Annotated in this window: 46 protein-coding genes; 19 read left to right on the top strand and 27 right to left on the bottom strand. The window is 49.8% G+C overall.

Features of this window, described 5'->3' with window-relative positions:
• Positions 1 to 47: 47 nt before the first annotated feature.
• The 5 genes from AB1757_19970 to AB1757_19950 form a co-directional block, all read right to left on the bottom strand.
• Positions 48 to 311 (bottom strand): DUF5985 family protein, encoded by a 264-nt coding sequence (locus AB1757_19970; protein ID MEW6129328.1) that lies wholly within the window; start codon positions 309 to 311, stop codon positions 48 to 50.
• Between the two features lie 9 nt (positions 312 to 320).
• Positions 321 to 578 carry a DUF5985 family protein gene (locus tag AB1757_19965; protein MEW6129327.1) on the bottom strand — a complete coding sequence of 86 codons (258 nt, stop codon included), beginning with the start codon at positions 576 to 578 and terminating at the stop codon, positions 321 to 323.
• 2 nt (positions 579 to 580) lie between these two features.
• Complete coding sequence (locus tag AB1757_19960) at positions 581 to 976, bottom strand: hypothetical protein (GenBank protein ID MEW6129326.1); 396 nt, start codon at positions 974 to 976, stop codon at positions 581 to 583.
• 106 nt (positions 977 to 1,082) lie between these two features.
• Positions 1,083 to 1,694, bottom strand: a complete 612-nt coding sequence (locus tag AB1757_19955) for a UbiX family flavin prenyltransferase (GenBank protein ID MEW6129325.1) — start codon at positions 1,692 to 1,694, stop codon at positions 1,083 to 1,085.
• A gap of 44 nt (positions 1,695 to 1,738) precedes the next feature.
• Positions 1,739 to 3,088 (bottom strand): amidohydrolase family protein, encoded by a 1,350-nt coding sequence (locus AB1757_19950; protein MEW6129324.1) that lies wholly within the window; start codon positions 3,086 to 3,088, stop codon positions 1,739 to 1,741.
• A gap of 205 nt (positions 3,089 to 3,293) precedes the next feature.
• Between AB1757_19950 and AB1757_19945 the strand changes: the two genes are divergently transcribed.
• The 7 genes from AB1757_19945 to AB1757_19915 all read left to right on the top strand — a co-directional run bounded on the left by AB1757_19945 (position 3,294) and on the right by AB1757_19915 (position 13,521).
• Positions 3,294 to 3,734, top strand: a complete 441-nt coding sequence (locus AB1757_19945; GenBank protein ID MEW6129323.1) for a hypothetical protein — start codon at positions 3,294 to 3,296, stop codon at positions 3,732 to 3,734.
• A 90-nt stretch (positions 3,735 to 3,824) separates the two neighbouring features.
• Entirely contained in the window at positions 3,825 to 4,295 is a 471-nt protein-coding gene (locus AB1757_19940) for a hypothetical protein (protein ID MEW6129322.1), read from the top strand.
• A gap of 140 nt (positions 4,296 to 4,435) precedes the next feature.
• The gene (locus AB1757_19935) at positions 4,436 to 4,852 is read left to right on the top strand and encodes a FixH family protein (protein ID MEW6129321.1); all 417 of its coding nucleotides are present in this window, start codon (positions 4,436 to 4,438) and stop codon (positions 4,850 to 4,852) included.
• Positions 4,853 to 4,955: 103 nt separating this feature from the next.
• Positions 4,956 to 8,111, top strand: coding sequence for a CusA/CzcA family heavy metal efflux RND transporter (locus tag AB1757_19930; GenBank protein MEW6129320.1), 3,156 nt, complete (start codon positions 4,956 to 4,958; stop codon positions 8,109 to 8,111).
• 157 nt (positions 8,112 to 8,268) lie between these two features.
• Entirely contained in the window at positions 8,269 to 9,657 is a 1,389-nt protein-coding gene (locus tag AB1757_19925) for a TolC family protein (protein MEW6129319.1), read from the top strand.
• Between the two features lie 34 nt (positions 9,658 to 9,691).
• Positions 9,692 to 11,422 (top strand): efflux RND transporter periplasmic adaptor subunit, encoded by a 1,731-nt coding sequence (locus tag AB1757_19920; protein MEW6129318.1) that lies wholly within the window; start codon positions 9,692 to 9,694, stop codon positions 11,420 to 11,422.
• 419 nt (positions 11,423 to 11,841) lie between these two features.
• Positions 11,842 to 13,521, top strand: a complete 1,680-nt coding sequence (locus AB1757_19915) for an ATP-binding protein (GenBank protein ID MEW6129317.1) — start codon at positions 11,842 to 11,844, stop codon at positions 13,519 to 13,521.
• A 40-nt stretch (positions 13,522 to 13,561) separates the two neighbouring features.
• Here AB1757_19915 and vsr read toward each other — a convergent pair whose 3' ends face one another.
• The 4 genes from vsr to AB1757_19895 form a co-directional block, all read right to left on the bottom strand.
• Positions 13,562 to 13,999: a DNA mismatch endonuclease Vsr gene (gene vsr, locus AB1757_19910; GenBank protein ID MEW6129316.1), complete on the bottom strand. Its 438-nt coding sequence runs from the start codon at positions 13,997 to 13,999 to the stop codon at positions 13,562 to 13,564.
• A complete protein-coding gene (locus AB1757_19905; protein ID MEW6129315.1) occupies positions 13,999 to 15,903 on the bottom strand; it encodes an ATP-binding protein in 1,905 nt (634 codons plus the stop codon). Before AB1757_19905 ends, vsr begins: the two co-directional genes overlap by 1 nt.
• 4 nt (positions 15,904 to 15,907) lie before the next feature.
• Positions 15,908 to 16,972 carry a DNA cytosine methyltransferase gene (locus tag AB1757_19900; protein ID MEW6129314.1) on the bottom strand — a complete coding sequence of 355 codons (1,065 nt, stop codon included), beginning with the start codon at positions 16,970 to 16,972 and terminating at the stop codon, positions 15,908 to 15,910.
• A 150-nt stretch (positions 16,973 to 17,122) separates the two neighbouring features.
• Complete coding sequence (locus tag AB1757_19895; protein ID MEW6129313.1) at positions 17,123 to 18,124, bottom strand: hypothetical protein; 1,002 nt, start codon at positions 18,122 to 18,124, stop codon at positions 17,123 to 17,125.
• 362 nt (positions 18,125 to 18,486) lie between these two features.
• On the opposite strand from AB1757_19895, the gene AB1757_19890 reads away from it, so the two are divergent.
• The 3 genes from AB1757_19890 to AB1757_19880 all read left to right on the top strand — a co-directional run bounded on the left by AB1757_19890 (position 18,487) and on the right by AB1757_19880 (position 21,215).
• Positions 18,487 to 19,068, top strand: coding sequence for an HD domain-containing protein (locus AB1757_19890; GenBank protein MEW6129312.1), 582 nt, complete (start codon positions 18,487 to 18,489; stop codon positions 19,066 to 19,068).
• 87 nt (positions 19,069 to 19,155) lie between these two features.
• On the top strand, positions 19,156 to 20,658 hold the full coding sequence (locus AB1757_19885; protein ID MEW6129311.1) for a glycosyltransferase family 39 protein: 1,503 nt from the start codon (positions 19,156 to 19,158) through the stop codon (positions 20,656 to 20,658).
• Between the two features lie 32 nt (positions 20,659 to 20,690).
• Positions 20,691 to 21,215 (top strand): DUF1572 family protein, encoded by a 525-nt coding sequence (locus AB1757_19880; protein ID MEW6129310.1) that lies wholly within the window; start codon positions 20,691 to 20,693, stop codon positions 21,213 to 21,215.
• 1 nt (position 21,216) lies between these two features.
• Here the strand turns inward: AB1757_19880 and AB1757_19875 are convergent, their stop codons facing one another.
• From AB1757_19875 to AB1757_19865, 3 genes are all read right to left on the bottom strand, one after another.
• The gene (locus tag AB1757_19875) at positions 21,217 to 22,056 is read right to left on the bottom strand and encodes a tetratricopeptide repeat protein (GenBank protein ID MEW6129309.1); all 840 of its coding nucleotides are present in this window, start codon (positions 22,054 to 22,056) and stop codon (positions 21,217 to 21,219) included.
• 90 nt (positions 22,057 to 22,146) lie between these two features.
• The gene (locus AB1757_19870; GenBank protein ID MEW6129308.1) at positions 22,147 to 22,560 is read right to left on the bottom strand and encodes an alkyl hydroperoxide reductase; all 414 of its coding nucleotides are present in this window, start codon (positions 22,558 to 22,560) and stop codon (positions 22,147 to 22,149) included.
• Positions 22,524 to 22,691, bottom strand: coding sequence for a hypothetical protein (locus AB1757_19865; protein MEW6129307.1), 168 nt, complete (start codon positions 22,689 to 22,691; stop codon positions 22,524 to 22,526). The genes AB1757_19870 and AB1757_19865 overlap by 37 nt, the downstream gene beginning before the upstream one ends.
• Before the next feature lie 30 nt (positions 22,692 to 22,721).
• Here AB1757_19865 and AB1757_19860 point away from each other — a divergent pair, with 30 nt between their 5' ends.
• The gene (locus AB1757_19860; GenBank protein MEW6129306.1) at positions 22,722 to 24,605 is read left to right on the top strand and encodes a CocE/NonD family hydrolase; all 1,884 of its coding nucleotides are present in this window, start codon (positions 22,722 to 22,724) and stop codon (positions 24,603 to 24,605) included.
• A 15-nt stretch (positions 24,606 to 24,620) separates the two neighbouring features.
• On the opposite strand, the gene AB1757_19855 is transcribed toward AB1757_19860, so the two are convergent.
• The 5 genes from AB1757_19855 to AB1757_19835 all read right to left on the bottom strand — a co-directional run bounded on the left by AB1757_19855 (position 24,621) and on the right by AB1757_19835 (position 29,142).
• A complete protein-coding gene (locus AB1757_19855) occupies positions 24,621 to 24,893 on the bottom strand; it encodes a DUF4404 family protein (GenBank protein MEW6129305.1) in 273 nt (90 codons plus the stop codon).
• Positions 24,894 to 24,915: 22 nt separating this feature from the next.
• The gene (locus AB1757_19850; GenBank protein MEW6129304.1) at positions 24,916 to 25,869 is read right to left on the bottom strand and encodes an FHA domain-containing protein; all 954 of its coding nucleotides are present in this window, start codon (positions 25,867 to 25,869) and stop codon (positions 24,916 to 24,918) included.
• Positions 25,847 to 25,912: a hypothetical protein gene (locus AB1757_19845; protein ID MEW6129303.1), complete on the bottom strand. Its 66-nt coding sequence runs from the start codon at positions 25,910 to 25,912 to the stop codon at positions 25,847 to 25,849. The genes AB1757_19850 and AB1757_19845 overlap by 23 nt, the downstream gene beginning before the upstream one ends.
• A gap of 43 nt (positions 25,913 to 25,955) precedes the next feature.
• Complete coding sequence (locus tag AB1757_19840; protein MEW6129302.1) at positions 25,956 to 27,578, bottom strand: serine/threonine protein kinase; 1,623 nt, start codon at positions 27,576 to 27,578, stop codon at positions 25,956 to 25,958.
• A 145-nt stretch (positions 27,579 to 27,723) separates the two neighbouring features.
• On the bottom strand, positions 27,724 to 29,142 hold the full coding sequence (locus AB1757_19835) for a protein phosphatase 2C domain-containing protein (protein ID MEW6129301.1): 1,419 nt from the start codon (positions 29,140 to 29,142) through the stop codon (positions 27,724 to 27,726).
• A 151-nt stretch (positions 29,143 to 29,293) separates the two neighbouring features.
• On the opposite strand from AB1757_19835, the gene queG reads away from it, so the two are divergent.
• Complete coding sequence (gene queG / locus AB1757_19830; protein ID MEW6129300.1) at positions 29,294 to 30,454, top strand: tRNA epoxyqueuosine(34) reductase QueG; 1,161 nt, start codon at positions 29,294 to 29,296, stop codon at positions 30,452 to 30,454.
• On the opposite strand, the gene AB1757_19825 is transcribed toward queG, so the two are convergent.
• The gene (locus AB1757_19825) at positions 30,447 to 33,377 is read right to left on the bottom strand and encodes a protein kinase (GenBank protein MEW6129299.1); all 2,931 of its coding nucleotides are present in this window, start codon (positions 33,375 to 33,377) and stop codon (positions 30,447 to 30,449) included. The genes queG and AB1757_19825 overlap by 8 nt on opposite strands.
• Before the next feature lie 530 nt (positions 33,378 to 33,907).
• Between AB1757_19825 and AB1757_19820 the strand changes: the two genes are divergently transcribed.
• Positions 33,908 to 36,106 (top strand): YncE family protein, encoded by a 2,199-nt coding sequence (locus tag AB1757_19820; GenBank protein ID MEW6129298.1) that lies wholly within the window; start codon positions 33,908 to 33,910, stop codon positions 36,104 to 36,106.
• A gap of 122 nt (positions 36,107 to 36,228) precedes the next feature.
• Entirely contained in the window at positions 36,229 to 37,440 is a 1,212-nt protein-coding gene (locus tag AB1757_19815; protein MEW6129297.1) for an RluA family pseudouridine synthase, read from the top strand.
• 111 nt (positions 37,441 to 37,551) lie between these two features.
• Here the strand turns inward: AB1757_19815 and AB1757_19810 are convergent, their stop codons facing one another.
• On the bottom strand, positions 37,552 to 41,040 hold the full coding sequence (locus AB1757_19810; protein ID MEW6129296.1) for a PAS domain S-box protein: 3,489 nt from the start codon (positions 41,038 to 41,040) through the stop codon (positions 37,552 to 37,554).
• A gap of 231 nt (positions 41,041 to 41,271) precedes the next feature.
• Here AB1757_19810 and AB1757_19805 point away from each other — a divergent pair, with 231 nt between their 5' ends.
• Both AB1757_19805 and AB1757_19800 read left to right on the top strand, forming a co-directional pair.
• A complete protein-coding gene (locus AB1757_19805; GenBank protein MEW6129295.1) occupies positions 41,272 to 42,264 on the top strand; it encodes an NAD(P)-binding domain-containing protein in 993 nt (330 codons plus the stop codon).
• Between the two features lie 25 nt (positions 42,265 to 42,289).
• Positions 42,290 to 43,957, top strand: a complete 1,668-nt coding sequence (locus tag AB1757_19800; GenBank protein MEW6129294.1) for a PEGA domain-containing protein — start codon at positions 42,290 to 42,292, stop codon at positions 43,955 to 43,957.
• Positions 43,958 to 44,124: 167 nt separating this feature from the next.
• Here AB1757_19800 and AB1757_19795 read toward each other — a convergent pair whose 3' ends face one another.
• From AB1757_19795 to AB1757_19780, 4 genes are all read right to left on the bottom strand, one after another.
• A complete protein-coding gene (locus AB1757_19795; GenBank protein MEW6129293.1) occupies positions 44,125 to 45,420 on the bottom strand; it encodes an HD domain-containing protein in 1,296 nt (431 codons plus the stop codon).
• Positions 45,421 to 45,849: 429 nt separating this feature from the next.
• The gene (locus AB1757_19790; protein ID MEW6129292.1) at positions 45,850 to 46,842 is read right to left on the bottom strand and encodes a VWA domain-containing protein; all 993 of its coding nucleotides are present in this window, start codon (positions 46,840 to 46,842) and stop codon (positions 45,850 to 45,852) included.
• A 238-nt stretch (positions 46,843 to 47,080) separates the two neighbouring features.
• Positions 47,081 to 48,127 carry an OmpA family protein gene (locus AB1757_19785; protein MEW6129291.1) on the bottom strand — a complete coding sequence of 349 codons (1,047 nt, stop codon included), beginning with the start codon at positions 48,125 to 48,127 and terminating at the stop codon, positions 47,081 to 47,083.
• 606 nt (positions 48,128 to 48,733) lie between these two features.
• Entirely contained in the window at positions 48,734 to 50,857 is a 2,124-nt protein-coding gene (locus AB1757_19780) for an NF038122 family metalloprotease (GenBank protein MEW6129290.1), read from the bottom strand.
• 297 nt (positions 50,858 to 51,154) lie between these two features.
• Between AB1757_19780 and AB1757_19775 the strand changes: the two genes are divergently transcribed.
• Positions 51,155 to 52,495 (top strand): cytochrome ubiquinol oxidase subunit I, encoded by a 1,341-nt coding sequence (locus AB1757_19775; protein MEW6129289.1) that lies wholly within the window; start codon positions 51,155 to 51,157, stop codon positions 52,493 to 52,495.
• Entirely contained in the window at positions 52,485 to 53,525 is a 1,041-nt protein-coding gene (locus AB1757_19770) for a cytochrome d ubiquinol oxidase subunit II (protein MEW6129288.1), read from the top strand. The genes AB1757_19775 and AB1757_19770 overlap by 11 nt, the downstream gene beginning before the upstream one ends.
• 339 nt (positions 53,526 to 53,864) lie before the next feature.
• Here AB1757_19770 and AB1757_19765 read toward each other — a convergent pair whose 3' ends face one another.
• The 4 genes from AB1757_19765 to AB1757_19750 all read right to left on the bottom strand — a co-directional run bounded on the left by AB1757_19765 (position 53,865) and on the right by AB1757_19750 (position 56,032).
• On the bottom strand, positions 53,865 to 54,455 hold the full coding sequence (locus AB1757_19765) for an SRPBCC domain-containing protein (protein MEW6129287.1): 591 nt from the start codon (positions 54,453 to 54,455) through the stop codon (positions 53,865 to 53,867).
• 36 nt (positions 54,456 to 54,491) lie between these two features.
• The gene (locus tag AB1757_19760; GenBank protein ID MEW6129286.1) at positions 54,492 to 54,959 is read right to left on the bottom strand and encodes a VOC family protein; all 468 of its coding nucleotides are present in this window, start codon (positions 54,957 to 54,959) and stop codon (positions 54,492 to 54,494) included.
• Positions 54,960 to 55,111: 152 nt separating this feature from the next.
• A complete protein-coding gene (locus AB1757_19755; protein MEW6129285.1) occupies positions 55,112 to 55,531 on the bottom strand; it encodes a YciI family protein in 420 nt (139 codons plus the stop codon).
• 138 nt (positions 55,532 to 55,669) lie between these two features.
• Positions 55,670 to 56,032 (bottom strand): YciI family protein, encoded by a 363-nt coding sequence (locus tag AB1757_19750; protein ID MEW6129284.1) that lies wholly within the window; start codon positions 56,030 to 56,032, stop codon positions 55,670 to 55,672.
• Positions 56,033 to 56,122: 90 nt separating this feature from the next.
• Here AB1757_19750 and AB1757_19745 point away from each other — a divergent pair, with 90 nt between their 5' ends.
• A complete protein-coding gene (locus tag AB1757_19745; protein MEW6129283.1) occupies positions 56,123 to 57,376 on the top strand; it encodes an RNA polymerase sigma factor in 1,254 nt (417 codons plus the stop codon).
• The last annotated feature ends 295 nt before the right edge of the window (positions 57,377 to 57,671 follow it).

Raw genomic sequence — 57,671 nt, 5'->3', positions numbered from 1 at the left:
GCATCGCTAATAATTCGACTTTGCCTTTCTCGGATTGACATCTTACCTCATTCCGCGCCTTTCTTGCGGTTTTTATCGAAGATGGCAATTAAAATGATAACGAAGGAAAGCAATCGCACAATGTAAAAAAATGGTTGGTCTTCGTTGGGATTGCTCACTAATCCCAATACCGCCCGGTTGATGCCTTCGATACAAAATGAGATGGCAAAGAAAAGAAAGAAGCGGTCGCCGGTTTTTTTCCAGAACTTCAGAAAGAAAATCCCGGCAACCAATGTCGCCATCGCAATCGCGCCCAGTAACATCAATGTCATCGCATCACCTCATTCCTCATCCCAGATTAATCCGTACAATAAAATCATCATCGCAACCAGTGCCGCGATTAACCGTAACGGAAACAGATTCACATACGGCAAAACATATTTATCAACGATTAACAGGGCGTTGTTCAACGTTAATCCCAGAAAGCAAAGTCCGCCCCAGAGGAGCAGTCGGTAACCGCTACGACGATAAGCCTGTAAAAGCAACACCGCGCAGAAAAGAGCCGTGATGGCGCAAAGCGCATAGATGATTCCAGCCATACTTACTCCTCTTCCTCCTTTCTAAGTTTGAAGGCATCGGCAAATTCCTGAACCCGGGTTTTGGGTTTTGCATGAATTAGATTGGTGACCGGCACCAGATATTTGGCATAGATTTCCGCGACGCGGTCAATCATTTGTCGGAGTTCCGGCGGATTGGGTTGATAGCGATAAAGCGCAGGCTTGCCCGATTGTCTGGAAATGAAACCGGCGGCGTACAAATCCGCCAGAATTTTCCCGGTTTCGCTTTCGCTGATGTAGAGCCGTTTGGATAAAGACTCGGCGCTATAATCCATATCCGGTTCATGACAAAAAATTAAAAGCCCTTCCAACTGCGCGACGGATTTAATGTTTTTGAGAATGAATTGTTCTACGTCTTTGGGAATTAAATCCTTGCTCATAGCAAATCTCTATCGAACAAACTGATAGCCAGTTTTCCCACTGATGAAGTGGAAAGGTGAGCCAGTAATGATTAGGGGTTAGAACAGTTTTTTCTCAGGCGATGACTTATTCAACTTTCGTGACATCGCCGTGCCAGACGGTTTCTGATGAATGTGAAATGCCCAGGTGATCCAGGATGCGATAAACAAAATGCTCAACCAGAGCGTTAAGGTCTTTCGGTTTATGATAAAACGCAGGCATTGCCGGAACAATCATCGCGCCCGCCTGTTTGAGCCTCAACATATTTTCAAGATGAATAATCGAAAGCGGCGTTTCGCGCAAAACAATGATGAGCTTGCGCTCTTCTTTTAAACAGACATCGGCGGCGCGATGCAACAAGTTGCGCGCTGCGCCCGATGCCAGCACGCCAAGCGTCGAAGCCGAACAGGGAATAATCACCATCGCATCAACCGGGTATGACCCCGAAGCGATTGCCGCGCCGATGTCACCCGCGTGAAAGATAACCGTTTTGGTCGAAGGGCGACCGATTAGCTGTGCAAGTAATTCTTCGTCGCTGGTGGCAGTGATGTCGAGTTCATCGCTCATCACGCGCCGCGCCGGACCGCTGATAACCAGATTGATGCGCCGCACCTCATTGCTGGCTTCAAGTTGCACAAGCAAGCGCTTGGCGTAAATGACGCCGCTCGCTCCGCTGATTCCTACGGTTATCGATTTCACCGCACGTATTGTAGCCAGCAAAAAAATATGCAGCAAGACAACGACTAATCAATCAGCTTCGGCAATGCCAGATTAACCTGAGAAGCCACCCGGCTCTCATCTATTGATTGAATCTCACCATCCGCATACAACACGCGACCGGCAACCATCGTCATTCGCACATCGCTAGAGGTCGCGCTGAATAAAATTGCCGCCATCGCGTCATGCAAAGGCGCGTTGTGGGTTGCCGATAAATCAACGGCAATCACATCTGCCTGCTTGCCGATTTCCAGAGAGCCGATTTGATTTTCGAGATTCAAGGCGCGCGCGCCATCAATAGTCATCAAACGAAACATCTGCTCAACCGTTGGCTCATTGAAATTTTTTGCCGCCGCGCGCTGCACCAGCGCACAGAGGTTGGCTTCATTCAGTAAATCCAAACGATTATTGGAGGCGACGCTATCGGTGCCAAGCCCGACGCGAATTCCCGCATTCAAAAATTTCGCAAGCGGCGCAATGCCGTGTCCGAGTTTGGCATTTGATTTCGGGCAGTGGGCAATGCGCGAGCGACTACGACTCAGGAGTTCGATATCTTCATCATCAACCTGCACGCAATGAATCAACAGCGGTTGAACATCAAGCACGCCAAGCGCCGCGAAATATTTAATCGTCGAGGTGCGCGGCGACTGCCATTCAATGCCGCGCAAGGCAAGGCGTTCAGCAAAATCACCGGTGCCAGACATCAGTAAATCGCTTTCGGCTGATGATTCGGCGGTGTGAATCGCGACATCCAAAACCTCGCGCGCGGCAAATTCAACAACGTGGCGAAAGAGTTCCGCAGAGACCGTATAAGGCGCGTGCGGCGACACGCCTACGCTCACGCGCTCGCTTTCGCTGTCGCGCATCTCCGCGACTTTGGCTTTGAGGTCTGCCAGAGCTTGCAAAGCCATTGCTGCATCGGGACCGAAGACTTCACGGTAAGCGATACCGCGCAGCCCGCTTTGCCTCATGGCGTCCATCGGCGCGCGCGAATCGCCGGTATCGGCAACACAGGTGATGCCGGCGCGAAGCGCTTCTGCCGCGCCAAGTAAGGCTGACGCCTGTAAATCTTCAATAGTGAGGCGCTCATATTTGGTTTTCGTAAGTTTCAAAATCCAATCGCGAAACGGCAGGTCTTCCAAAAAGCCGCGCATCAATGTCAGTTCCAGATGCGTGTGGGTGTTGATGAGTCCGGGTAAAATGGCGGCGCGTCCGAAATCTTTAACCTCGACGTTTGGGAATTGTCTGTTTGATGCGAGTTCATTTTGCCTGCCGACAAAAACCAGTTGTTCGCCATCGACGGCAATCGCGCCCTGATGAATTGGCGGTGAAGTGATGGGTAAGACCCATTCGGACTTGTAGATTTTCGCAGTCATTGACTCACTGATTAGACCTGAGCCGATTTGATTCAGTCAATCTCTGGCATTAAAGTTGATTTATTGATTCATTCGAGAAAATGATTCGCCGGTTTGGGAAAAATCCCGCAAAAATTTTCTCGACGGCAAAGAGATTGAGGAATAAAATCTGAGCGTGAATTTCAAACGGTTAAAATTACACATCCGCTTAAATTGCCTGAGCCTGATGGTGGTTTTTTTATGGCTTCATGGCATCGGCTGTGTCGTTTGTTGTTCAAGCGAAATACTCAAACCGGTTTTTCAATCGCTTCCGATGGCGATGCATCACGCAACCAATCCAGTGGCAACCGGCGCAAGCGCTTGCCACGAAAAAGATTGTTGCGGGAAGCCTATAAAAAAATCTCCATCAACGCAATCATCGCAAAGTGAATCTGCGCCGCTGAAAATTGCCAATAACGGTGAACTGAATGTCTGTAAGTTGCTTGCAAAACAGACCGTAGCCTTTACCGTCATGCCCAAATCGGAAAGCCCGGTTGCGGTTCCGGCGACGTTGCCCGATTCACTCGCAACAACTTTCACTTACACCAGCGATTCACACCCTGCCAAATTACTTGAACCGCAAAACCGCAGTGGCACTTACCTGCGCTGTTGTGTGCTCCTGATTTAATCAACAGACCGCAATTCATCACCATTGATTGGCTGATGCCTCAGGCATCAGCGCGGGATAAGTATGTTTATTTAACAGGAGACACAACTCATGAAAACCATCAAATTAACCATCATCACCCTTGCCCTATTATTAGGCGGCGTCGTTTATGCCTCGGAAAATGTATGGGCAACCTCTGATAAAGCAGCGGAAAAAAGCGCCGCTTGTTGTAAAGCCAAACCCGATTGCTGCACGCCGGGCGCAGCCTGTTGCAAAGACGGCGCAGCTTGCTGCACGATGGGCGCGGCTTCCTGCAAACGCGAGAAAAGCACGCAAAATCGCGTCGTCGGATATGCCAGCACGGAAAAAGCCGGTTGCTGTGCAGCCAAAGATGCCTGCTGCACGGACGGCGCTTGCGAGATGAGCAAGGACTGCTGCTCGGCGAAAAATGAATGTTGCGCGGAAGGCGCGGCTTGTTGTAAAGAGGGCGCGGCGTGCTGCGCAACCAAACAATCATGTAAAGCCGGCGCGCAATGCGGCGCAGGTGATGGTCAATCTTGCTGTTCGGCTAAGAAAAACTAATTCATCACTCGTTATCATAACTGTCAGCAAAGAGACAGGCGCAAGTCGTTCGCGCCTGTCTCTTGCCAATCCATTTCAACTACCAGCCCGCTGATTTCAGGCTGAACAGCAATTGGTTTACCAGCTTTCAGGAGTAATCCATGAAAACGAAATTGGTGTATCTCATTTTGTTGGCGATGACGTTTCTGGTTGCTGCTTGCGGCAACGCCAAACGCGGCGAAACGAAGGTGATCAAATCAACCAGGTCGAACAACTTGACGGTGACGCTCTCAAGCGCATCGGGTGAACTAAAATCCGGCGACAACGATTTGCGGCTCTCCTTTACGGATGAAGCAGGCAAGTTGGTGGAAATCAATGCCGCCTCGCTCAACTTTCACATGCCCGCAATGGGCGCGATGGCAGAGATGAACGATGAAGCGAATCTCACAACGAGCGCTACACCGGGCGAATATCGCGCCCAGGTCAACATTGAAGTTGCAGGCACCTGGGAAGCCATCATCATTTATGAAAGTCCGCAAGGCAAAGGGCGGGCGACGATGACCGTCAATGCAAAATAAAGTAGTAATTTGAAAGCGTCGTCATCCTTGCTTTGCGCGTTTTGCTATCGCTCAATGGTGAAGCGTTTCAACAGACACCATTCATCATCAACAGAGGTTCGTTATGATTAATCGCCTCATCGAATTTTCGCTGAACAATCGCTTCATCATTATTGCGGCGTATCTATTGCTCGCCGGTTGGGGTTACTGGGCGTTGACGCGCACGCCGATTGATGCGATTCCCGATTTGTCCGACAATCAGGTCATCGTTTTCACAGACTGGATGGGGCGCAGTCCCCAGGAGGTCGAAGACCAGGTAACTTATCCGCTCACCACCAACCTGCAAGGCTTGCCCGGTGTGCGCACGGTGCGCGGGCAATCGGCGTTCGGCTTTTCGATGATCAACGTCATCTTTGAAGATTCAATTGATTTGTATTGGGCGCGAACCCGTGTGCTTGAGCGGTTGAATCTGGTTACCAAACAATTGCCCGAAGGCGTGACGGCGACGCTTGGACCTGATGCGAGCGGGCTGGGGCAAATCTTCTGGTACACCATCGAAGGCGACGGTTACAACACCCGCGACCTGCGAACTTTGCAGGACTGGTTCATTCGCTATCAACTCAATTCCGTGGCGGGCGTTGCCGAAGTCGCTTCGGTTGGCGGCGAAGTGCAGCAGTATCAAATCGACGTTGACCCCAATCGCTTGCGGGCTTACTCGCTGGCGTTTTCGATGGTCGCTGATGCTTTACGACGCAGCAATGCCAACGTCGGCGGCAACGTCATTGAACAGAATGGGCAATGGGCTGTAGTGCGCGGCGTCGGGTTGATTGAATCGGTCGCCGATATAGAAAACATCGTCATCGGCGCAGCCAACGGCACACCGGTTTACATCCGCAATGTGGCAACCGTCAAAATCGGCAATGCCTTTCGTGTCGGCGCGCTCGATAAAAACGGCAAAGAGGCGGTTGGCGGTGTGGTCATTGCGCGTTACGGCGTCAATACCCTCGAAGTCATCGAAGGCGTAAAACAAAAACTCGAATCCATCAAATCGGGTTTGCCGGCGGGCGTAAAGATTGAACCGTTTTATGACCGCACCGATTTAATCAAACGCGCTACAGACACGCTAAAACGCGCGCTCATCGAAGAATTGCTGCTGGTGACGCTTGCCCACATTATCTTTCTTTTTCACTTCCGTTCGATTCTCATCGTCACCATTCCTCTGCCGCTCGCTGTGCTGACTTCGTTTCTTTTCATGTACTACATGGGCATCACCTCGAATCTGATGTCGCTTTCGGGAATCGCCATTGCCATCGGTGTATTGGTGGACGCAGGAATCGTCGTCACCGAAAACGCTTTTCGTTATGTCGAAAAACGCGGCGTCGATGTGCGCGATAGAAAGCGCGTCTGGCAAACCGTGTTGGAATCGACGAAACTCGTCGGTCGCCCGATCTTTTTTTCAATGACGATTATCATCCTCGCCTTTGTGCCGGTGTTTGCCCTCACCGGGCGCGAAGGCAAATTGTTTCATCCGCTCGCCTTCACCAAAACCTTTGCGATGATTGGCGCAACGATTATTGCCGTGACGCTGGTGCCGGTGCTTTGCACCTTGCTTTTAGGCGGGCGGGTTCACGCCGAAGAAGACAATTTCGTGATGCGGGTTTTACAGGGTATTTATCGTCCGTTTTTAAAATTCGCGCTGGCGCACAAACTCATCACCCTTCTCACCGCGGCAACCCTTTTTGGCGGCGCGCTCTATCTTGCCAGTCGCATCGGTTCGGAGTTTATGCCGGAACTCAACGAAGGCGATGTGATGTATATGCCAATCACCGACCCGGCGATTTCCATCAACGAAGCGTTGCGCGTCATGCAACGGCAAGATGAGATTTTGAAATCCATCCCCGAAGTCGAATGGGTGGCGGGCAAAGCCGGTCGCGCAGAAACTTCGACAGACCCCGCGCCCGTCAATATGAACGAAACCATTGTGCACCTTAAACCGATGCAGGAGTGGCGCGCCGGGATGACTCGCGAAAAATTAATAGCCGAAATGGATGACCGGCTTTCGATGCCGGGCGTTTCAAACATCTGGACGCAACCGATTATCAATCGTATCGAAATGCTTACCACAGGCATCCGCACCGAACTCGGCGTAAAAATTTACGGCAGCGATTTGAATGAACTCGAAAGCTTATCGAACGAAGTCGCCAAAGTCTTAAAGAATATTCACGGCGCGGCGAATGTTTCGCCCGAACCGCTCACCGGCGCGCCTTACATCGACATTAAAATCGACCGACAGGCAGCAGCGCGATACGGCATTGATGTGATGGCGATTCAGGAAGTGGTTGACACCGGCATCGGTGAAAACAACCTGACGGTGACTATTGAAGGGCGCAAACGCTTTCCCGTGCGGGTGCGCTATGCGCCGGAATTTCGCGCCACGCCGGATGCCTTGGGGCGATTGATTGTGCCTGCGCCAAATGGCGCGCAAATACCGCTTGCCCAACTTGCGACCATTCGCGCGGTCGCCGGCGCGTCGATGATTTCCAGTGAAAACGGACTGTTGCGCAGCACCGTGTTGTTAAACGTTCGCGGGCGCGATGTCATGAGTTTTGTTGATGAAGCCCGCCGGGTTTTGAATGAGCGCGTCAAATTGCCCGCCGGATATTATTTCGAGTGGAGCGGTCAATACGAAAATCAACAACGCGCCAAGGCGAGATTGCAATTGGTCTTGCCGGTTGTACTCATCGTCATTTTCGTGCTGCTCTATTTTACCTATCGTTCGTTCATCGAAGCCGCGCACGTTTTGCTTGCCGTGCCGTTTGCGCTCACCGGCGGCGTCTATCTGCTTTACGCGCTGGGCTATAACTTTTCAGTTGCCGTGTGGGTTGGTTTTATCGCGCTGTTTGGAACCGCCGTGCAAACCGGCATGGTGATGGTGATTTATCTCGAAGAAGCGGTCGAACGAAAACGAGCAGAGGTTGGGTATTTGACTCATGAGGCGCTCAAACAAGCAGTGATTGACGGCGCATTGCTGAGGCTCAGACCGAAAGTAATGACTGTGAGCACGGTGGTCGCGGGGCTGTTGCCGATTATGTGGAGTACGAGTTCGGGTGCGGAAGTGATGAAGCCCTTAGCGACGCCGGTGCTTGGCGGCATGATTTCGTCATTGCTGCATGTGCTGGTGGTAACGCCGGTGATTTTTTTATGGTTGCGTGAACGCAAATTAAAACGCGAACCGGCGCGCAGCCATGAAGAAGCAGGAAAAGAAGTGGTGAGCGTTTGATTTGGTTTATCTGCCGCTTTGATGTGCGGAAGGGCAAAGTCCTTCCCGGAAATTCGCATTTTCACTTTGAGGCTACGCCGCCCACGAGGCGCAGCCTCAAGATTGGCTCCTGTAGCCGATTTCAACCGACTCTTGATTGTCAGTAAGTGAGTCATTTATGAAAAGGAATGCTTATCTCAACCCCATTACCATCGCGTTGCTGATGATTGCTTCGGCGGCGAATGTCTTTTCGCAATCAACGAACGCGCCAGCGGAAACCGGCATCGTGTCGCTCGCCAAACAGACACCTCCGGTTGAAGCGGAAGCCAGCCAGCCCACTTATGCACAATTCGTTGATGCCAAAAATGGTCTCTCGCTTGCTGACCTCGTGCGCCTTGCGCTTGAACATAACGGCGAACTGGCGGCGGCGCGACAGATGATTGCCGAGGCGCGCGGGCGATTACGACAGGCGGGTTTCAAACCCAATCCGATGGTTGAAGCCAGTGGCACGCGCGGGCTGACGAGCGCCGATAACACGTTGATGATTAGCGGTGAACTGCCGCTCGAACTCGGCGGCAGACGTAAAGCGCGCATCGCGGTTGCCCAGCGTGAACTGGAAATGCGAGAAGCCGAGGTCGCGGATTTCGAGCGCAAACTCGCCGCCGAAGTGCGTATGAAATATGTCGAAGCGATGGCAATGGCGCGCAACCTGCAAGTCAGCGAAGATTTGCTCACCTTGACGCGCAATTCGCATCGTCTGGTCAAAGCCCGCGTCGATTATGGTAAAAGCGCGCCGCTTGAACAGAGCGAAATCTTTGTCGAGATGAATCGCATTGACGCTTCGCGCATCGGCTTTCAGGCGAAAGTTGAAATTGCCTTGCTTGAATTGAAAAAGCTGATTGGACTGTCGGCTGAAGATCATTTGCGTTTGCGCGGCGACTGGGTTTTCGACCAACCGCCGCAAACCAAAGACGAAGCCTTGCGCGTGGCGCTTGCATCACGCGCCGATTTAATTGCCTATCGCGCCGCCGAAGCATTGGCAGCCGCCGAAATCGAACAGGCGCGCATCGAAGGCAAAGTTGATGCCAGTCTCTTTGCCAATTATCAGCGAATGAATTCCGGTTTCGATGTTTTCGGATTGAATGAGATGGGCGGGCGTGTGCCGGTGCAGGGCATCTTTCACCTGGCAACCTTTGGTGTGAAGTTGACCTTGCCGGTACGCAATAAAAATCAAGGCGCGATTGAAGCCGCGATTGCCTCGCAGGAAGCGGCGCGCAAACGGCGCGAGTTTGCCGAAATCGTGGCGCGCAACGAAGTGGCTGCGGCGTATGTGCAATTTGAAGCCGCGCAAGCGGCTTTCGCGCTTTATCGCGAAGGGGTTCACACACAGGCGTTCAAAAATTTGGAAGTGATTCGCAAAACTTATACGCTCGGACAAAAATCGGCGCTCGATTATGTTGCCGAACAACGCCGGTTTATCGAAGTCGAAATGAGTTTTACGGAGATGATGAAAGATTATCAATCATCGCTTGCGGAAATTGAACGGGTGATTGGCGCGAAAAAATAAGGTGGCATATTTGATGATTTCAAAGAGGTGAGCAATGAATAATCAGGATAAAGAAAACCCCAGAGAAACGGCGCAAAGCGCCGATGTTGAAACGCCAGTCGAAACCCAAATAAACCCGCTTTCATTAAAGCGCAATCGGCGGTTGGTAATAGCGGTATTGATGATTGCTTTAGTTGGTATACCGCTGGGCGTTTACTGGTGGCGCAGCACCAGTCGCGCAAGCCTTGCGGGAAAGCCTGTGCCTAAACCCGCAATGGATACGGCAACGCCTTCAACAAGTGCGATGTCGGATAAAGCGATGCTCAGAGCCGACGATTTCATGCTGACCTTGCCGGTTGAAAAAATTGAAAACGCGGGATTGAAAATCGAAACTGTGGCTTTGCCGCAAGCGACAACCGCGGCATCCGGTGGAAGCTTGAGAACGACGGGCACCATTGAATCCAATCAGTATAAAGAGGTGCCGGTGATGGCGATTACCGGCGGCATCGTGCGACAGATGGATGCGGCGCTTGGCAACCGCGTCAGGCAAGGGCAGAAACTCGCCACCATTTACAGCAAGGAACTTGCCGAAGCGCAATCGGAATATTTTAGAATTCAAGCCGAAATCGAGCAGCGCCACCAACAGTACAAGCGCACCGCAGAGCTTGTTGAAATTGGCGCAGCCAGCCGCGCCGAACTCGAAGAAGCCACCGCGATGTATAAAAAAGAACAGTCCAACCTTGAAAACGCCCGCCGCCGTTTGCAGTTATTTGGCGTCACCTCCGAGCAACTCGACAAAGCGCAATCCATGCGTGACCTGTCGCCTTTGATTACGGTTGAATCGCCCGCAGCGGGCGTAATTTTGAATCGTTCGGTGAATGTCGGCGAAGTCATCATGGAGGGCAAAGAATTGTTGCGGGTTGCCGATTTATCGAGCGTCTGGGTCATCGGACAAATTTACGAAAGCGATTTTGCCAAGGTGCGCGAAGGCATGCCGGTGACGATTACCGCGCCCGCTTATGCGGGAAAAATATTCAAAGGCAAAATCGCTTACATCGCGCCACAGGTTGACCCGCAGATGCGCACCCTGCAGGTGCGTGTTGAAGTGGCAAATCCCGGCGAGATGCTCAAACTCGGCATGTTCGTTGATGTCAATTTTGGCGCGAACGGCACATCCGCGAGCGGCGCAAAAACCGCAGTCAATGTGCCGAGTCTGGCGGTGCAGACCATCGGCGCCAAACAATTTGTTTTTCTCGTCACCGATCAACCCGGCGTGTTTGCGCAACGCACAGTAGAGGCTGGAGTCGGGGCAAATGGAGTGACGGCGATTTACGCGGGACTTGCGGGCGGCGAACGCATCGTCACTGACGGCAGTTTTTTATTGCGCGCCGAAAGCCTCAAAATCAATCCCAAACAAATCACTGATACCCCAGTGGCACAGCAAGTCAACGCAGCGGAGCCGTTGCCAATGAAAGCCACAGGTTCTGTGCAGCAAAATGCACAACCGAATACTGAAACGAAAGTTCAATCGGTAAACATTACCCTGACGGACAAAGGCTTCGTGCCATCGGTGATTACTTTGAAAGTCGGCATTCCTGCGCGGTTGATTTTCCTGCGCAAAGTTGAAGTCACCTGCGCGACAGAAATTCAAATCCCGGCGCTTGGCATCACCCAGGAGTTGCCGTTTAATGAGGCGGTCGCCATAGAGTTTACGCCCACGCAGGTCGGCGAAATTAAATTCGCCTGTTCGATGAATATGGTGAGCGGCAAAATTATTGTGAAGTGATGAGTTGAAAAGTAGCGGACGAATTTAAAATTGCAGAGATGGTTTCCTGATGGCTGGAGGTGAAACCTCTGGAATCAGTCGGTTCTTAATCTTCGCGTTGAAGACGCGCAAAGCGGCACAGCCGCAAACCGACGATTACCAAATACTGTATGCCGCTAAACCAGAAATCAAGACATTGGCACACACGATGTTGGAGAAATGCCGATAAATCGGGCTTATTCTTAATGTGTCGTGTACCAAGCTTCTGCTTTCCGGTTTAGCGCGACTGGCTACCATTTTGATGCCACTATCGCGGCTGATTCAATTTCAAAACAGGCTCGAAAGTACGAATAAACTGCAACCGAATCCTGAATCCTGAATCCTGAATCCTGTTTGTGCTATATTCACGCCGCAATAATTTTTTCAATAAAGGCAAAATCATGGCAGACATACTCGTAGGCACGGTTAAAGGACCGGGCGAAAAACCCAATGAATTTATCTTCGTCACCACAGACAACGACCAGACCCGCATCAGCGAATTTGTTTACTATGAAACGCGCGCCGGACAAAAAATTATCGGCACCGTGACCGACCGCAATCTTTCACGCGCCTTGCCCGATAGTTTCTTAGCAGACCCGGCAACCCCGCCCGCTGCGATTGCCGCGATGATTGGCATCGAAGACAGTGACCTCGAACTTTATGAAATCACCGTGTCGCTCATTGGATATTTCGATGAACAGATTCGTGATTTCATCAACCCGCGCATTCCGCCCATGCCTGGTCAGAGCGTCTATCTCGCGTCATCTGAGATGCTCGCCCGCGTGCTTTCACCAAGACAACAAGGGGAGACCGGCGCGGCACATCTTGGCAGTTTGCTCACCCGCGAAAAAGATGCGGTGCCGGTGGTGCTATCAGTCAAGGATTTGGTTTCGACGCATCTGGCAATCTTAGCTTCGACCGGCGCGGGCAAAAGTTATACGGCAGGCGTGTTGATTGAAGAGTTGATGCGCCCGGAAAACGCTTCGTCAGTGTTAATCGTTGACCCGCATGGCGAATACGATAATCTGCAAGAGATTAAAAAAGCTGAACTCAAAAACCTATTTTCAACGTCTGCTTACGAACCCGAAGTGAAAATTTTCAAGCCCGAACGGGTGAAAGTGCGCTTCGATAGTTTGGAATTTAACGACATCGTTTATCTGCTACCGGAAGTCACAGAGAAGATGCGCCATCTGCTTGGGGTGGCGTTTCGCGCCGTGAAAGAGCGGGTTGGCAAACACGGGCATTATGGTTATCAGGATTTGGCTGATGAAGTGACGCGCCTCAAATACGACGATGAAAAAGGCGATAATATGGGCGCGCAAACGACTGTCGAAGCGTTATTGTGGCGACTGGACGCGCGCTTTCGCGGCTATTCAAAGCATCAGATTTTCGATGATGTGCGCCACAATTCGCTTGATGAATTATTCAAGCCCGGTCAATGCACCGTCTTGCAACTCGTCGATATTGACCAGAACGAACAACAGGTGATTGTTGCGACACTCTTGCGCCGCGCCTTGATTGCGCGCATGGCAACCCACAAAGGCGAAGTCGCAAGCGCAACGGATGAGAAATATTTGCCCTATCCGATTTTCGTGTTGCTCGAAGAAGCGCACCGCTTTGCGCCCGCAGGGCAAACCGTGGTGTCAACCAATGTCTTGAAGCAAATCCTATCCGAAGGTCGCAAATTCGGCGTCGGCATCGGTTTGATTACCCAGCGACCGGGCAAACTCGATTCCGATGTCTTGTCGCAATGCATGACGCAATTCATCATGCGAATCGTCAATCCGATTGACCAGGATACGATTGCCAAAACCGTCGAAGGCGCGGGGCGCAGGATGCTCGACGAACTGCCTGCGCTCACCAAAGGTCAGGTCATCGTTTCAGGGGTTGCGGTGAATACCCCTTTGATGTGTCGCGTGCGAGTCAGGCTAACGACACACGGCGGCGAAACCATTGATGCGCCCGCCGAATGGGCAAAATATCATTCAAACGAGAGCCGCGCCCGTCGCAGCGAAGAGCGTTCCATCCTTGTCAAACCGCAACCCAAATCCGGCGGCAATTACGGCGGCATTGAGATTTGAGGTGAGAGCAACAGGATTGAGCATTAAAGCAGAGTATTCTTTAACCGAGCTTCACCGGTTGCGATTTGATTCGGGTGATGAGTTGGTTCATGCATTTGGAAAAAAGTGATTTGTTTTTAAGCTGGCATTGCCAAATCACAATTACTTGCCAACCCAATTTTTTTAATTGACGTCGAGCCAAGTTATCTCGATTGGCATTTCCTTCGATTTTATTTTTCCAGAACTCGTTATTGGTTTGTGGCAGGGCAGCGAATTTACAGTTTTTGTGGTGATGCCAGAAGCATCCGTGAACAAATATTGCGGTCTGATATTTCGGAAGAATAATGTCGGGTTTGCCCGGCAATCGTTTGTCATTTTTTCGGTAACGGAAACCTGCGGCAAAAAGAAACTTTCGGACAAGAATTTCAGGCTTGGTTTCTTTGCCCGAAATTTTAGACATAATCTGGCTTCGTTTATCTTTTGAAAAAATATCAGCCATTACAGCCCTGCTTGACTTAATTGTTCATAGCGTTCGATAAACTCTTGGTGATATTTTTTCGCTTGTTCCAAAAGGCTTCTGTAAGGTTTGAAATATACTCTGTGCGTTTGTGAATAAGTTTCCGCTTTCTCTTTAGCCATATCCGAATCAGCAATCCGTCCACCTATCAAATAGCACGTAACATTCTTTCCGAATTGATTTTCTAAATGCCTGGTTAAAAAAGTCCGATAGAGCAAACATTGATCGAGTTCTTTCTCGGAAATCACCGAATGAGGTCTCTTTAGCTCTATGATGAAATACGTATCGGTAAAATTGAGACAAAGAAAATCTATCCTTCTGTCTTCTTTAATCTTGATGTCATTTTCGGGAAACTTTTCTTTTAATAATTTTGAGAAGGTTTTTTCATCTTCAAAATTCATGATTCGGGGGTCAAGAATCCATGAAAATTCTTTGAGGAAATTATGTAGAATCGGCACCTCTTTGGCATTTTGGTTAATATGTTCTTCAAACTTTTGGATAGTTTCTATGCGAACTTTTGCAATTTTATAAAGCTCACGTGCTTCAATTACTCTCCATTCTTTGAAAAGTTCTATGATCCTATTAGTTTGTTGAACATCAGCTGCATCAATGTCATTCGCTAATTCCTTAAATGCCTCGAATTGAAAAGAGTCTTGAATGAATTTTACTAACTCACCAGCCTTTTCATCTGAGATTTCTTCATTTTGCATTATAGAATCAATTAGCTTTCTAGCTAATTTGCGTTCGTGTCGCGGCAAACTTTCCAGCCATTTATGAAAATCAATTCCTGTTGTTTCTTTTACCTTCTCTTCTTTTGCTTTTTTTCTGAATTTGCGTTGTTCGTTATAAACTTTTTGGATTGTTTGTTGCAAAAAGTCTTTTAGCTCTTCAGTTTCTTCAAGCTCCCAGTTCAGTGACTGACGATTGGTAGAGATAACATCTCTAGAAAAGTCTTCAATAAAATCAACTGAAAGCCAACCGGTTAAATAGGTGTATCCAGTACTTGAAGCGACTGCGCTATAAAAGTCGTGTCTATTTACTAATTTCTTTCTTGAAAATAAAGCGATGCCGCGCATTTCTGGGGGTACAGTTTCTCCTTGCTTTACCGAAATGATTCTTCCTTTGATTTCAGGAGCAAATTTATAGTTAAATTGAAAATCCTCACTAGGAAATATCCAGTCTAACTCTACATTGAGGTTTTCATATTTAAGAGAGTTCGTAAGTTTGATTTTATGTCTGCGAGCATCATTATGAATGATGCTCGTTGAAAAATTTTCTTCATCAAAAATCTCAAAGCTTTGAGAGAGAGATAATGCTAAGTCATTTGCAACGAAAGGGGTTTTTCGCTTAATACTTAATAGCTCGATAGTCGTTCCGCTCTTTTCCTTCGTTTTACTTTCTTTTTTTATAATTTGGGGTTCATAACTTTTATCTTTGGACTTTCTGATTTTATCAATGTCCATAAGAAATACGGTTTTAAGTCCATTTTTTATAGTCGTAATTTTCGCTTTAGAGGCAATTCCGAAAAAGGATAATTTTCCTAAACCTTTTCTACCAATTACCCATCGTTTGCCATTATCACTTTTCCCGCTATTGAGAGTTGCTTTTTTACTTTTCGCTAATGGTATCCTACGATTCTGGCCAATTTTTAGGAAACGACTATTGATTTCGTTAAAAGTCATCCCATGCCCATCGTCTTTGACAACAATCTTTTTATTAGGAGATTTATCATAAAGAAGAATTTCCACTGTTTCCGCCTCGGCATCATAAGAATTGGCAACCAGTTCCGCTATAACAGGTGGCAAGGTTGAGTACATTTGGATTCCTAAATGCTCAATGGTGTTTGGGTCAAACTCCATTACCAATTTTTGCTGAGGTCTGGTCATGCGATCACCTTGAAGATAGAACAATAGATTCAGCGATTCTTCTTGCGAGTTCAGGCGGAACTGCATTGCCAATCAGTCGGGCTTTGTCTTCAATAGCTTTGATTTTAAAAACGTAGTCCAAAGGAAAAGTCTGTAATGTTGCACCTTCGCGCAAAGAAATTGCTCTATCTTGTTCAGGGTGTGCAAATCTACCGTTTGAGATGCTGGTAAATCTAGTGGTGATTGTTGGTGCAGGTTTATCCCAAAACATTCTGCCGTAGATGTCCTTGAAAGAGAAATTTCCTACCCCATCATTTTTTTTATAGACTTCGAGCTGTAGTTCAGTATTCTTCCACGCTTGTCGTGTTCCACCATCCTTGGGAGTTAAAGCCAGCCGTTTCAAATTTACTTCTTTTAATTTTGGAACCGTATGGCAAAAATCCGTTGAATCGGTGTGGCCTGCTGTGATTTCCGGAAAAATGTTTTTATCTCCAATAAATTTCCTTACCGTCGGAGTTTCGCCTTTATCAGGAAGAGGAAATGAAATATTTTTCACACGTGAAGCAATCAATACAAAACGTTTTCGGCTTTGAGGTACGCCGTAATCAAAAACTTGAATTGTCCGATGCTCTATCGAATCGTAGCCTTTGTTGGTAAGGAAGTTGATAAAACCTTTTAATGGGCTATCCGGTTTCGAGAAGATGCCCGGAACGTTCTCGACCACGACAAAGCCCGGGTTGAAATAATCAACAAACCTTTGGAAATCATTCAGCAGGTTTTTGGAGTCTTCAGCTTTTGTTTTATCCGTTTTGATAATGCTCCAATACTGGCAAGGACTGCACCCGATGAAGATCAGATTATCATCATTGCGTGTTAATCCAAGTTCATTTTTCAGCGTTTCTTCCGAAAGCTTTTTAACATCAGCCAAAATAAATTTTGAAGGTCGGTTATTTAATTCATAGGTTTCTTTGCACTTAAGGTCAATATCAATGCCAGCCAGTACCTCAACTCCAGCCTGAGAAAACCCATAGGTCATTCCGCCGCCGCCGCAAAAAAAGTCAACTGCTTTTAGTCGTGATTGTTGAGCCATGATTTCCTATCTTGGGGGTATATCTTGAACCAAAATGGGTAGTTTGTTCAAACCATATTTAAGGCGGGAAACAATCCGCGAAATTAACAGATAATATAAACAAGGTAGAGGGCTATTGAAATTTAATTTTCTTGGAAATAGAAAGTTTGGTTAATACGGGCAGCGGAGGTTGACGAATTCATAGGCGCGCTGCCATTTATTCTTAGTCTTTTTGAATATTTTATAAACCACGCCTTCTTTCGTGAGGTCGGCGATGATGACTTCGGCGGTGCCGTCACGGTCTAAATCAATCTGGTCAACTAAAACTTCTGCCAGGGCGCTTTCGCCGAGTTCATTCAACATGGCTTCGCTGCCGAGGTCTTTGGCGGTGATTTCGCCGTATTGCGACACCCCGACTTTATATTTTTTGCCGTCGGGTTCGATAATCGCAAACAGGATATGCGCAACTTTGCCCGCCTTCGCGCTTTTGACCAGATAAGTGCCGATGAGTTCGGCTTTGCCGTCGCCATTCAAATCGGTCGCAGTTAAATTGACGCGGGTTAAGCCTTCTTTGATGAGCGTGCTATTGACGCCTTTTTGGTTAAAAAGCGTTTTAATCAAGCTTTCGGCTGCCGACTTTTCTTTATCGGTCGGAAAGCGGCGTGAACGAAGGCGTTTGCCGATTTCGCTTGAATTCGTCGCCAGTCCCATCACCTTGCCGCTGATTTTATGTTCGCCGTCAAGTTCGACGTCGGCTTCGGTGCGCGAACAGGTTTTGCGCAAATTCCATTGTTTGATGCGCACGGTTCCGGCTTCGCCGCCGCCAAACAGCAGCCGGTATTTTTGCCCTTCGCGATAATGAGTATTGGCAAACCTGGCGATTTGCGCCGTTGTGGCGTCGCCTGCGGGTGGCTCCAGGTATTTGCCGTTTTTGATGATCACAATCGGGTCAATGACCGAACGCGAGTTGTGTTGCGATACCGCAAAGAGGATGAAATTTATGGGCTTTTTCGCGGATTTCGTTGCGGTGGTTTTCTCTGATGATTGGCTCGCCGTCTGCTTAGCCGGTTTATCCGCAGACTTTTTCCGGGTCGTCTGTGCGGTCGATTTATCAGTGGATTTTTTTGCTGTCGCAGGTTTAGTCGAACTCGGCGCAGTGGTTTTTTGATTCATCGTCGCAGCGGTTTTGGTTGTGACTTTCCGCGCGGTTGCGCTGGCGGAAGATTTCGTAGTCGAGGATTTACTTACTGTGGAAGCCTTTGCATTAACCGTCACCTTCGATGTATTGGTGACCTTTTGCTGAGGCTTTTTTTCTATTGCAAAAACTCCGTTCACGCATAACACAACTGACAATGCGAATAACCAACAAACGCGCATACACCTGACCTCTTCTCTCTGTGGGGGCAGCAAAAATCTACACTTAGTTTTCGACTCAGTCCTGCGCTGGGGATTGTCTTTTCGGGATGGCGCTTCTTATATTTAACGATTATATTTTCGTAGTCAACCGAAGTCAGGGAAATCCCGGAGGAAAAATCATGTCTTTCACAAGAATGGATGAAGGTCAGTTGCAAGAGTGGATGGCAATCGGTCAGGAAGTTGCCAAACGCCAAGCCACCATGCCGCAAATCATCAAAAATATGCTCGCTCAACTCGAAGAGCAGATTGATGGCTTCAACATTGACCAACTGCAACACGGATTGCAGACCGCGACCCGCGCTGAACGCGCAGGCGCAAGCGAAGAAATGATTGTCGCGGCGCTTTGTCACGACATCGGCAAAGTGATTTCGGTGGAAAATCATCCGGCAATCGCTGCGGAAATCCTGAAACCCTATGTGTCGCGTGAAACCTATGAAATCGTGCGCACCCATCAGGATTTTCAAGGCAAACATTACTATGCGTTGATAGGCAAAGACCCGAACGCCCGCCAGCAATACGAAAATCAGGCGTGGTACGCGAAAGCCAGACAGTTCACCGACGAATGGGATCAGTCATCGTTTGATGACCAGTATGATACGTTGCCGCTGGCGCATTTCGAGCCGATGATTGACCGCGTTTTCGCCGAGCCTCTGAGAGGGCGCGTCGATAAAGCGATGCAGACGGTTGCCACCGAGAAGTAAAAATTTTGCGACCTTTCGCAAACCCAAAATAATGAAAAGCGTTCGCGCCTCAAGCGATTGAAAGCGGGAACGCTTTATAGTGTAAGAATGAAGTTGTCCCAACACATCTTGCTAATTCGTCGCTGGCTCTCACGAATGCTTGCCACTCGCGAAACCTTGAGCCGCAAGCAAAAACTCATCATTGCTTTGCTGATTTTCCTTGTGGCTTTTTCCATCCGCTCGCTGCATGCGGTTGACCTCGCGCCGGTCATGTACTCGGCGGAACAACCTTTCGGCGGACTCACGGAAACTTACGATGCGCGCGCTGTCGGCATACTCGAAGGCGAAGGTCTCATCGGACCTTATGACATCAATCCGCGCCGCACCGTATGGATTGCCCAAGCGCCGGGCTATTCAGTGTTTTTGAGCGCGGTTTACAAAGTGACAGGTCGTGATTTTTATAAAGCGCAGCTATTTCAAAACCTCATCAATTCGATTTCACCGGTGCTGATTTTTTTCATTGCCGGAATGCTCATCAGTTGGCGCGTGGGAATTATTGCCGGATTTATCTCGGCAATCTCCCATCATCTTGCGCATATTTCCAATTTCATGTTGCCTGATCCGCTGAGCGCTTTTCCTGTTCTGGTCGCGTTTCTGCTTTTGATTTTAGCAAGGCGCGCGCCGGACAAACTGTGGCGCGTCTATCTGCTTTATGCAGCCGCAGGGTTGATGTTTGGTGTTGCCGCCTGGGTTCGTTCACAAACCATGCTTCTGGGAATTTTCCTGATTCCCGGGCTGGTGATTTTTGCAAAGCAAAAATTGGTGATGGGCAAACGCGCATTGGTAACCGCGGCGGTTTCTCTGCTCGTGATTGCGCCCATTACGATTAAAAATTATCTGATTTATCACGAATTTGTGCCGGTGAATTTTGGGGCAGGCATTGTGCTTTGGGAAGGCATCGGCGAAGAGAGCGGCGACCGCTTCGGCGCAGTGACCAAAGATGAAGAGGTCGCCTTGCAGGACGCAGAGTTTTATAACGAACCGCGTTATGCGGGCGTGTGGTCAACGCCGGATGGCATTATGCGCGACCGCGACCGCGTGACCCGAAGCCTTGCAATCATCAAGGCGCATCCCATCTGGTATGCCGGTGTGATGTTCAGACGCGCCAATGAAATGGTCGAATACAAAGCCCACGCGCCGCTGGTTTACAAAATCTCAGAAGCCCGCGCCCTTGAGAAAACCCTGCCCGTGAAAAAAACTTGGGATAACCTGGCGGCAAACTCCGGTGAATCGAGTTTGATTATCGGTAAAAACCTCTTGTATCTGCGTCCCGTCGCGCGAAGTTTGCAACGCATTATTAAAGAACCTATGCGGTGGCTTATTTTTATTGGTGCGGTTGCGTTAATGCTTCTTAGTGTGCGCCGCGCCTGGTGGTTGTTGCTGGTTCCGCTTTATTACTTCATTTTTCAGGGTTTCATGCATACGGAATTTCGTTACACTTTACCTATGCAGTATTTCGCGTTCACTTTTGCAGCCGTGAGTTGGGTTTTGCTCGCGGGTTTGTTGACGCAAGCGACGCGCACAATCATCAAAAAGTTCAAATCTTCTTAACCATCCAAGCAACAAATTAACCGGAGGAATTTATGATAAAAGATTTTTTGGACGAATATGAACGCTACAAAATTCTTGGCGAAAAAGCCTTCGCGCAAGTCTCCGACGAGGCGCTCAACCGCGTCCTGAGCGGCGATAACAATTCCATCGCCGTCATCGCGCGTCACATCAGCGGCAATTTGCGCTCGCGCTTCACAGATTTTTTAACCAGCGACGGTGAAAAAACCTGGCGCAATCGCGATGAAGAATTTGCCGAAATCACTTACACGCGAGCGCAGGTCAACGAGATGTGGGACGAAGGCTGGGCGGTGTTGTTCAGCGAACTTGCGCCGCTTACCGATGATGATTTGCAACGACAGGTCACCATTCGCGGCAACCCCTGGACGGTACACGAAGCCTTGGCGCGATCCTTAGCGCACATCGCTTCGCACGTCGGACAAATCGTTTTGCTGGCGCGCATTCTGGTTGAGGGCGACTGGCATTGGCTCAGTATTCCGAAAGGCAAATCGAAAGAATACAATTTAAACCCGAGTCTCGAAAAACGCCCGCACAGTTGATTTATTTCATGCGCCCCAGTTCGGTTTCGGCGGCGATGAAACCAAATGCCGCCCAGTATTTTCCGTTGGTGACTTTTTGGAAAATCGCTTTGGCTTTGGTTTTGTCGCCGCTGTAGTAATACCAGTTGCCGATGCCGTAACCGACGGTCGCGAGGTCAAGGTCTGTCAGTTTGTCGTGATAAATTTCCGATTCCTGTTTCAACCCTTTGTATAAAAGCAAACGGTCAAAATAGGATTTGTTCTCTTCGACTTTCATCTGTGGGGTGATGCGTTCAAGCACCCCTGCGGCTTTGTTTTTATCGCCGAGTCTTCGATAGGTCATATACAACCAGTCGGACACCGCAATCACTGAATCATCTTTGTCTGCGACCGCGCGACATTTTTCGTAAGCTTCGGCGGCTTTCGCGAATTTGCCTTGCAAATAGTAAGCAAGCCCCAGGTGATACCAGATGTCGAAATTTTTTTCGTTAAGTTTGGCGGCGCGGTTTAAATCATCGACAGCTTTATCGAATTGTCGCATTGAAATATAACGATGCCCGCGATGGCGATAGAGCATGGCGTTTTTCGGGTCGATTTCGATGCCTCGCGTATAGGTGGCAATCGCATCGCGAAAACGCCAGACACTGCCTTGCGCGCGTCCGAGCGCAATGATGAGTTCGACATTTTTCGGGTCGGCTGCGAGTTTTTGTTCGGCTTCGGCGACCACATTTTTTTCATCCGGATTGGCATAAAACTTCACGCCGTTCGGCGAAATCATTTCCGGCGTGCCGGCGGTTTGCGCCGCGACACCACACGCGAACATCAACAGAAATAAAAAAGTGACAAATACTTTGTTGAACATAAGCCCGACCTCACTGATTGAAAATTTGAAAGGCATCGAAACGGCGCAACTATACTGTTGATTGACGAACAAGTTCAAGCAAGTGCGGGGTCAATTTTTTCGCCGGTGAAATTGATAAGCGCGAAAGAGAATCAATGCAAAAGGCATCCACCAGATTAAATCATTGGTGATATTTATCCAGCCGAACGCCCACGGCAAACGCCCTCGCAAGGCGGCATTGAGAAACCCGATGGGACCTAAAACTTTGCCCAAAAATCCGACCAGCACAACCGGGTAATGTTTCATCGGGTCAAACGCGGCAATCGCATAACCGATGCCGTAAACGCCAACGATCATCCCGACACATTGCCAGATTTCGGGATAATTCGGCTCCTGCATGCCAAACCAGCGAAACGGCGCGAGCGGAAAGACCATAATCAACGCGCCCCAGATGAGATTGTAAACCCCTGCGGCTACGAGCGCCGGTTTCATCCAGCGCTCAGGTTGTTCGGATAATTCAGACATAAAATTTTTGTGCGGTGTTGCCATCTGAGTTTGACGATGCGCCAAACGGCGCGCAAGACCAACCGGTAATATTTGACTTTACGCCAGAGCGAAGATAAATTGCCGCCACACCTGACAGTGGAATCTTTCATCAATAATTTTTCGCCGGAAGAGGATTTAAAATGAAACGCCGATTTTTTCTTTCGTTCATGCTCATCGCCTTTATTGCGCTCTTTTCCCGCGCGCAGCAAAATCGCCCGCCTGCCGCGCCCAATCCCAATGTCGCTGTACAGAAAAACGTGATGATGGTGATGCGTGACGGCGTTAAACTTGCCTGCGATGTTTACCTCCCTGCAAAAGATGGTGCAGCCCTTCCGGGCAAATATCCAACGATTTTAAGCCGCACGCCTTACAATAAAGATGCCGCCTGGCGTGAAGCTGAATGGTTCGCTTCGCGCGGTTACGCCGTCGTAATGAACGATGTGCGCGGGCGTTTTCACTCCCAAGGCAAATGGCGAATGATGATTGATGACGGGCGCGATGGCTTCGATACGGTCGAATGGATTGCCAGACAGGAGTGGTCAAACGGCAAAGTGGGAACCGTTGGCACAAGCTATCCCGGCGGCACCCAACACGCGCTCGCAGAGATGAACCCGCCGCACCTCACCGCGATGATTCCGGTTGATGCTTTATCGAATGTCGGCATTGCCGGGTTTAGACACGGCGGCGCATTTGAACTGCGATTCGTGAACTGGATTTTTACCATCGGCGGACCGACCGCAAAATCAGCACTTGAAGATGCCAACCTCAAAGCGGCGCTCGATGCGCAAGCCAAACAGATGCGCGAACACATCTGGCATTTGCCGATAAAGCGCGGCACCACGGCTTTGAAATATATCCCTGAATACGAAGACTGGTTGATGGAAGCCATGCAACATGGCGACTTGGACGATTACTGGAAACAGGTGGGACTTTCGGTCATTGATAATGTCAAAAATTATGCCGACGTGCCGGTTTATCACGTCACCGGCTGGTACGATTCGTGGACCAGGCAAGTGGCGATGAACTGGCAGGCATTGTCGAAAAGCAAACGCCAGCAAAAACTCATCATTGGTCCGTGGACGCATGGCGGGCAAAATCGCAACTTCGCGGGCGATGTCGAATTTTCAAAAGATGCTGCCATCAATTTCAATGAATGGCGACTCAGTTGGTTCGAGCATTGGTTAAAAGGCGTCGCTAACAATGTTGAAAAAGCTGCGCCGGTGCGCCTCTATATTATGGGCGGTGGCGACGGGCGCAAATCGCCGCAGGGTAAAATGCAGCACGGCGGCTACTGGCGCGATGAACAGGAATTCCCGCTGGCGCGCACCGAGTATACGCCTTATTACTTTCACCAAGGCGGCGCGATAAGCAAAGAAAAACCCAACGTAACAGCGGCTTCGATGACCTATCGCTTTGACCCGACCAATCCTGTGCCGACGCTTGGCGGTAACATTTCATCGAACGCGGGGTTGATGGACAATGGCGCGTATGACCAGCGTTGTCGCGATGGGGTTGTCGGTTGCCGGGATAAATTGCCGCTTGCGGTGCGCAATGATGTGCTGGTTTTTCAGACCGAACCGCTCGTTGAAGACATGGAGGTGACCGGCACGGTCGCGGTGAAATTGTGGATTAGTTCAACGGCGCTCGATACCGATTTTACGGCAAAGTTGATTGATGTCTATCCGCCGAACGAAGATTACCCTGCGGGCTTTGAAATGAACATCGGCGATTCGATTATTCGCGCGCGTTATCGCAATTCGCTCGAAAAAGCGACCTTGATGAAACCGGGAAGCGTGTACGAAGTGACCATCAATTTGTATCCGACAGCCAATCTGTTTAAGAAAGGTCATCGCCTTCGGATCGATATTTCAAGCAGCAATTTTCCGCGTTTTGATGTGAATCCCAATACCGGTGAACCCCTGCAACAACATCGGCGAATGATTCCCGCGGATAACACGATGTATCTGGATGCGTCGCATCCATCGCATATTCTGTTGCCGGTGATACCGATTGAAAGGCGGTGAGTAATTAAACGTTGTTCAGATGCCCATTTTCGCGAGGATTTCAGCGATTTGTCCCATAGTCATCGTCAGGTCTGGATGGTTGGCTTCAAAGCGTTCGATACCTTCGCGCAAACCTTCATTGAAACCTGTGTAGCGCGACGACAGGTCAACTTCTTTTGCATTGAGCAAAGTCTGAATATCGTCTTCAATTTTTTGAAGCAATTCTTTGTCTTCATCGCTCAAATTGGCGACGTTTTGCAATTCGTTATGAAGTTGTTGCAAGTGATTATGAAGTTCTTGTCTGTCCATCGTTGAAAGCATAAGACTCTTTTTACTGAATCACAATCTCGTAACTGCAAAGCGAAAATTTATCGCCCGTCTTTAACTGCGCCGTTTCATCTTTGGCAAGTTCGCGCCCGCCATCCAGCACAATCGGATTGGCGCCCGTACAGGTCAAAGCAAACTCGTCGCCGGTCTTTTTCAATTTCGCGTGAACGCGACTCACTTCCATATCTTCCGCGAGTTTCAAATCGACTTCGATATGTGATTTGGCAGAACCGCGCCCGATGGTGATTTCGTCCTTGTAAAACGCTTGCTCAACGGACGCAGAATTTTCTGCGCCTTCGGCGTTGCGTTTAACTGAGAGTGAAAAGACCGGGGCGGTAGGTTTGCGCGGGCGAACAATGGTGGCTTCGTCGTCTTCGACTTTGCGCGGACGAACGATGGTTTTTTCATCGTCTTCGGTATGGGTATCGAAAACGAAAGGCGCAGTTTTATTTTCTTCTTCAGCAGGCAAAGTTGAAGGCGCAGTAGTTTCCTGAGTGGTAACTTTTCCCTGAGCTTCGCGTTTTTTGCGCGGTTGCACCATAGTCTTTTCGGTTTCGGTATCCCAGACCGGCTGCACGCGAAAACGTGTGCGTTCAAGTGAAGCATCGGTTTTCAGTTCAATAGCAAAACTTTTGGTTTGAAATTCGTTGTCGCCGGCAAGTGCCTTGGCGCGTTCCGAAAGCACATAATGAAGCCCTCGTTGCAAGCCTTCGCGTTTATCGCCTTGCCACTCATCATCGTCTTCGGGATTTAAGAAGACCAGATATTCACGCGGAATGTAGGTGGGACCGCCGGGCGGGGTAAACATTTCGCGTTGCATTACGGCTTCGACTTCGCGGGCAATCGCGACCAGAAAATCGTCCCACTTCGAGCGCGGTTTCGCTTCCCCCTGCTCGTCCAAATCCTCTTCGCCATCAATCCATTTTCTCAATTTTTCAAAGAAATTTTTCGCGCTCATTTTTTCTCCGGTAGAAAAATAACAGGGATAGACAGGATAACAAAAATCCTGCCCATCCTGTTTATCTCTGTTAATTTCTTCATCTATCAAAAATCAATCAGCCTGCTGTTAATCCAACCGGTATCCACGCTGAGGTTGTCTGTCGGGGCGTCAACCGGCAAGGGGGTCGGCGGAACATACGTAACTTTCACGCGCACCCAGCCATCACGTTCTTCTCCCATTTTGCGAATTCTCGTGCCACGCGGCAGCCAACGTAAAGTTTTACCTTTGGTGGTGGCGTCGGCACGTAATTTGACGAATTCTGCGCCTAAAATTTCTCCATCCTTATCAATCCAACTGATTAAGGAAGGTTGGTTTGAAAAATAGAGATAAACTGATGACACGAATCCGCCAACCGCAAGCAGTAGAAAGACAATAAACGCCCAACGCAAATAATTGGGTTTCACTTTCGAGCGCATCTTGTCGAAGACATTGCGCTCAAGTTTCGTGTCGGTTTGCAATTTTCGCGTTCGCACAGCATCAACGTTTCTTTGCGCAACCGCGCCTTGTTGAACGAAGTGGTTTTGCATTGCGTTGTTTGCTGGCGTTGCCGTCACCGTAGCCGCTTGTTCGGTGGCGATTTGCGAAACCGTGACATTTTGCGAAGTCTGATTCCCTGAATCCTGAATCCTGAATCCTGAATCCTGTTTTCGCGTCGGCAAATCCACCACGATGCGCGCCTGCTTCGGCAGGCGTTTGCTCGCGGTTGCCGGGTTTTGAAAGTTGGGAACGGTTGACGGGCGTTCGACATCGCTGGTGCCTTGCAAACGCGAACTCACATGAGTTTTTTCTTCATCCTCTTCGGGAAGCAGGTTATTGATGGCGGCAAAATCTTCCCAGAATTCATTGACCGTCGCATAACGGTCAGCCACCCGCGTTGCCGTTGCTTTGTTTAAAACTCTAAGCAATGCGCCGCCCCACCGTTGCATCACGAGTTCGGTTGGTAAACTCGAAATCGGACGGCGCGAAAAGCCGCGCGGCGCGCGTCCACACATCGCTGTGTAAATAGTTTTTGCCAGTGAATAGACATCAGCCGAAGGCGTAAGTTTTTCATCACAGGCTTCGCCATCGTCTTCCGGGTGATGTTCGGGTGGCGCGTAAACGTCAGTGCCAACACGGGTGATTTCATCATCGACATTTTGCCCGGTCATTTTGGCAACCCCGAAATCGCAAATCTTTAAGGTTTGATGGTCAGTCGACAGCAATAAATTTTTCGGTTTGATGTCGCGGTGAATCACTTGTTGCGAATGTGCGTAAGCGAGGGCTTCGGCGACCTGCTCAAAATAGAGCATCACTTCATTGAGACTGAGCGGACGTTTTTTGCATAGCGACATCAAATCGCCGCCCGGCATATATTCGAGCACCAGGTAATGAAAGAGTTTTCCGCCTAAATCGATTGCCGTTCCATGACCGAGACGACGAATGATATGCGGGTGGCGAACTTTATCCAGGGCGTTCGCTTCGTTTTGAAAATTCTCAACCAGTGTGCGTTCGAGGTCGGTATCGGGCGTGCCCTGCAAGGATGAATTCAAGGCTTTGATAATCACCGGCGCATCATCGAACTGTTTGTCATAGGCGAGAAAAATTTCGGCATAACTGCCGCGCCCCAGACAGCGGTCAACCGCGTAGCGTTCATCAACTATGCTGTTTGCTAATTTCAGTTCTGCCACTTTTTTTCACGAGGATTCAGGATTCAGGGGAGAAGAAACGACGAAGGCGAAATGCTGAACGATGGATAATTGCAAACCGCTTTCTGTTCATCATTCATCGTTCCTACTTCATACTTTCCTTTCCCTGAATCCTATATCCTGAATCCTATCTGTTCGGCGCTTGTATGGTTGCCGGTTGCGCCGCCGATTTCTTTAGTTCAACATAACGTTCAAACAGGGCATCGGCTTTATTTTTTTCGCCGAGCGCGCGTTGCGCCATTGATGCGTGTAAATAAAATTCGGCGCGTTTGTTTTCGACTTTAATTGCTTCATCAAAATTTTCCCGCGCCTTGACGTACTCGCCTTGTTCAAACTGTACCCGCCCCAGCCAGTACCTGGCTTCGGCGTTTTGCGGTTCGCGGGTCACGATACCCGCAAGGATATTGGCAGCGGCTGCCGCACTGCCTTTTTCAAAATCTTCACGCGCGGCTTTGATTTGACTTGCCGTGTCATTTGCGGGCGGCTTGGACGTAGAACCTTTTTGCCATTCTGACAATTTATATCCCGCATAAAAAGCGCCGCTGATGCCAATGATGAAAACCACAACCCAAATCAGCATCCGCGATTTATTCGGGGTATCCGCCTCATCGAATTGCGAACTGGAAGGCGTGCCCCAAACGCTCTCTTCTTTGGTTTCGCCGAAATCGACTTCAATGCGACTGCGGGGCGCGGCGGCGCTTATTGAATGAGCACTGGCTTCACGCGCCGCGAGTTTGCCCGATTTTTTAATCCGCGTAGGCATGGTTGCGGGTGTATGTTTTTTCAAGAAACGTGAGATGCCATCATCAGTGCCTTTGACGGGCGAGATCCGCGCGCGTCCGAGTTGTACAACAATAGCGGTTAAATTGTCATCCGCGCCGCGCGCATGGACGATGCGTTTCAATTCGTCGGCGGCTTCCTGCGGGTCTTTGTTTTGCGAAAGCACACGGGCAATCTCTTCGTCGGCAAGATGGCGATAGATGCCGTCGCTGCACAGTAACAGGCGCGCACCTTCTTTAAGAAGGATGGATTTGATTTCAACCTCGACATCCGCTTCCGCGCCAAGCGCGCGATTGATGACATTGCCTTTCGGGTGGCGTTCAGGCGTAACCCCTGCGCGAATGTCATCATTGATGTCGGTGTGGTCTATGGTTTCGCGGTAAAAATAGCCGTCTTCGAGCCGATAGACGCGACTATCGCCGACGTGTGCGATGGTCGCTTGATTATCGCTCAGGTGAATGAGCGCAACGGTGGTTGCCATCGTTCGGTAATCGGGATTGCCTTCGGCAAGTTCATGGATATCGCGATTGGCGAATTGAATGGCGCGGCTGATTAATTCTCTGGAAGACCCGGCATTAATGTTGGCAAGCGATTCTTCAATGGTTTCGGCAGCCATGTGGCTTGCGACCTCACCGGCTTTTTGCCCGCCGACGCCATCAAAAACCGCGAACAATCCGTGTTCGGGAACCGAAAGAAAGTTGTCCTGATTCACCGGGCGTTTCGGATTCAACCCTCTGTCGCAAATAATCCCAACTTTGATGTCCATAACTTTCTTTTCCCACACTGGCGCGGCAATCATTTTAGCATCAACGCTCACCTCGTTGCGATAGGTTACTACGCTGAAACGCAGGCGAAAGATGCGATGAAGTTCGGCAGGTGAATTGACACCGAAAGTTCACCGTGCGTAGTCTAAAAACGTGAACCATCTGGTCGCACAAATAAAAAGCGCCGCGCGCGAACTTGGCTTTGAAGTTATCGCCATCACTTCAGTTGCCCCGCTTGCGCGTGACGCGGAACTTTTTCGCGAGTGGCGCGACGCCGGTTTTGCCGCTGAGATGCATTACCTGACGCGGCGCACAGAGCTTCACACAAATCCGCAAACTCTTGTGCCGCAAGCCGCATCGCTTGTCACCCTCGCAGTGAATTACTATGTCGAAGCGCCCGCTTTTCAACACCAAAATCGTTATGGTCGGGTGGCGCGTTATGCCTGGGGGTTGGATTATCACGATGTGGTGAAGGCGCGATTATTGTTACTTGCCGGTGAAATTGAAAAACTTGCGGGGCGCAAAATCTATTCGCGGTGTTTTGTCGATGCCGTGCCGCTACTGGAACGCGGCATTGCGGCACGCGCCGGACTCGGATTTTTCGGCAAGAATACCAATATTTTACAACCGCAAGCGGGTTCATGGTTTTTTCTGGCAGAGATTTTTCTTGACCTTGAACTACCTGTCGAAGACCGCGACATCAAGGTGAGTTGCGGCACCTGTCATCGTTGTCTGAATGCCTGTCCGACCGATGCTTTCGATGGCGCGTATAAACTGGATGCGCGGCGTTGTATTTCATATCTGACGATTGAACACAAAGGCGCGATTCCGGTTGAATTGCGCCAAGGATTAGGCGAATGGCTTTTCGGTTGCGATGTCTGCCAGACGGTTTGTCCTTTCAATCGGTTTTCAACCGATACGAAATGGCTGGAGTTCAAACCTGAACGCGGCGCGGGTGAGCGGCTTGATTTAGTTGGATTGCTTTCGATTGCCAGTGATGCGGAGTTTCGCGAGCGGTTCAAAGGCACACCGCTCACCAGACCCAAGCGCCGAGGGTTATTGAGAAATGCTACGATTGTTGCCGCTAATATCGAATGCACCGCAGCAATTCCAAACCTAATAGAACGGATTGACCATGACCCTGAACCGTTAATTCGTTCGCACGCCCTCTGGGCGCTTGCGCAACTTGATTCAACCCAAGCGAAGCCAATAGTCGAACGATTGCTGCGCGACCCTGAGCCGTCGGTAAATGCAGAAGCGGCGAAACTCAAACTTTCGGAAAACGTAATTCCATCGCCGACGAAAGCTATTTAAATTTTTCAAACTCACGGCGGGCTTGTTGAAGAATCGGCAGATTCGCGTCTGCGTCTTTCCAGATGGCAAAGAAATCTTCGTAGGCTTTGCGGCTTTGCGCTTTATCATTGCTGAGCGCGATGGCGCGGGCGACCTGCAAATAAGCCAGCGAATACAAGCCCGAATTGACATTGACGCCGGGGCTGTCGAGGATTTTTCTGAATTCAGTTTCGGCGCGCGTCCCGTCACGCGCACCAAGATACGCCAAGCCGCGAACGTAAAGCGGCCAGTAAGCCGCCGCATAACCTTTCTCATAACGCCGCGCCGTTTCGAGTAATTCAACCGCGCCGGTGAAATTGTTGCGACGCAATTCGACGATGGCTTTTACCGTTGGCAGCCATACAGCATTCAACAGGGTATCTTTGGGATAGCGTTTGACCTGCTCATTGATCAAGTTGAGCGATTGTGTCGCTTCGCCACACATCGCCAGCGCCAACGCGCCTTCGATAATCGCGGCATTGGTTTTGGCAAGCGCCATCGCGCTTGCCACGCCTGTAGCCGTTTGCTGGCAACTGCCGGTGACCGCTTCGCGCAACGTCGCGCTGATGGCAAACTGCGAAGCGACTTCATTCAGCCCGCGTTGTTTGGCAAGGTCAATCGCGTGATTCGATAACGCGCGGGCTTTTTCCAATTGCCCGGAAAAGGTTTTGCTTTTCGCCTGCCAATCGACCGCTTCATATTCATTTGGCTTGCCGGTTAAAAAATCAATCTCTTTCTGCATCGCCTGCGCATCATTGTGCGTAAAGCCAATCAGGTAAAGCCCCCAGTGATAACCGACGGAATCCAAGCCTTGAGCGAGCGCCTGTTCATAGGTCGCGTTGGCTTCGTCGAAACGATTGAGGCACATCAAGGCGATGGCGAGATTTGAATAAGGTTGGGCGCGCGTCGGATTCAATTGAATGGCGGCTTGCGCTTCTTCGATGGCGCGCTCGAATTGTCCCATCTGCGCGTAATAAAACGCCAAAGTGTTGGGCGGTTCGGCGGCGCGCGGATAGGTCTGCCGCCAGAGTTCGAGGACTTCGATGATTTTATCCAGTTCGCGTGTGGTCAGTGAATAGTAGCGCCACGAGATGAATAACTTTTCGCGTTCGCTGACGCGGTCTTTCATCTCAAAAGCTTTGGTGGCTGAGGCTGCCGCGAGTTCCGATTGACGGCTGTTATCGTAAGCCACCGCAAGCCGCGCGTGCGCCATTGCAAAATTCGGGTCTAATTCGACGGCGCGTTTGTAAAACGGAATGGCTTCCAGATAGCGCCCGCGGGTTTGCTGTTCACTGCCGAGGGAAAAGGCTTTCAAAGCTTCAAGCGATGAGGTGGTTGCCTGTTCAATCGGCGCATCGTAGCGATTGATGGTGCGCAGGGATTCACCCAATTTTTCGCGCAGATTCGAGGCGGCGTTACCGAGCGCCGTCAGCACCCGTTCTTTACTTTCGGCTTCGACCTGCTGGCGGGCAATCGCATCTCCGGTTTGCGCGTTCAGGGCTTCAAGCGAAATCACATAATGGCTGCCGAGACTGGAAATCGAACCGGTCAATAAGGCTTTCAAACCTTGTCGCTGACAAATCTCGCGGGCTACCGGAACGGTGAGCCGTTCATCCGGCGAGCGGTTCATATAACGCAAGGTTTCGCGTATGCGTTCATCTGAAAAAATACTTAGAAAAGGCGATTGTTCCAGTTGTACCGCTAAGGCTTGTCTCAGGGTGCCGTCAAAAACCGCATCCCTGGTTGTGTTGGTGAAATCGGCAAGCAACACGGTATCGCGTTCATTTAAGACTGCGGTTTTGCGTGGGAAAACCCACAAAGCCACAATCGCGCCAATGACGAGGAGCGCAAGCGCCGCGGTGACAATTTTATTCTCTTTGACTTTGACCAGAATTTGTTGAGAAATCGAACCGGTCGTGGCGCCCATCGCAAAACTGTCTTGCGCCGTCTCTTTTACCGTGATGACCGGTTTGGAAACCATTTCGCGGGTCGTATAGGAATCGGAACCGGCAGCGTGACCGAGTTCATAACGATGTTTGACCCGGTATTCAAGCGACCGCAGTTCATTGATTAATTCCTGAGCCGATTGATAACGCTCATTTCTATCCTTTTTCAACATTTTCATCACGATGCGATTGATCGCTTCCGGGAGTTCTTCGGAAATTTTGGTGAGCGGCACCGGTTCCTGATTTAAGATCGCGGCAATCACATCAAACGACGTCTCGCCTTCAAACGGTCGTTTGCCGGTTGCCATTTCATAAAGGATAACTCCAAGACTGAAAATGTCGGTGCGCGCATCAATGTTTACGCCGCGCGCCTGTTCGGGCGACATATAACTGGGACTTCCCAATACCACATTGGAATCGGTATTCACGACTGCCAGCGTCGCCTCACCGGTGTTTTCAGCTTGAGCAGAACGTTTCTCGTTGAAATGTTCCGTCAACTTGGCGATACCGAAATCCAGCACTTTAATGTAGCCATCGCGCCGCAGCATGATGTTTTCCGGTTTAATATCGCGATGCACGATGCCGGCTTCGTGCGAGGCAGCGAGCGCGCTGGCAATTTGGATGGCAATGTCGAGTAATTCTTTGAGGCTCGGTTTTGACCGCGATAAATGCTGACGCAGGGTTTCGCCTTCGACAAATTCTGTCGCGATAAAATGGGTAGTTTGGTCAATGCCAACTTCATAGATGGTGATGATGTTGGGATGGTTCAGCGCCGATGCGGCATAGGCTTCCTGTTCAAACCGGCGCAACTGCCCGTCATCGCCGGTAAACCCGGACGATAAAATTTTAAGCGCCACCCGTCGCCCCAGATTTTTATCTTCCGCGAGATAAACCTCACCCATACCGCCGACGCCAATCTGCTTGATAATCCGGTAATGAGAAATGGTTTCCTGAAGCATGCGATTTACAAACTTACAGTTTCGATGTCAGGTCAATCCTAACAACTTTTTGTCTATATCACGATTCACTGGTTACGGAAAACAATAGACGTTGTTTAAAAGAAAATTTTTCGAGCGTCGAACACCGTAAGGCATGGGTAGAATATCATGGCGGGCAATAGACCGGCAGAGATTTATCAAACCGAATCAACTTTTGCGAAAAATTATTTATCGCGGCAGGTAAACCAAGGGGGTTCGATGAAAAGCAAGCGCAAAGCCCGCAGAGGATGCCGAGGACTGACCAAAAATGTACCGTACCATCGCTGTGAACTCTCCCGACGATTTCACCATTGCTCAAGAGCATTTGATGGAATCTGCATAACATCGCAAAAATTTAACCAATAAAAGCTTGATTTGAGAGCTGAGAATTTTGGTTAAAAAAATTCTCAATGTGTGTTTCTCATTAGTTTATTTACAAAACTTTTGCTAGATTTACTTTCCCACACCAGGAAGCAGGAAGCCCTACGAAAAAACGATTCAGGTGAAAAGCCATGAAAGCACGTCCCCTCACTGTGCGCAGGTTGGTTTTGCTTGCGCTGTTTGCCTTTTTGTTGACCGCTTCGTCGCTCATTCGACCCAGACAATTTGTAGTGACTGCACAAACGGTCGCGCCGCAAGGAACCCTCGTTGAACTCAGCCTTGATGACGGGCAACCGGAATGCGCCGCCGGAACCGGCGACCTGCTTAACGGAAAAAATTTCGGCTGGGCAAATAAACTGACGCCGACCGTTTACCCTGCGACTTTGCGCACCATCACTATCGGTTTTCAACGCAACATTCCAGACCGCGAAGTCAAACGCGATGCGCTCTATCGCATAGTGGTTTATGCCGACCCTGAAAATGACGGACCCGCACAGGAGCAAACGCCGCTTGCCGCCTTTACCGGTCGCGTGCGTGGCACAGAGAGTTTTATGACTTTCAATCTGGTAACGCCCGTTACCATTGATGCGGGCAGTTTCGTGGTCGGCGCAATCGACGACGATGGATTTGGGCCATTGCCTGCGATGGTGGACATCCCAGGTAAATCCGCGCAGCCCGGAACCGAATCTTATTTGTCATTTGATGGCGGCGTACACTGGCGAACCCAGGCATCGATATTCGGCAGTTTGCCAAATTGCACAGGCGGAGCGGGCAGCGCCGCCGGTAGCTGGTTGATTCGCGCCACCATCGAAACCGGCACTGCCGAAACCCCAACCATCACCAAAATCAAAGACCCTGCGGCAGTCGAACCCTGGGCGGTGGCGGTGAGCGCGAATGGCGCAGAAGCCTTCGTCGCCAATTATGTTTCCGATAATCTCACCATCGTTAAAACCAGCGACAATAGCTTTATCAATGTTCCGGTAGGCGATGGCACGGGCGGCGCGCCCGATGGTCCTTATGGTATTGCCGTTGATGCAGCGAACAATTTATATGTGACTTTGTTCGGGTCAAACACCATTTTGACCAAAGAATTTCCGATTGATTATGCAACCGTTGCAGCGGGGCGAGTCGCCGTTTTGTCGAAGCAGGCAAATGGCACCTACGCGCAAACCTTCATCAACGTTGGGAAGGGACCGAAAACGCCTGCGCTCGGTATGATTGATGGAACCGCAAAACTTTATGTGCCGTGTGGCGGTGATGGTCGCGTCGATGTGATTAACACGGCGACGAAAACCAAAATCCGCGAAATCGCGGTTGGCGTTGATCCGTCGAGTTGCACATTTTCGCTCGGCAACAGCAAACTCTATGTGACCAATGCCGGTGATGGCACGATTTCGGTGATTGACACGCACACCGATACCAAAATCAAAGATATTGTGCTTCCTGACACTGCGCCGCCCGCGCCGGGACTTCCACCTTTGCCCGCATTAAAAAATCCGGTAGCGGCAACGGTTTCGCCTACGAATGGCAACCTCTATGTCGCATTCAATGATGCAGCCGCAAATCCCAACGGCGCGATTGTTGAAATTGATACCTGTAGCGATAGCTTTCTGCGATTTGTCATAGACCCGGCGACCGTGGGGACACCCGCAGGCAGCGCGGGCGCAACCGGAATTGCCGCGCCAACCGCGCCGCTCACGCGCAACACGACGAGCGGACTCACGAATGAAGCCGGTGGTGGCGGCGGTGGCATTTTTGGCATCGCTTCATTTTTAACCGATAAGAACAGCGAAATCGTTTTCACCAATGATGGATTGGGGATTATCGGGGTCATCGATTCGCGCATTGATCAAATAGTTACCGCTCCGGCAATCGCTGCGGCAAATTGTCCGAAACTGCGCGGCTTGGCAACGCGCACTGAACTCCTCACGGCTGCGGGAAATCCCAATCAAATTACCGGCTATAAACTCACGTCGTTTGTTGCCTGCGGACAACCTGATAGTTCCCTGTTGATTGTGAGTGTCCCGTCACTGCGTGAAAACATCGCCACCGTTCCGGTGATTGACTCACTGGAACTTGGCAAAAAACAAATCCTTGTCAAAGGCAAAGGTTTCGCGCAGGGCACGCGGCTCGAAGTTGTTGACCCGGCATCGGGCATCTGTTTGTCATTTACCAAAGCGGCGCACGTGAATCTCGAAGGCACAGAGATTGTGCAAAAAGCGATTGTCACGGATGGACGCAAAGCCAGAGCGGTGATTCCGAAAGGCACCCGTTCGCCGATTCGCATCATCAACCCGGATGGCACGGTGCGCGTCTATTTTCCGCAGTAGTCGACCGCTTATCTGACAGCAATTGTGCGTGAGTAAAGCTGACTGCTAATAAAAAACACGGCGAAGGGAGGGTTGTAAATCTCTTCGCTTTATTTTTTTCTTTGCGGGTACAATCAAATGTGATGATGCAACGCATTCAATTTCACATTCAACAGGAAGAGGCAGGCAAACGCCTTGATCGGTTTCTCGCGTCGCAACTCAGCGCCTTGAGCCGTATGCGGATTGCCAATCTGCTTGCCGGGCAAGCCTGTCTGGTCAACCACGAACCGCGTCCCGCCGGTTATCATCTTGCCGCCGGTGATTTCATTGAACTGGAATTCAGCAATGAAGTGCCCACGGGAATGAATCCTGAAGCCATCGCGCTTGAAATTCTTCACGAAGATGAAGACATCATCGTTGTCGTTAAGCCGACGGGAATGCTGGTGCATCCGAATCGCTCAACCAAAACCGGAACTTTACTGAACGCCCTCGCCTACCACCTGAATCAATTGCGAATTGCGGGGCAGGCTAAAGCCTCCCGCGAATTGCGGATTTCCAATGAACCGTCATCTCTCTCTCAGGGCGAGCAAAGGTTCGCTACTAATGGAGATTTAACGCCCGCACCAATGAACAGTGCTGCCTCATCTGAAAACGCTCAGGCAGGTATAAACGAAAATGCCGAAGCCGGTTCAATGCCGGAGGTCTGTCGCAATCCGCAATTCATCATTCGCCCGGGGCTGGTGCATCGGCTTGACCGCGCAACTTCGGGTGTGATGGTGGTGGCAAAAAATCAACGAGCCTTGAGTCTGCTTACCAAACATTTTCATAAACGCAAAGTCGAGAAACGTTACCTCGCATTGGTAGAAGGCGAGGTGCGGGAAGACACGGGAACGATTATTGCGCCCATCGGTCACGATGAAACGCGCAAACCGCCGCGTCGCGTGATGGCAGATGGCAAATATGCTGAAACCAATTTTCAGGTGTTGCAAAGATTGAATGGCGCGACGCTTTTGGAACTTGAACCAATAACCGGGCGCACCAACCAATTACGCATTCATACGGCTTATATCGGGCACCCGATTATCGGTGATGATATTTATGGAAAGGAAGTCGCGAGTCTGGAGTCTGGAGTCGCGAGTCAAAAAACAGAACGACCAGCAGACCCCGAACACCGGATACCTAAATTCAAGCAGTTGACTCCAGACTCGCGACTCCAGACTCCAGACTCGCGTTTATGTCTGCACGCGGCGCGGCTTGCGTTTCATCATCCGGTTGATGGCAAGTGGCTGATGTTCAATTCACCGTTGCCTGAAGATATTCGGAAGATTTTGCAGCAATATCAGCGGGTGGATTAGAGCGGCTTGCCAAACCATTGACTGAAGTTAAGGAAGCGGTCTTTGACCGCGATTGAGCGGACGGTCAAAAACCGCTTGTTCAACCGAGTCCACGAAAAGTCGCAAACGGCTCTAATGGCAATTGAGTAAGTCTTGAATGATGACGCGAATTTCCTCGAATTTGAAAGGTTTGGCAATTCGTCCGTCAATCGAACCGACCTCTTTAATTCGCTCCTCAACGCGGTCGGGATTATAGCCGCTCATCAATAACACTTTGGTTTCCGGGTTGAGCGCTTTTATCTCCTTGGCGATGGCGATGCCGTCGGTATCCGGCATGGCAAGGTCGGTAATGACGAAATCGAATTTAGAACCGGCAAGCAACTGCAACGCTTCATCACGCCCGGCTGCCTGCGCCACTTCGTGCCCCATATTTTCAAAAATGGAATAGAGGGCGCGGCGGACAATCTCTTCATCATCAATGACCAGGATATGCTTTTTCGCTGCCGGAGCCTCAGCCGGTTTGTTGATTGACTCAACGGTCGGGAGTATCGCAAGCGGCAGGATGATGGAAAAGGTGGTTCCGTAGTGTGGTTGACTTTCAACTGTGAAATGACCGTTGTGGCGTTCGACGATGCGATAGCTTTCGCTGAGTCCCATGCCGAGACCGGCAGCGCCTTTCGTGGTAAAGAACGGGTCAAAGATGCGATTCTTGACTTCTTCGCTCATGCCGATGCCGGTGTCTTTAAAATTGATGGTAACGTCATTTTCATTCACCGTGCCGGAAATGCTCATGCTGCCGCCTTCGGGCATGGCATCCAGCGCATTGAAAATGAGATTGATAAAAACTTCGCGCAATTCCGAAGGCTCGCATTTAACGAATAACTCTTCGCTGATTTCCCAGTCGAGCGATACGCCATAATTTAAGCCGAGAGCTTCGGCTTCATAACGCCAGCGCGGGCGCGTGATGTCTATGGCATCGCGCACGATGTCAGAGATTTTTGCGATGGTGAATTCATCCTGTTGGGCGCGCGACCGGGCGAAATTTTGAATGCGTTCAACCATGCGCGCAGCATCTCTTGAAGATTGTTCGATGAGCCGCAGATGACCTTGAATTTCCGGGTCATTGGTTTTGCGAACCGCGAGTTGTGAATAACCGATGACCGCCGCCAGGGCATTATTGAAATTGTGCGCCACGCCGGATGCCAGTTGTCCGAGGGCGCGCAATTTATCGGCTTGTTGCAAGCGTTCCTGCTCGCGATATTGTTCGGTGATGTCGCGGGTGATGGAAACAACGCCGGTTAGTTTCCCTTGTTCATTGAATGACGGCGAAAGCGTTTTGGAAAGCAGCAGGCGTTTACCTTTCGGACTAGTGTACCAGACAATCTGATTGTTGATGCGAATGCGATCATGCAAAATCAGATTGACCGGTTGCTCATCGCGAGAAAGCAGGCGTCCCTCTTTATCGGTGAACAGCCCATCAACGAGATTTATCCAGTAATCGGAAACCATCTGCTCTAATTTGAAACCAAATAGCTTTTGCGCGGCTTGATTGGCGCGCACCACCTTGCCGGTTTCATCGAAAATAATTAAGGCATCAGCCAGTTGTTCGATGGTGGCTTTTAAACTGCCGCGTTCCTGTTCGACCTCTTCCCGCGCCGAATAGAGCGCCGTGAGGTCGCGAAAAACCTGTACAGTGGCGGTGTGATTGCCGTGGTCATCAAAAACCGGTTCAATGCTTGCCAGCAGCGGATAGCCGGAAACCACGCCCGCCGGCAGTTCAATGGTGCCGCGCGTTTTGGTGGCTCGCAACTGACAAAGCGGGCAAAATTCTTCACTGATAAAACTATCGTCAGGATGCAAAAGCCTGCCGACATTGCGCCCGATAGCCTCTTCATAAGTGAGATTGGTTCTTTCAAAAAACGCTTTATTGGCGCGTATCAAACGGTCATTGGCATCGGTGAGCAAAACTGAATCAGGCATCGCATCAAAAGTCGTGCGCCACTCGCGTTGCGCTTTAATCAATTGCTCTTCCTGCTTTTTCCGCTCGGTTATATCGAGCGTTGCCGTCAGCAAACAGGGTTCATCCACCAGCAGAATCGGCTCAACCGACATCAAGCCGATCATGATTTCGCCTGAACGTTTGCGGAATCTGACTTCAAAATCTTTAACCCGTTTCTGCCGATTAAACAGGCGCAACAAATTGTCGCGCTCTTCCGGGTAAGCCCACAGACCGATTTCATCTACCGTGTGACCGATCAGTTCTTCGCGCCGGTAACCGCTGTGGTCGAGAAAGGATTCATTGACATCAACAAAACGCGCGCCTTGCAAGGTGAGGATTGCCATATGCAGCGGATTGGCATGAAAAGCTTTGGAAAAGCGTTCTTCCGAAGCGCGCAACGCGAGTTCAGCGATTTTCCACTCGGTAATATCGGTTATCGTCGCCAGGAAACAATCATTGCCATTCACCATGATGGATTCGCCGCAAAACAGACCGTATCGCAACTCTCCCCATTTTGTGCGGTAACGCGCTTCCATATCTTTAAGCGGAATATGGCGGTCGCGATGCGCCACCAGTTCCCGTTGATTTTCTTCGTCAACCCATAAGCCCAACTCGGCGGTCGTATGCCCGATCACTTCTTCACGGCTATAGCCGGTCGCCTGTAGGAAGCTATTGTTGACATCAATAAAACACCCATAATGCGACAAACTCATGGGAATCGGACTGGCATTGAAGGCTTTGGAAAACCGTTCTTCGGAAACTCGTAAAGCCTCTTCCACCACTTTTCTGTCGGTAATGTCAATCAAGGTCTCTTCAATGAATGGCTCATCTTCGCCGGGGTCTCCGATTAAATTCACATTGGCGAGAACCCAGACCGCGCTGCCATCTTTTTTTCGCAGGCAAAGTTCCAGATTGGTGAGCGAACCTTGCGCCGTGAGTTGCCTGATAAAGGCTTCGCGTTCGGCTTTTTGGAAATATAAATCGGATGCATTCAAGGCGAGCACTTCTTCTCGCGAAGCAAATCCCAGCAACTGGGCATACGCTTCGTTGCAATCGATGATTTGCCCTTCGAGCGTCCCGCGATAGACGCCGGCTAAATTTTTTTCAAATAACAGGCGGTAGCGTTTTTCGGAATCTCGATATTGTTTTTCCCGGTGTTGTAAATTTTTTTGCGTCTCCCATTTTTCCGTAATATCACAAAAAACCACAACGATGGCAAAAACTGTCCCGTCCGCCTGTCTTAAAGGTCCGGCATTGATGAGTTGATAACCCATCTCGCCTTTGTGGTTATAAAACCGATAAGGCTGTTGCTGAACGGTTTCGCCGTGTAAAGCGCGCCGCAAAGGCGATTCATCGCCGGGCACTTCACTGCCATCAAGATATTCCAATCGCCAATAACCTTCATAATCGCGCAAGGTCATCGAATCCGGAATTTCGCCGCGCAGTTCTTTGCCGCAGCGATTCATCAAAATTGGTACACCATCCGGCGCCCGCGCAATGAAAATGCCTTCCGGTATCATATCTAAAATCGATTGCAGGGTTTCGCGGTGCTCATTTAAATGCGAAAGCTCCAGTTTCGACAGATTGATGATTGAGAGATTAAAGGGAGATAGATTATCCATAGACCGGGTTTCGACACGCTTTCCGAATAGGGAATCGTTTCCCTGCACATCAAGAGGGCTAGTTTTATTTAATTTAAGGAAGCGAAGGAAGACGCCAAACTTGCTCAAGCTAATTCAAACGTCAACGATATTACCACTCAACCGGGATGAGTTCCAGACTTTATAGTCCTTTACCCTCTAAGGCGCATTGGAGTATGCTTAATTTTAACGATTCGACAAAACGAGATATACATGTACGATTTAGTGATTATCGGCAGTGGTCCATCCGGTCTTGCCGCGGCGCTTTCAGCAAAGCGACAAGGGTTGGATTTTCTAATTATCGAACGCGGCGAACTCGCCCAAACGGTGCGCAATTATCCCTTGGGCAAATCGCTGTTCTCGACTTCAAATGAAGTTGAACTTGAGCCGGGCGCGTTGCCAGGCGATAGAAAACCGACACGCGAAGAGGTTTTGCGGCATTATGAAACTCTGGTGAAAAACCAGCAGTTGAATATTCACACCAACGAGGCGGTCGAATCGATTACCCCGACCGCCCAAGGGTTTATCATCAAAACCAGCAAGGGCGATTACCTTTCGCGCACTGTGCTGGTTGCGGTTGGCGGATTCGGACGACAACGCCGATTACAGGTGCCGGGCGAGAGCGATGACCGCGTCGCCTATCGGTTTGTTGAGGGCGCGGGTTACGCGAATCAAGATGTGCTGGTGGTTGGCGGCGGCAATTCGGCTGCTGAAGCGACGCTCTTTTTATTGGAATTCGATGCCCGACCGATTTGGATATTGCGTCGCGCCGCCATTGATCTTGCGCCTGACCCGGATACCGGCGCTTCACGTGCCAAGATCAAACCCTGGGTGCGCGAACCTATCGAAAAAGCTCAAGCCGCAGGGTTGATTCAAATCATCACCTCGGCAAAGCTTCTGGAAATTCGTCCGCAAACGGCTGTACTCGAACGCCTTGATTGCGGCGAACAATTGGAAATCAATTGTCATCATATTCTCGCCCTCATTGGCGCTGACCCGGATACCACTTTATTGGAAACTGCCGGTGTGGAAATAGCGCCGGACGGGCGACCGGTTTATAATACAGACACTTACGAAACCACAGTCCCCGGATTATATGTAGCGGGACACATCACTCGCGAACTTCATATGAAGAACGCCATTGAGGTCACACCGCGAATTGTCGATAACCTGGCTGCGCAATGGTTTGCTCAGGCAATGGGTTAGTCGGGGTTGATGAAAGGAGGTCGCCATTTCATCTGCAGCAAATAATTTAAGCATTACCAGAGGTCGCACCGGTGGGCGTTGGTGGATACTTGCGGCAACCTCTGCATTACTGATAACCACACTGGTTGCAGCCGTCATTTATCTGGTAACCAAAAAACCGGCAACCGTCGATCAGGTAATTATCCTCACCAATCCGTCGGGCGCGGAAATCATGCTCGACGCGAAATCTTACGGCACCACGCCTGTAAAAATCGAACAACTCAAAGCCGGAACTTATACGCTCACCATCACCAAAGACCAATATGAAACCTATACCGAAAAGATAGAAATTTCCGATGCGCAACCGACCATCGAGCGTAAATTGAAACTCGAAGTTTCTGCCGATATGGCAAACTTGCCGCCCGAAGAAAAAATTCGCCGGTTGCAGGAACAAGCCGAAGCCGCGTTCGCTCGTGGAAGCTATCTGATTCCTTTTGAGGGCAGCGCCTTTTGGTATTCCCAGCAAATCATCGATGAAGACGCGAACAACGAATTTGCCCGCGCCATGCAGGAACGGATTCGCAAGCAGCGTTTACAGGATTCGCAAGTGGAATATGCGCGTGGCGATTTCAGTAGCGCTATGAGAATCCTCGGCAGCCTGAACGAATACTACCCCAATGATTCCGAAATTCGTACGGCAATGGCAAGGATGGAAGCGCAACTATCGACCAAACGCGGCGAGGTTCAAGGGTTGGTCGCCAAAGCCGACGCGGCTTTACGCGCGGGAAATTTACTTGACCCGGTGCGCGCCAATGCTGATTTTTTTGCCCGTCAGGTGTTAGCCATTGACCCGCAAAACGCGCAGGCTCGCAGTATTCGCCAACAGGTCAAAGACCGTTCTATTGAAGCTGTAGAACAGGCGCAGGTGCGTGGCGACCTTGAGGGCGCGATCCGATTGCTGGCGCGCGTTGAACTGGCATTTGCCGATGATAAACAGGTTCGACAATTAAAAGCCCAACTGGTGGACGCTTCGTCGCGCAAAGCCGCTGAAGTAGCCAGAACCAATGATGCTGAATATCGTCGTCAGGAAGGGTTGAGTAAAAATCGAAGCGGCGATTTTGCCGGTGCGATAAGCGATTTAAATTTTGCCTTGATAAATGGCAAAGGCTCTGCTGATGTGATTTTTGCGCTCGCCTACAGTCATTACAAACTTGGTCACTATACACAGGCGGGCGAATATTTTCGCCAGGTTCCCTCGTCGGCAGGCGAGCAATACATATCCTCTATCGCTTTACTCGGCGAGATTGCCAGCAAACAAGGTGACACGGATACGGCGTTGCGCCGCTATAAAGAAGCCCGACAACTCGGCGGCAGCAGTCTCTTTTTGATTGCGACGCTTGATGACCGGATTGAAAAAATCGAAAACCGCATACGCGAAAAAGAAGAAGCGCCATCACCTGTTGGAATTCCCGTCAAGCATGAACATGGCGCGTTTCGCGGTTCCTGTTCAGGCACCCTGACAGTTAATGGCGCGGGCGTCAATTACAACGGCGAAGATGCGTTTGCAGCAACGTTGACAGGGGTTTCCGCCGGGTTCTCCAAAAAAGGATTGACCATCAGTTGGGCAGGTAAATCCATCACCTTTAAAACCACTGCGAGCTATGCCAATCAATTTCTTGAAGCATTGGGGAAATATCAAAAAGCCAGTAAGTAAGCCTCCCCAAGCGGGGAATTGACGGTTGCGATTTTTTCAGTATAGTGCAAGCAACGTCCATTAAGAGACGGTTAATAAGAACATTCGCCTCAAGCTGAAAAGTAAAAAGGCAAATCAAAATCGGAGGATTCGATAATCAATGAATCACCGGTTTTCGATTTGCCTTTTTACTTTTTGCGGGTCGCACACTCTTTGGCGATTTGAGAAATTTCATCGGCAAGCTCCATCGGAAAACAGACGCGGTTGATTTGATAACCGCGCATCCCGCTTACCAGTTCCGAGACTTCACTGATTTCTTTGATGGTCGGTTGAGCGCCATCGGATTCAATATAAATTAAACTTTCCGGCGCGACGCCAACCGTCGAATAGAAATTATAATAAGGCACATCGCCGGCGCGATCAGTTATCAAATAATATTGCGGGTCAAAACCGGCTTTTGCGGTTGTCTTTGCAGCCCTCGTCCAGAATTCGTCGGCGGCATCATCGGCAAAATGAATATCCAGCGCTTTGAAAAGTTTTCGATGAATGAAGCGTTGGGCAAGGTCTGCAAGAATCGCATCTTTGTCACGCATCCATTGTTTCAAATGGAAGGTAACATCGGTGTCATCGAGTTGCAGGTATTCATTGGTCGTCACGCTTTCACCGCGCAACATCTTTTCAAAAATAGAACCCGCGATGCGAAACCCCAGAGCATTTTGTTCCATCAATTCGCGGGCGCGGTTGAGGGTTGATACCAGGACAACCTCGGCAGAACGCAGGGTGCGATGAAAATAGACCTGACGAAACATGTAATAACGCGCCTGCAAATATTCTTCGACCGCATAAAGCCCTTTGGCTTCGACATAAACGCGGTCAGAGGTTTCATCAATTTTGAGGGCGTGCAAAACCCATTCAAGGTCGTAAATGCCGTATTTCGCGCCGGTCATCAAACTGTCGCGCAGTAAATAATCCATGCGGTCACAATCAAGTTGCGATGACACCAGTTGCGAAATAAACGCCGGTTTATAATTGTGTTGATAAAGCGCGGCGAGTTTTACGGGAAGCTCGGAATCATAATTTCGCAAAATGGCATTCACTTCGGTACTGGTTTCAAGAATGATTTGTCGTGACCAGTCTTCGTGATGGAAGCGAAAAACTTTTTCCATGACATGAGAAAAAGGGCCGTGCCCCAAATCGTGAAGCAATGCGCCGGCGCGCCCGACGACGCGAGCCTCTTCACTGATTTGATGCTGTTGTGATAACCAGTTGAGCGCGCGGGTCATTAAATGCATGACGCCGATGGAATGCGTAAAGCGACTGTGTTCAGCGCCCTGATAGGTAAACAGCGCCAGCCCCAGTTGTTTGATGCGGCGCAAGCGTTGAAACTCGGCTGAATCAATCAAATCAACAATGAGCTTGTCATCGCGAACGCTTTCATTGAGCGAAATGATGTTGTGCAACGGGTCGCGATAATTTCTGTGCATCACTGGTGAACTCCGCAAATGTGCTATGGAAAACTATGAAGCGATGGGACGACTTTTTCAATCAGGATTTCACGACAAACTGTCGTTTGAAGAAAACAAGATAATATTTTAAGGATTTGAGAGCCGGATAAATTACCGGAAAGTTTAAGCAAAGACGGAACGGAATTTTAGCGCAATTCAGGAATTGCAGCCTGGAGCGGTTTGCGATTGAGGTTGTTTTGAATCGGTTGAACAAGGGTCTAAAGACCGCGTCGTTGGTTGAAGCGCGGTCAAAAAACACTGGTTCAACCCCGGTAAATGTTTTGCAAGCCGCAAGGCTGACGGATACAAAAAATTTCGCGTCAAAATCATTCAAAGACAAAAAAATGCTTTGCGCTCAGGGTTAGCCGCGCAACAGAAAAATTGCAAATTTAATCCTCAATACCGATTTCAACCTTTCGGCACATAGTACCCTTGGCGCGCGCGTATGCGTAAATCGGGGCGATTGGGCGCGCGCACGGTGATGCGCCGGAAAGAGCCATCATTGCGTTCATCGGAGGTGTAATAACCGAATAAATATTGGGCTTGCAATTCTTCGGCAATCTGGCTGAAGACCGCTTGCAGGCTTTGTGTCCGAGTCAAATTAAACGCCTTGCCGCCGGTTTGCGAAGCCAACGATTCCATTAAATCCTGCCCCTTGCGACTGACTTCGTTTAAGCGAACCGATTCGCCGCTCGGATTAATCGAATAAAATAAGCAATCATTTTTCTGGATTTCGCGAAGCGTGTCGGTCATATTATTTTTCGCGCTGTAATTTTCTTCACCATCGGAAATCACCACCAGAACGCGACGGCTTCCGGTATCGGCATTTTTGTCGAGATAAAGCGCCGCGTCGACGACCGCGTCGTAAAATGCGGTGGCGGCTTTTATCGGCTCCATTGTCATAATTCCCGTGATGATTTCCCGGCTATTGCTATTGCGCGTTTTGAACAGTTTAGGCGTGGTGCCAATTTCAAATAAAGAAACCGCGTCGCCGGGTTTAAACACATCCTGAATAAACTGTACGGCAGCCTGTTTTTGTAAAGCGAATTGACCGTGGGTGCTGCCTGAAACATCAAAAAGCAGAGCAATATCAATGGGCGTTTTTCCGGGTTCGCCAAGCGCCACGACACGTTGTTCTTTGCCGTCCTCTTCAATCACAATATCATCGGCTTTTAAATCTTTAACCGGTTTACCTGTGGCATCGGAAACTGAAATCGGCACCTGCACCAGACGCGAACTGAGACGCAACGGGGCGTCCTGATCCTGCTCCTGTTTTTTTGTGGGGTCTTGCGCCGTCATTGAGGTTGGCACGTTGCCCTTAACATTAAAGACCGGCAGACTTGCCGCAAATATTAAAATCAATTGTAAAATAAAGAACTTTTTAAATCGCTGTGTACACAAAACAATTTACTCCTATTGACGATTTTCATCCTGAGTATAGTGCGACAGCTTGCTTACCTAAGACGATTAATCGCTTTGCATAAAGTTACTCGCTTATCAATATCCTCAATCAGATAATCAAACTTTGTCGGAAAATAATTAAGACGCGACCAAAACCTTTACCGAGATCATCCTTCAAAAGACTCTCGAATGGGGGCAAAGTTTGTAGTCGCGTCTTAAACCTGATTTGCGGTGAGCGTTATTGATTGCTGCTCACGGCGCGATTCATATTGACCGAAGAATTAATTCCGCGGCTCACTAAAATTTTAACTTCGACGCGACGATTTTGTGCGCGTCCTTCACGCGTGGTGTTGTCAGCCACCGGAATCGCTTCACCATAACCGAGCGGCATAACAATGCGGCGCAGCGGAATTTCATGCTGTCTTGCCAGATAACGCATCACCGCATCGGCGCGACGTTCGCTTAACCGATCATTCAAACTGGTTGAGCCATCCGAAGAAGCAAAACCACGAACTTCGATGACAAAACCTTTTTCATTCTTTGCCTGAGTGGCAATTTCATCCAGCTTGGTTTTGGCTTCGGGGGTCAGGACGGCGCTTCCGACTTTGAAATTAACTGTGGCGATTTGCTTCTCTTCGTAATCGTCGAGTGAAGCAATGCGTTCGTTGGTTTTGGTGACCCCTTCAACCGCCATATCAGCAGTTTGTTGAGCCGCCGCCGCACCACCTTTGGCGAGATTCGCCACCTGTGATAACTCTTCAACCTGACCCGACAAACGCTTGGCATTCTGTTCGGTTTCGGTTAAACGGGTTTCGGCTTCTCCGAGACGATTTTCAACCGGCACGACTTGCGAGTTAATGGAAACCGCGACTCGTTGCGAATCACTGGAGAATTTAACCTTTTCGGCAACCAGTGCGCCTGCGGCATCGCCGCGCCCTTGAACTTCAACGAAAAGTCCGCGAATGACTTCTGTCGTTGAATATTTCTTGGCGCCGCGAAACGGGTTGCTCTTCTTTTCTTCCACTTTGGTCGAGCCGGTCAGTTGTACAGTCAGTTCCGAACCGGTTGTATCACGCATAACAAAACTATCATTATCACGTCTGATGATGGTGCCTTCGACTTTCATCTTTTGACCGGAAGCCACGCGCGATTGCATTTGGCGCGAGTCCGTTCCCGTGGATTGATCTTTGTCCTGCGTTACGCCGTTCTGATAAGCCAGCACCGAACTGGTCATGGTCAGAGACAGCAACATCACGAGAGATTTCAAAAGCGACATTTTTTTCATTAGTGTTACTCCAAAAAGTAAATTTTTTCGTTTGAATCTAAGATTGATTGGCTGCCTTTCCTGACGCTGGATGAGGAGCCTATCAGACTTATACCAATTTGTATCAGGATGCCCTTCATATTTCCCAAACCGAGGTTAAACAAACTATCCTCGGTCTTCTCAAATACACTCCACCTGAAATCCGTTAGCGCCTTTCGATAATTCAAAGATTCGCTAACGGATAAAAATGGTTGCAAATGGCGTGCAACAAATTTTTGTCCGCTTTGCCGGTTTCATAATTTAATTAAGTCTTTTTATTTTCGGGTTTAACTTTTGCGGTGAATTCAAAAAATTCGCAACTAGGTAATTTTTTCAGTGTAAAAGTGTATTTATGGCTTTATATCATACGTGAACCGAGTTTGAAATTTTCCATTGTGCCACTCAAAAGCAGGATTTTGGAAAGACTTGAGTAACGCTTCTTCGAGCAAATTTACGGTTGGGTATCATTCGGGTTCGTCTTCAAATTTAACAAGGTTGAAAATTTTAAACGGGGCGGGAGATGCGCGTTTTGATTATCAAAACGCGCATCTCCTGCCCCGTTTGTAAGCGGTAGCGCCGAGTTCAGGGTTATTTAAGTTTCAGCAAAAACAGATTTGAATAAGCGCCGTTTAAACGCAAACGCACGCGATTCAATCCCGCATGTAACCCCGCCTGCGCCCGCGTGCCACTCATTTTAATTTTCACGCCTTTCAATTTTGCGTTTAACGGTGGGGTGACCATGACGCCATTGATCTCAACCTGGTAGGCGGCATTCGTAAAAGCCACACCTTTAAAAATCGTCACATCTCCTTCATTATCGAAGGTGACGTTTTTAATGGTTGGTCCACCCGCATCCGCTTGATTGAAATTTGCCGTGTAGACCGAACTGCGATTGCCTTTCGCATCGGTAAGCAAAAGGGTGATGCGCACTGCCGTCAAGGTGTTGGTTTGAGCCATCCCTGAAAAACTGAAATTGAAATTGCCGGTTTGTAAACCACCAAAATCGACATCGCTATCCGGGTAAGCGAGAAGCTCTTTGCCGCTTTCATCAAAAAGTTTGAATGACGCTTTGGTAACATCGGCTTCAAGGTCTGTAGCGGTTCCGCTGAGCGTCAACGTATCGCCATCAAGCCGCGCTGCCAGGGCATTGACCACAGGTGCCGTGCCCGGTGTGTCAACTGTTGCCTTGATGGTGTAATCGCCTGCGCCTGCGCCGCAGTTGCCAATCGCGATGTAATAGGTTCCCGGAATAATTTTCGCCGCCGGGGTCGCATCAACCGTGATGGATTCGTTGCCGTCTTCACCGGCTGAAATGAAGTGCGCATAAACCGACGCGCCAAAAGCGAGAACCGGATCATTGATGCGCACAAATAATTCCAGATTAGGTGTGCCCGTGAGTTCAACTTTGAGTTGCGTCGCATCGCTCGGAATTTGAATGGTGTACTGCACAGGGTCAAGCAGACAATCGCCTTCCGGTGGCGCAGCCATTGTGCGCGTCAGCGCCACGCCCGAGGTTAAAGCGATAAAATCGTCGGTGCTGGCGGGCGTCAGACTCACTGTGTGACCGATGTATTGCATCGCCTCAAGGTCATTATTGCTGATGCGCAAGCGTTCACCGGATTGAATAGTGGACTGCATAATTCCCGTGTGACGACCAAAATGTTCGGTTTGCCAGTGGCTTGATTGTCCGTCTTCACGAGTAGCGGGATTCGCGAAAAATAACGATGCCTCGTCGGTGAGCGATAGGCGTTTAGCAGTGGTGAAAATTCCGGTTGAACCATCGGGTTGAAAGCGAAACATATCCCAGGTACTCACAAAATCCGAGGCGGTTTCAGTGCGGCTGTTGTCCGCATCATTGGACACGAACCCCAGCACATGACCAATCTGATGAGCGATGAGTCCTTCAAAATCAATCTTGTCACGGTCAATTCCATCGCGCGCATCGAAGTCAAAATTGCCAACTGAGTTAAAAGCGATTGACGGGGTGTTTGCATCGCTTGTCGCATCTGCTTCGAGTAAGCCGAGTGAGCGAAAGACCGCAGCCGGCGCGGAAATATTTTTGGTGAATCCATTGGCGGTCGGCACACCGTCTTCGGGCAGCGCGCGATAGAGCATATCTTCCTGCGGGCTTTTCGCTTTATTCAAAAATCTATCGCGAATGCCAGCGTAGAGATTCGCTGCGCCGACAGGCGCGGTGTTGATGATTCCCAAAACATCTTTTGCGTAAGCGTCACCAAACCGCGTGACGCCGAAATCAACATCAATCACCATAGTGATTTTATTTTTAATCTGCTGCATCCAGTTTGCCGCCGCCCGCAACATGGCAGCCTTGGCTTCAGGATAATTTTCCAGTTGCGCCGTGCCTCGCAAAATAATTTTCAAGCCTTTATTTTTTTGCAATTGCCCGGTCGAATCTTTGCCATTGGTTAAAACCTGAAGTTCGGCGTTGAGATGGCGCGATGCCAATGCTTCAACTTCAGATGGTAGCGCGTCATTACAACTTAAAGCTTTGCCTTGGTGACGAATGATAAAAATGCCGGCTTCCGGGCGCGGATGCAGTTGTGGCGAAGGCTGCATTTGCGCCGAAGGCTGTTGACTCGTTAATAAATTACCGCCCGCCGAAACGGATAAAGGCGTGATCAATGGCATAACGATTAAACTCAGTGCCAGAAGCGAAAGCAGCATCACTTTGTGAAGGTTGACCAATTTCATGCGATTGCCTCCAGATCGCTTGTCGGGAAAGATTCGCCGTGAGAAAGCAAAGCTCTGATTACGATCTACTTGTTTGATGGTGGTTGAAATAATTTCCTTGAGGGCAGGATTTGCGAAAAGTTCATTGATTAGCAAAGGCAATCATTGGCGGATTGCTTCTCTAAACCGCTTCTAAGATACAACTTTGAAAAGAAAAATCAATACTTCAGTCAGTGGTAATCCGGTGCCGCAAGATTTTTGCCAGCCCATTCGCCTCACGCACATCGCCTCGCTATGCTAAGCAGCAGGGACGCACCTATGGATAATTTGTTAGCCGCAAGGTCACAGATGGCTGTGTCTTTGGCATTTCACATCATCTTCGCAGTCGTCGGCATTGCCATGCCCTTGATGATGGTGATTGCCGAATGGCGCTGGTTGCGCACAGGTCGGGAAGTTTATCTCGAACTCGCAAAACGTTGGGCAAAGGGAACGGCGATTTTATTCGCGGTTGGCGCCGTGTCGGGAACCGTGCTGTCGTTTGAACTCGGATTGCTCTGGCCGCAGTTTATGGAATGGGCAGGACCGATTATCGGCATGCCGTTTTCACTCGAAGGATTTGCTTTTTTCACCGAAGCGATTTTTTTAGGAATTTATCTGTATGGCTGGCAGAAAGTCTCGCCGCGCGCCCATTTGCTCGCGGGCGTTATAGTTGCCCTGAGTGGCGCAGCCAGCGCAATTTTCGTAGTCATTGCCAATGCCTGGATGAATGCGCCGACCGGATTTCGATTGATTGATGGCAAGCCCGTTGATATTGACCCGATTGCCGCGATGCAAAATCCCGCAGCGTTTTCTGAGACCCTGCATATGATTCTTGCCGCTTATGCAGCAACCGGATTTGCGGTTGCCGGTATTCATGGCTTCTTACTACTGCGCGACCGGCAAAACCTTTTTCATCGCGCGGCGCTGGCGATTGCTTTAACCGTCGGCGGCGTCACGGCTGTGCTGCAACCGTTAAGTGGCGACCTGCTCGCAAAAACTGTAGCGGTCAATCAACCCGCCAAACTTGCAGCGTTCGAGGGACAGTTCAAAACCGAAACCGGCGCGGCGTTGCGCATCGGCGGCATTCCCGATGAAGCGGCGGGCGAGACGCCCTATGCCTTGGAAATTCCCGGCGGCTTGAGTTTCTTAGCGTTTGGTGACACACAGGCGACCGTGAAAGGACTCGAAGAATTTCCGCGTGAACATTGGCCGCCGGTCGCCATCGTTCACATCGCTTTTCAGGTAATGGTTGCCGCAGGATTCGCGATGATGGCGGTGGCGCTGTGGGCGGTGTGGCTGGCGTGGCGCAAATCGCTATTTGCCAACCGCTGGTTTTTGCGAACCGTGGTGTTTGCCGCGCCGCTCGGTTTTATAGGGATTGAAGCAGGCTGGACAGTTACCGAAGTCGGACGCCAACCCTGGATTATCTATGGCATCATTAAAACCGCAGATGCGGTAACCCCTATGCCCGGACTTGTCGTGCCGTTTGTGACGTTTACTTTGCTTTACGTAATGCTTGCGGCAGTCGTTGTCTGGTTATTATTTCGTCAAGTCGCCAAAAGTCCGCGCAACTTCAACGCGCGGTCGCTTCAAAATGCGGAGGAAGATTATGTCGCTTGAAGTGATACTCGCAGGCGCGATGCTCGTGTCGCTCACCTTTTATGCTTTGATGGGGGGCGCTGATTACGGCGGCGGCGTGTGGGATTTGTTTGCCAGAGGTCGTCGTGCCAAAACGCAACGCGAATTGATTGCCGAAGCCATCGGTCCCATCTGGGAAGCCAATCACGTCTGGCTTATTCTGGTGGTGGTTTTGTTGTTCACCTGTTTTCCCAAAGCCTTCGCCGCGATTGCCACCGCTTTGCACATTCCGCTCACCTTAATGCTCATCGGAGTGGTGTTGCGCGGTTCGGCATTTACGTTTCGCACCTACGATAATAAAAGAGACGATACCCAACGTCGCTGGAGCAGAATTTTTGCCATCGCCAGTCTCACGACGCCGATACTGCTCGGCGTGACGCTCGGCGCGATTGCTTCGGGCAAAATTCAAACTGACCAAGGCACGGCTGTAGAAATTTTTATTCGCCCGTGGTTTGCGCCGTTTCCATTTGCGGTTGGGTTTTTTGCGCTCGCGTTGTTTGCCTATCTGGCGGCGGTTTATTTAACGCTTGAAACCGATGACCCGCAATTAAAGGAAGATTTTCGCAAGCGTGCATTGATTGCGGCTGTGGTTGTCGGCTTACTGGCGCTTACAGTTTTTCTATTATCCGAAAGTGGCGCGCCGTTAATTCGTCGAGGCTTGAGCCAAAGTCGTTGGACGTGGCCGCTACAAATTACGACGGGATTGATGGCAACCGGAGCGATTCTGGCATTGTGGTTTTATAAATTTCAACTGGCGAGATTTTGTGCCGCCGCGCAAATCACGTTGATTTTGTGGGGCTGGGGACTGGCGCAATATCCTTATCTGATCGAACCCGATATAACCATTCAAAACGCCGCCGCGCCTGATGTGACCTTGCGGCTGGTATTGATTGCTTTGCTCGCCGGACTGGTTTTGTTGTTGCCGTCTTTTTATTATCTGTTTCGTGTCTTCAAAAACGTTTCGGCGACCGATACCACAGAGCGTTTCTTGATTCGCAAAAGATCAAACTGAATCGCAGAGAGTGAATAAATTTGGAGTGTGATGACCGTAGCGTGACACGCTACAGTCACCACTTTTTCTACTTGCCGAACCCTGAAAGTCAGTGGCATGAAGTTAAAGAAAAATGTAGCGCCGACTGTCGAGTCTGCGCCGATTTAGACAAGTATGTCCTCGAAATTTCAAAGAGTATTCGACCAAGATGGTCGCAGGTTAGACAACCGGCGCTCCATCTGCGGTGCTTAACTTCATACCATTGCCCTGAAGGTCAGGTGATGATTCAAAGCGTTTGCCGCAAAATAAACGCGGCAATCAGTTACCACAGGTCAACGGTCAGGGTCTTGAATAATCGCGCTAACTTTGAGTCAAAGCCGCCGCCATTTTATTGAGACATTGCTCTAAACCCAGTCTCGATAGCTTCAACCATTGCTCCGAGTGATAGCCGTATTCGGTAACCGTCATTTCGGTTTTGTTGCCCACCGTTTTAAAGGTGATGACGTTACGCACGCCTTGTGGAAAATCCGCAGGCAAGCCCATTTTGACAGGGTCTGCCCGGTTGCCGTCTTTATCTGTGAGGTAGTGAATATATTCAATCAATTCCAACGGCACGATTTTTCGGTAAGTCCAGGTGCTGTAGAGGTCTTGTCCCTGCGGTGAACGCATGCAGACCAGCGAGGTGCCGCCTTCGCGAAAATCCATTTTGGCAAGCGGCGTCGTGTAGCCTGTCGGACTCCACCACTTCTTAACATAGTCGGCTTCTGCCCAATACTTCCATACTTCGGCAATCGGAGCCTCAAAGGTGCGCGTCACCATCAAATCCCTGAGCTGGTTTTTTTGAAGGTCTGTGGTCGCAGACGATTGGGTCTGTGACCCTGCCACCGAAGACAATCCAATTATCAGGAATCCGGCAATGACGACACTAAAAATTTTTATCGTATTCTTCATCAAGCTCTCCTTCTTTATTGAGGGTTAATATCGAATTCAGCCTTTTGCTTGTTGCAACCTGTTGATGTCGATTTTTTTCATTTGCAATAAATCGCTCACCACTCGCCTGGCTTTCTCAGCATCTTTTTCTTGCAACAACTCGGATAAAGCGGCAGGAATGATTTGCCACGATACGCCGTACCGATCTTTCAGCCAGCCACACGGCTCTTCTTCGCCGCCTTCCGTGAGTTTCGCCCACAACTCATCAACTTCTGCTTGTGACTGACAGTTCACGAAAAGCGAAATGCCTGACGAAAACTTAAATTGTGAGCCACCGTTTAGCGCCATAAAATCCTGCCCTTCAAGCTGGAAACTCACAGACATGACTTTGCCCTTCATTTCCGGCAAAGCATCGCCGTAATGCGTAACATTGGTGATGCGGGAATTTTTAAATAGCGAAACGTAAAAATTTGCTGCCTCTTCGGCTTGGTCGTTAAAAGTCAAAAACGTAGTGATTTTTTGCATGTGCTCTCCATTTAATTTGTACTTGATGCAGTTTACGATTAGGTTTACTGCATATCTGTTGAGCGCGGTCAAAGACCGCTTTCTCAACCTCATTAACCATCATCAAACCGTTTTGTAATCGGCTTCAAATAATTTGAAAATCGCTCAGCGTTTTACTCTTTCGCAGCGATTTGTTCGCGAATGCGCGCTTCCTTTTCACGCAATTCGGGAGTAAATTCCGCGCCGAAATCTTCCATCTCGAAAACCTGACGCAGTTCGAGTTCCGCGCCGCCATCCATCGGACAACGCTTCGCCCATTCGATGGCTTCTTCTTTGGACTTCACCTGCCACAACCAGAACCCGGCGATGAGTTCTCTGGTCTCGATGAAAGGTCCATCGGTGATGATGCGCTTGTCGCCTAAAAATTTGACGCGCACGCCTTTCGAGCTAGGATGCAACCCTTCGCCCGCCAGCATCACGCCGGCGTTTGCCAGTTCTTCATTGTATTTGGTCATTGCCGCCAAAATTTCTTCACTCGGCATCACGCCCGCTTCGGATTCTTCGTTCGCTTTGACGATTACCATAAATCTCATTGTCTTTCTCCTTTTGTTAAAAATTGAATTTGGTACTTCAAGTTTGTTTTACCAATAGCGCCGATACGTTTCATCAACCCATCGGCGGCTATTGAAAGTTCATTGCCAGATGAAAGGATGGGCTTTGACTTGATCAACTCAGAACGACGTTTCCGGCAGCCCTGCGACCTCAACCACCGGACGAATTTCGACGGTGCCGACCTGCGCGCCGGGAATGCGTTCAGCGATGCGGATGGCTTCATCGAGATTTTTCGCCTCAATCAGAAAAAAGCCACCGAGTTGTTCGCGGGTTTCGGCAAACGGGCCATCAATCACCAGGCGTTTACCCTCGCGCACCTGAATACTGGTTGCGGTGGCAACCGAATGCAGCGGCGCAGTTGCCAGGAATTGCCCTCTGCTATGAAGTTCCTGCGCGAGACTTGCGGATTTTACATAACAAGCCTCACGTCCGCTTTCATTCAATGCAGTTTCTTCCAGATAAATCAGCAGAACATATTTCATCACATCTGCCTCCATTTTTTCCTTTCATCAGTAAATCGAATGGCGCATCGACAAATCGACACCTCAGCAAAAAATTTTTTATTATTCACTATGCTTCAAAACCCAACCGCAGAAATCACTCAAGCCATCGATTCCGTCTATCGTTCAGATTGGGGACGCATCGTTGCCGCGTTGATTGGGCTGATTGGCGATTTCGACTTAGCCGAAGAAGCCGCCCAGGACGCTTTTACCGTCGCCGTAAGCCAGTGGCAAGACCAGGGTGTTCCTGAATTTCCCCGCGCCTGGATTATTCAAACGGCGCGTTACAAAGCTATTGACCGCATACGCCGCCGAACGCGACTTGCTGAGAAACTGCAATGGTACGCGGCTTCCGGGTTGATGCCAACCAGCGAAGAACCGAATTATGACACCAGCGAAATTGCCGATGACCGGCTGCGATTGATTTTTACCTGCTGTCACCCGGCGCTGGCGCTCGAAGCGCAGGTGGCATTGACGCTTAGAATGCTTGGCGGACTTGAGACCGATGAAATTGCCCGCGCTTTTCTTGTCCCCACTGCGACGATGGCGCAACGTCTGGTGCGCGCCAAACGCAAAATTCGTGATGCGGGAATTCCGTTTGCCGTGCCTGACACGGGCGAGATGCCTGCGCGCCTGGATACGGTGCTCACGGTGATTTATCTGATATTCAACGAAGGCTATGCAGCGACGCGCGGCGAAGTGATGGTGCGCGCCGACCTTTGCGCGGAAGCCATCAGGCTGGCGCGTCTGGTGAGAACCTTGATGATGCCAAAGCCGCCCGCAGAAGCAACGGCGCTTTTGGCTTTAATGTTATTGCACGATGCCAGGCGCGAAGCCCGTCTTGATGAGGCTGGTGAAATTGTTTTGCTCGAAGAACAGGATCGTCGCCTCTGGAATCGGCAGCAAATCAATGAAGCGTTGCCGCTGGTTGAAGAGGGACTGAGTGGCGGCGCAGCGCCGTTTGCCTTACAGGCGGCAATTGCTGCACAGCATTGTCAGGCATTGAAATATGAAGACACCGACTGGGCACAAATTGTCCGCCTCTATGATTTACTGGAACGGGCACAACCTTCGCCAATTGTATCGCTGAATCGTGCAGTAGCGGTCGCCATAGCAGATGGCGAACAAGCCGGACTTAGTTTGATGGATAGGCTTGCCGCTGAACTCGATGGATATCATCTGTTACACGCGGCGCGCGCCGACCTGTTGCGTCGCCTGGGTCGCAACCCGGAAGCGGCTGCGAGTTACACACGGGCGCTTGCTTTAGTCACCAACGATAGCGAACGCCGCTTTCTCGAACGACGGCTGCGCGAAGTTCAGGCTTGAATGAATTACTGTGAAGCGAGCAGTCGTTATCACTAGAACTCAAAACAGACTACGGAACAAACGGAAATAACCGAACAGACGAAAAATTTTCAAATATCTCGAAAGTGTTTGGGCTTTCCGTTTGTTCGGTTATTTCCGTTTGTTCGGTCATCTTTTTCAATCTCACGTAAACAATGGTTCGGACAAAAAATGAGATGAAAAAATAAGCCAATACCGATTAAATGGATGTTTCCAGACACCAGACAATCGGAGATTGGCTTATGACTTTCGTCAACCAGATTTTAGATCAGATGAC

This window comes from Acidobacteriota bacterium (assembly GCA_040754075.1).
Taxonomy (GTDB): domain Bacteria; phylum Acidobacteriota; class Blastocatellia; order UBA7656; family UBA7656; genus JBFMDH01.
This window is presented reverse-complemented; position numbering and strand designations above follow the sequence as displayed.

Coding starts and splice junctions, on each gene's coding strand:
- AB1757_19970 (MEW6129328.1), bottom strand. CDS start 311: ATGACATTGATGTTACTGGGCGCGATTGCGATGGCGACATTGGTTGCC.
- AB1757_19965 (MEW6129327.1), bottom strand. CDS start 578: ATGGCTGGAATCATCTATGCGCTTTGCGCCATCACGGCTCTTTTCTGC.
- AB1757_19960 (MEW6129326.1), bottom strand. CDS start 976: ATGAGCAAGGATTTAATTCCCAAAGACGTAGAACAATTCATTCTCAAA.
- AB1757_19950 (MEW6129324.1), bottom strand. CDS start 3,088: ATGACTGCGAAAATCTACAAGTCCGAATGGGTCTTACCCATCACTTCA.
- AB1757_19945 (MEW6129323.1), top strand. CDS start 3,294: ATGGTGGTTTTTTTATGGCTTCATGGCATCGGCTGTGTCGTTTGTTGT.
- AB1757_19940 (MEW6129322.1), top strand. CDS start 3,825: ATGAAAACCATCAAATTAACCATCATCACCCTTGCCCTATTATTAGGC.
- AB1757_19935 (MEW6129321.1), top strand. CDS start 4,436: ATGAAAACGAAATTGGTGTATCTCATTTTGTTGGCGATGACGTTTCTG.
- AB1757_19930 (MEW6129320.1), top strand. CDS start 4,956: ATGATTAATCGCCTCATCGAATTTTCGCTGAACAATCGCTTCATCATT.
- AB1757_19925 (MEW6129319.1), top strand. CDS start 8,269: ATGAAAAGGAATGCTTATCTCAACCCCATTACCATCGCGTTGCTGATG.
- AB1757_19920 (MEW6129318.1), top strand. CDS start 9,692: ATGAATAATCAGGATAAAGAAAACCCCAGAGAAACGGCGCAAAGCGCC.
- AB1757_19915 (MEW6129317.1), top strand. CDS start 11,842: ATGGCAGACATACTCGTAGGCACGGTTAAAGGACCGGGCGAAAAACCC.
- vsr (MEW6129316.1), bottom strand. CDS start 13,999: ATGGCTGATATTTTTTCAAAAGATAAACGAAGCCAGATTATGTCTAAA.
- AB1757_19905 (MEW6129315.1), bottom strand. CDS start 15,903: ATGACCAGACCTCAGCAAAAATTGGTAATGGAGTTTGACCCAAACACC.
- AB1757_19900 (MEW6129314.1), bottom strand. CDS start 16,972: ATGGCTCAACAATCACGACTAAAAGCAGTTGACTTTTTTTGCGGCGGC.
- AB1757_19895 (MEW6129313.1), bottom strand. CDS start 18,124: ATGAATCAAAAAACCACTGCGCCGAGTTCGACTAAACCTGCGACAGCA.
- AB1757_19890 (MEW6129312.1), top strand. CDS start 18,487: ATGTCTTTCACAAGAATGGATGAAGGTCAGTTGCAAGAGTGGATGGCA.
- AB1757_19885 (MEW6129311.1), top strand. CDS start 19,156: ATGAAGTTGTCCCAACACATCTTGCTAATTCGTCGCTGGCTCTCACGA.
- AB1757_19880 (MEW6129310.1), top strand. CDS start 20,691: ATGATAAAAGATTTTTTGGACGAATATGAACGCTACAAAATTCTTGGC.
- AB1757_19875 (MEW6129309.1), bottom strand. CDS start 22,056: ATGTTCAACAAAGTATTTGTCACTTTTTTATTTCTGTTGATGTTCGCG.
- AB1757_19870 (MEW6129308.1), bottom strand. CDS start 22,560: ATGTCTGAATTATCCGAACAACCTGAGCGCTGGATGAAACCGGCGCTC.
- AB1757_19865 (MEW6129307.1), bottom strand. CDS start 22,691: ATGAAAGATTCCACTGTCAGGTGTGGCGGCAATTTATCTTCGCTCTGG.
- AB1757_19860 (MEW6129306.1), top strand. CDS start 22,722: ATGAAACGCCGATTTTTTCTTTCGTTCATGCTCATCGCCTTTATTGCG.
- AB1757_19855 (MEW6129305.1), bottom strand. CDS start 24,893: ATGGACAGACAAGAACTTCATAATCACTTGCAACAACTTCATAACGAA.
- AB1757_19850 (MEW6129304.1), bottom strand. CDS start 25,869: ATGAGCGCGAAAAATTTCTTTGAAAAATTGAGAAAATGGATTGATGGC.
- AB1757_19835 (MEW6129301.1), bottom strand. CDS start 29,142: ATGGACATCAAAGTTGGGATTATTTGCGACAGAGGGTTGAATCCGAAA.
- AB1757_19825 (MEW6129299.1), bottom strand. CDS start 33,377: ATGCTTCAGGAAACCATTTCTCATTACCGGATTATCAAGCAGATTGGC.
- AB1757_19820 (MEW6129298.1), top strand. CDS start 33,908: ATGAAAGCACGTCCCCTCACTGTGCGCAGGTTGGTTTTGCTTGCGCTG.
- AB1757_19815 (MEW6129297.1), top strand. CDS start 36,229: ATGATGCAACGCATTCAATTTCACATTCAACAGGAAGAGGCAGGCAAA.
- AB1757_19810 (MEW6129296.1), bottom strand. CDS start 41,040: ATGGATAATCTATCTCCCTTTAATCTCTCAATCATCAATCTGTCGAAA.
- AB1757_19805 (MEW6129295.1), top strand. CDS start 41,272: ATGTACGATTTAGTGATTATCGGCAGTGGTCCATCCGGTCTTGCCGCG.
- AB1757_19795 (MEW6129293.1), bottom strand. CDS start 45,420: ATGCACAGAAATTATCGCGACCCGTTGCACAACATCATTTCGCTCAAT.
- AB1757_19785 (MEW6129291.1), bottom strand. CDS start 48,127: ATGAAAAAAATGTCGCTTTTGAAATCTCTCGTGATGTTGCTGTCTCTG.
- AB1757_19780 (MEW6129290.1), bottom strand. CDS start 50,857: ATGAAATTGGTCAACCTTCACAAAGTGATGCTGCTTTCGCTTCTGGCA.
- AB1757_19775 (MEW6129289.1), top strand. CDS start 51,155: ATGGATAATTTGTTAGCCGCAAGGTCACAGATGGCTGTGTCTTTGGCA.
- AB1757_19770 (MEW6129288.1), top strand. CDS start 52,485: ATGTCGCTTGAAGTGATACTCGCAGGCGCGATGCTCGTGTCGCTCACC.
- AB1757_19765 (MEW6129287.1), bottom strand. CDS start 54,455: ATGAAGAATACGATAAAAATTTTTAGTGTCGTCATTGCCGGATTCCTG.
- AB1757_19760 (MEW6129286.1), bottom strand. CDS start 54,959: ATGCAAAAAATCACTACGTTTTTGACTTTTAACGACCAAGCCGAAGAG.
- AB1757_19755 (MEW6129285.1), bottom strand. CDS start 55,531: ATGAGATTTATGGTAATCGTCAAAGCGAACGAAGAATCCGAAGCGGGC.
- AB1757_19750 (MEW6129284.1), bottom strand. CDS start 56,032: ATGAAATATGTTCTGCTGATTTATCTGGAAGAAACTGCATTGAATGAA.
- AB1757_19745 (MEW6129283.1), top strand. CDS start 56,123: ATGCTTCAAAACCCAACCGCAGAAATCACTCAAGCCATCGATTCCGTC.